Below are 43,419 nucleotides of genomic sequence, written 5' to 3'. Positions count from 1 at the left end.
AGAGCCCACACGAACCCGGACAAGGTCCTCGAACTCCACGGCATCACCCGAGCTCAGCCCGTATGGATTTGAAGCGCGAGAACTCCGGGGCCCTGGTACCTGACCCGAGAGTTCACCTTCGACCCCGCCACGTCCCCCAACACTCCGAGGGGCTGAGCCGCGAGGGCCCCAGGGCCGGGTCTTCGCGAGGCTCGGCACTTACCGGCCCGGCGATGGCGGGGTGACGACGTCTTCGGGTCTGGTATCCTCCCCCGTTGGAAGCAGGTCGGAGGAGTAGGTGGAATGTCGGGGTCCGACGTGAAGGCGGTGCTGGGCGAACTCCTCGCTGCCTGGTGCCGAAACGGCTACAACCTCGTCGAGTTTGACCCCGAACGACCCTCTCCCTGCTGTATGGACGCGCCTGGCGCCGAAGGCATGATCCGCTGGTCGCCGGTCGAGATGAACCGGCCCAAGGCGCTGACCACAGCAGAAGTGACCCTCACGCGGCACGGCCTGAGTCTGCACCCCGACGCGGTCGCCCTCTACGGCAGTTTCTGGTCCGGTCCTGTGGAGAGCGAGCACTCCGGCCAGGGAGTCCTGCTCAACACGGTGTGGAACGAGACGGAACTCGAGGCGACTGCAGAGTCCATTGTGGGGGGAGTGCGCCTGCAGGCAATGTCGCCGGGGGCGATCACCGTCCCGATCGCCGGCACCGGCTCGGATCTGTTCTTCACCCTGGACAACACCACGGGCGAGATCCTGCTCCAGGAGGCCGGCTGCCCGCCCGCCCGGATCATCGCTCCCTCACTCGCGTCCTTCCTGGGCGAGCTGTAGGTGCTCGGTCCGCCGGTCAGGGGAATCGGAGGCGGCCGGACTGTCAACGACGTTCGAAAAGTGGTTCTGGCACGGATTCGGTGAAGAGAATCCCTTCCGCTGTCAGGCGGCCAGTAGGACGCGTTTGCGGAGAAGGTCCGGCTTCGCTCTCCCATACATCTGGCGTTTGAGCATCTTGAGCCGGTTGACGTGGCCTTCGACCACCCCGGAGCTGTACGGCAGGGTCAGACCGGCCCGCACCGCGTCCAGATCACGACGCAGCCCCGAGACGAACGAGTCCAACTCCGCGATCTTCGCCTCGCAGGCCGACCGCATCCACCCCTCCAGATCGTGCCCGCGTCGATCGGTCATGAGCTGCGCGAACCCGCTCACCTGGCACCTGAGACGCTCCAGCTCCGGGCAATGGGACAGGACGTCGGTGAGAGCGACCCGCTGGTCCTCGTCCAGAGCGTCGGGGTGGCGGGTGATCCAGGCGGTGACCTCCCGGACAGTCAACCGCTCCGGCCGCGGCTCACGGGCAGGGGCGGCCGCGCGCCAGGGACGAATGTGATCGCGGACGCTGGTGCACCCGCCCCGGTAGCCCTGGGCGCGGATCTCGCGCCAGAGCGCGACGGCGTTGGTGCACCCCTCCCTGAAACGTTGGCGCAGGTAGGGGTCGAAGGGCTGGAGGAGAGTGGGGCGTTTGCCGGTGCCGTTCCTGGCCAGGAGCTCCTCGGCGGTGGCAGCACGGGCGAGGCGTCGCACGGTGTTGCGGGCCAATCCGAGTTGCCCGGCGATCTCCATGATCGTTCGTCCTTGGGCGAGCAGGTCGTGGACGGCGGCGTGGCGCTGGCGGGTGCGCTGGGCGATCCACCCCTGCCGAGGCGGGGAGGGCCGCCGGTCGATGGGCTCGCCAGTGGGTCCGTCAGGGTGCGGGTCGGTGGCCGCCGGTTGTCTACGGTGCCCGAGACGTTCCCGGTGACGTGCGACGACACGCTCGACCGCCTCGGCGAGGTTCTTCCACAGGTGCCATCGATCAGCCACGTGGACGGCGTTCGGGGCACCTTGTGCGGCGCCGTCGGCGTAGCATCCGGCCCGGTCGCGGCAGATGACCTCCACGCCGGGGCGGGCGGTCAGCCAGTTCTGGAGGGCCTCGGCGGTGCGTGTCTCGAGCAGATCCACCGGCCGGTGGGTGTCGACGTCCACCAGCAGTGTCCCGTAGACGTGGCCTTTGAGCAGAGCAAAGTCGTCGACTCCGAGCACGCGGGGCACGTCCGGTTCGGGGTCGGGGGTGGCGAGGATCAGGCGGAGCAGGGTCATCCGGCTGACGGCAGCGGCCAAGCGGGCGGTGAGGCGGGCGCCTGCCCGTCCACCCAGGGCCAGGGCCAGATGGGTCAGCAGTTCGGTCAGATGCGGGGTGCGGCGGGCGTAGCGGTGGGTCAGGCCGGGGACCTGTTCGGCGAAGATCTTCTGTTCACAGGCGGTGTGGTCGCAGAAGAACTTGCGGACGTACAGGTGGATGAGGGTCTCCTGGCCGGAGGCGGGGGTGTCGGTCAGGCGGCGTTCGTAGCGGCTGTGGACGCGTCCGGAGGGGGTGGCGCAGGTCGGGCGGCGGGCGGCGCGGGTGGTCGTGGCCGCGGTGATGTGCACGGTGCGGCTGTGGCGGTACGCCCTGCTGATGTCGAGCCCGACCAGGTGGGGGAAGAACAGGTTGAAGAGGGGGGAGAGGGACACCTCGCATCATCGCGGGCGAGGACCAGGTCCCGCAGGCGCTTCACCGAATCCGTGCCAGAACCAGTATTCACGTGTCGCCGACACGGACCCGTGTCGGTGCCGTGCGGCTCAGGACTGGCGTGTACTGGGTTTGGTGGAGCCGTGTTTCCGGATTCTCAGGCCACGATGCTCGGTTGTCTCTTCTCGAACTCTACGGGCGTCAGCCAGCCGATCACCGGTCAGGGGACGGGAACGAGTCGGGAACCGGTTTCCCGACTGTGAGATGTCGGATCGCATGTCGCGTAGCGAGAGGTGGACATCATGCAGGTGAGGGTTCCGTTGGTCCGGCCGCTGGTGACCGGTGTCCTGGTCGTCCTGTTCACTCCCATCACGGCGGTCGTGCCGCAGTCGGTCGCCGCGGCGGAGTGGCACGTGAGCGTAGGTGTTCTCCTGGGCGACAACCAGGGGCCGGGCTGATCGGAGGACGGGCGGTCAGGTGTTGGGACGGCAGGTTCTGGGGATGCCCATGCCGGTGAAAAGCTCCTCGGCCCGCTCGTGGTACCGCGCGGCCTCCTCACGCCGCCCCAGGGACTCGCACGCTTCGGCGAGGCCGAACGCCGCGCGGGCGATTTCGATCCGGTACCCGATCGCCGTGGCCCGCCGGTAGGCGTGCTCATGCAACTCGAAGGCCGCAGAGAACCGCTTCCGGCGTCGATGCACGAGGCCGAGCAGGTTCTCCACGGCCGACTGCCGCAACGGCGTACCCTTGGACCGGGCGAGTCGCAGCGCCCGCTCGGTGTCGCGGTGCGCGGCCTCATGATCGCCGAGACGCTGCCGGCTCTCCGCCCGCAGAGCCAGCACCAGAGCGACGTTCTCCGGGGTGTGGGTCTCGTCGGCCAGGTCCAGTGCCTCTTCTAGGCAGGACAGCGCCTGCCAGACGTCATTCAGGCCCAGGTGGGCGATGGCCATGTCGGACAGCGCTGAGACCTGGTTGTCCTGGATGCCCAGTCGCTGATTGAGACGCATGGCCTGCCCGGCCGTGTTCAGCGCCTCCCGGTAGTTCCCGGTCCACGAGTGCAGTGAGCTCAGATTGCCCAGGGACTCCGCCTCCTGCCGTTCGTAGCCGATCGTGCGGTGCAGCGCCACGCCCTGCCGCAGGTACCGGAAAGCCTCTGGAAGATCGCCCAGGGCGCTGTGCAGCAGGCCGAGCAGATCGAGACAGAAACCCTCTCCAGAGCTCTCGCCGGTCGCCCGGGCGATCTCGAGTCCCTCCGTCGCCGTGGTGATGCCCTCACGGAACCTCCCGAGTTTCCAGTGCGCGACGGCCAGGTTTCCCAGGCTGATGCGCAGGAGCTGGGGGTCCTCCAGTCGCCGGGCGGCCGCCACTCCGGTGCCGCACAGCTCCCGGAACTCCCGGAAGTACCCGCGTAAGTTGAGGTGGAAGACGACGTCCCGGGTCAGATGGGCCGTGTGGGCGTGGAAGCCGTATCTTTCGCTGAGCGCGACGGCTCCGAGGAGCGCACCGCGTTCCCGGTCCAGCCAGGCCAGGGCACGATCCGAATTCTGTAGCTGCGGTATCTCGATGGAGGGACCGGGGGGCAGCTCGCGGTTGATGCGGCTGCGTCCGGGAAAGAGGACGTCGCAGGCTTTGCGGGCGGCCAGGACGTAGTAGCGCAGGGTGCGGTCGACCGCGGCCCTCTCCAGTTCTGTGTTCTCCGGCGAGGAGTCCCGGGGCCGTAGACCGTGGACGAAATCCCGGACGAGGTCATGGAACGTGTAAAGCCGTATCTCGTGCTGCTGGAGCAGGTGCACGTCCAGCAGGTACTCAAGGGTTTTTTCAGCTTCCTGCACACTGGTGCCGAGCAATGCGGCGGCCGAGTGGGCGTCGAACGTGGTCGCCGGGTGGAGCCCCAGCATCCGCAGAGCGAACCGTTTGCTCGGAGCCATTGCCAGGTAGGAGAGGTTGAGTGAGGCCTCGATACTGCGGTTTCCGAGACTCAACTCGTCGAGACGGTGGGTTTCGTCCACCAACCGTTCCACCAGGTACCCGATATTCCAGCGCGGGCGATTGCGCAATCGTGACGTGGCCAAACGTATGGCGAGAGGAAGGTGTCCGCACAGCTCGGCCAGGGTGGCCGTCGCCTCCGGCTCGGCCGCGATCCGGTCCTTGCCGAGGGTGCCGGCGAGCAGTTCGGTGCTCTCCTTGTCGGACATCGTGCCGAGTGAGATCCACTCCGCGCCGTCGAGGCCGACGAGGCGCATACGTCCGGTGATCAGGACGAGACAGCTCGGAGAGGACGGAAGCAGGGGCAGCACCTGCTCACTGCTGGCGGCGTCATCGAGGAGGAGCAGTATTCGGCGGCCGGCCAGAGTGGCCCGCCACAACGCACTCAGCCCCTGGACATCGCCGGGCATCAGCCGCTCACGGGGAAAGCCGAGAGTGTGGAGAAGGGATTCCAGGACGGCGGCCGGGCGTTCCGGTTCCTCCCCGGGGGTGAAGCCGCGCAGGTCGACGTGGAGCTGACCGTCGGGGTACCGTCCTGCGAGCCGGTGGGCCGCCCGGACCGCCAACGAGGTCTTGCCGCAGCCACCCATGCCGTCGATGGCCACGATCCGGGCGCCCGGCTGCGGGGCCGTGGCGTAGGCCATGAGCCGCCGCAGTTCCCGCTCACGTCCCGTGAAGTCGACCAGGTCGTAGGGGAGCGTGCACGGGGCGTCGGTGACCAGCCCACGGGCGGTGGGCCGGTCGCCGGGCGGAACCGCGGCGGGAGCGGCGAGTTCCGGGCTCTCCCTCAGCATCTGCTCGTAGAGGGTCGTCAGCTGTGAGCTGGGGCCGATTCCCAGCTCTTCCGCCAGCAGATGACGGACACGGCCGTATTCCTCGAGCGCCTCGGCCTGGCGACCGGACCGGTAGAGGGCCAGCATGAGCAGGCGGCGGAGTGTCTCCCGCAGCGGGTTCCCGGCGATCAGATCCCGCAGATCACCCGTGAGTTCACCGGCCTCACCGTTCTGGAGACGCAGCTCGATGAGTTGTTCCATGGCGCTCAGACGGCGTTCTTCCAGGTGGGCCGAGGCGGCCGCGATCACCGGTCCACCGCCGTCCAGCATGACTGGGCCACGCCACAGGTCGAGCACGAAGGTGAGGGTTCTGGTGGCCGACGAAGTATCGCCTGACTCCAGGGCCAGGTGAGCGTCCTGAACGCCACTGAGAAAGAGGGCCAGGTCCAGTCGGTCAGGGGGGATGACGCTCCGGTAGCCGCTTCCCTGGGTGGTGATGACGGAGCTACCGTCCGGTATGCGCCGCCGGAGTTCGGCCACCGCTTTGCGGACCTGGTGCGAAGCAGTGGCCGGGGGGGCGTCCTCCCATACGGCGTCGACCAATCGGGTGACGGGCACGACACGGTTGGGCTCCAGGAGGAGCATGGCGAGCACCCGCTCCGGGATCGGTCCCCCAAGGGGTATTCGTCTGTTCTTATACCAGCACTCCAGAGGGCCGAGAAGGCGGAAACTGAGATGGGCGCTGAGGGAATTCGTCATGCCGCTCCCGGGACACGGTGCCTGTTCCTTGCTCATACCCCACTCGTGCCATAGTAACGACGCCTTTAGCGTCTGAGCATGAGGTAAGGAATCGATCGGGAACCGGTTCGGACACACTACTCCCCAGACCTCATCCAACTCGGAGTATGTGTGATGTCCCGTTCGGAAACTCGTTCCACTCACCCACTGCACGGCACGTTTCGCGTGTGGTCGGGGGAACCGGATGCAGGAGGGGCGCCATCCAGAGAGGAGAGAGTGACGGTTCACTTCGATGGCGAGATCTATAACGCCCGGCAACTGGAGAACCGACTCGCGAAGGCGGGTACCACGGTTCCGGAGCGAGATCCACACGCGTTACTCAGCGCTCTCTACCGTGCGCGTGGAGAAAGATTCCGAGATGAACTCGACGGCACCTACGCCCTTGTGGTGACAGACCGAAGGAAAAGCCCTCGCCTCTTCGCGGCGACGGATGGCTCCGGTGTCAAGACCCTGTACTTCGCGTGGGACTCGGGAGCGGGTCGGCTCAGCTTCGCCTCCAGCCTGCCGGCGTTGGTCACGATGCCGGGGGTCCGCGCCGCGGAACACGAGTTCGGTCTGCATGAGTACCTCTGCGGGGGTGTCCCGCTGGGTGAGCGGACGATGTTCCGCGGCATCAGGGCCCTGGCGCCCGGAGCCGCGCTGTCCGCCGGTCCGGACGGTGGTCCGCGGGGCCTCGCACCCGGCGAAGAAGGTCCCTGGGACACGGGCCTGCCGGAAGCCGTCCCGAGCGTGTCCTTCTCGGCCGGGAACCCGGCGGAGGAACTGAAGGCGCTCCTGGCCGACGAGGCCGCCGCACTGCTGGCCGACGAGGACCGCGTGTTCCTGCTGAGTCCGCCGAGCCCGGCCGCTGACCTGCTCGCCTCCCTCGTCACCCGGCCGGGTCGGACTTCGCGCGGGTTCGGCTCGACTGCCATCGCGGCCGCCGAGCTGCCCGGGGCGCTCGCGTTGGCGCAGCGCCTGCTGGGCCAACCGCACGCGGACCCGGGGATCCTGAAAACCCTCGCACTGTGCCGGGCCGCGAGGGACGCCGGAGGTGGCGCCGTGCTCACGGCCGACGGAGCGGACGAACTCTTCATCGGGCACGATCACATGGCGTCGGCGCTGGCGGCGCCCACCGGGCTCCGGTGGGTGGACGCCTACCTGAACCGGATCGCGGTCGTCCCAGCCTCGTTCTGCCGACTGCTGTACACCCCGGAGTACGCGGCGGCCGTCCGCAAGCGTGAGCCGGAATCGGCCGGTGATATGAGCGCCGTTCTCTCGGGAGGCCGCCGAGGGCGCCTCCAGCGGATCATCACCGCTGAGCGGTACCATCGTCTCCCCGCCCGTCGGCTGCACGGCCTGGCCCGCCTCACCGCCGACTCCGGACTCCGGCTCGCCCTGCCCTTCTGCCGTCCCCGGCTCTCCCGTTTCGCCGCCGCGCTCAGCGCGACCACCGACACCCGCACGCCCGAGCCGATACGCACGTTGCACGCAGCCGCGGACGGGTGCGGCACCGGCGCGCCGCACCGACGGGCCGCCCCCGAACAGGACGCCGCCTCACTGCTCGTCCCAGGCCGGCCGTTGTGGGAGGTGGCGCGGGACGCACTCTCGGAGACCGCGCTGATCGCCGACGGTCGGCTCCAGCTCCGTACCGTCCAAGCGCTGTTCCGGGAGCAGGCCCGGGCCCCGTCGGAGCGTGTCGCCGGGGTCCTGTGGGCCTTGCTGTCCCACCAGTTCTGGCGGCACGAATTCTTCGGCGAAACCCGTTGGATGGCGGCGCCGCCCGACACGGTGGGCACCCGCTTCACCTAGCGGGCGGCCCGTCCGGATCACCCGATCACCCACGACAGGATGCCCGCGCTCACTCATGCCAGGAGGATCTCCGTGGTACAGATGTCATTTCGCGTGCTCGGCCCGATTGACGTACGGGTGGACGGCAGACAGGTGCTGATCCGTTCACCCAGGCAGCGTGTGGTACTGGCGATGCTGGTCATGGCGCCGAACCGGGTCGTCCCCGTCGAGCAGCTGATCGACGCGGTGTGGGACGGGAGACCCCCGTCCACCGCCCGTGCCCAGATCCAGATCTGCGTGTCCGCGCTCCGGCGCGCACTGGGCGTACCCGGACTCATTGGTACAAGACCCGACGGCTATGAGATGTGCGCCCAGCGGGACCGGTTCGATCACGCCCGATTCGAGGAACGGCTCGCCCAGAGCAAGGCCGCGGCAAGGAACGGTCGGCTGGCGGAAGCTGTGACGCGGCTCGACCAGGCGCTCGGGCTCTGGCGGGGCACCGCACTCGCCGGAGTGTCGAGCCGGGCGGCACAGACACTGGCGCACCGGCTCGAGGAACGACGCATCACCGCCGTCGAGGACCGCGTCGAGCTCAGACTCGGCCTGGGGGCGCACCATGAGGTGATCTCCGAGCTGATGACCCTGACGGAGGAACACCCGCTCCGGGAGCGTTTCTGGTATTTCCTGATGCTCGCCCTGTACCGTTCGGGACGCCAGGGTGAGGCACTGGCCGCCTACCGAACCGTCCGCGGTGTCCTGGCCGAGGAACTGGGGGTGGACCCGGGAGTCGAACTCGTCCGGTTGGAGCGCGCCATTTTGACCCACGAGGTCGGCCTGGAGCTCACGAACACGGACACGGACTCCCCCGAGCGTGCCGCCCGGCCGCCCCGACAGCTACCCCCCGACACCCCGGACTTCGTGGGACATGAAGCACTGCTGGACTCGCTGACGGAGGTGCTGACGGGCGGCTCCGCGAAGGAGACCGGAACGGAAGGTGTCCCGGTGGCGGTGATCACCGGCGTCTCCGGTAGCGGCACGTCAACCGTCGCCCTGCGGGCCGCCCACCGGATGCGGGAACACTTCCAGGACGGGCAGCTCTACGCCAGGCTGGACGACCCGGCCTCGGACACGGGGGAGAAGGTGCTGGCCGGGTTCCTGCGCGCCCTCGGGGTGCGTTCCCAGGACATACCGGGGACCGCGGCGGAGCGGAGCGGTCTGCTGCGCAGCCATCTCGCCTGCCGGAAGGTCCTCATCGTCCTCGACGGGGTGACCTGTGAGGAGCAGGTCAGGCCTCTGCTGCCGGGCACGGCGGGGCCGGCCGTCATCATCAACGGTCGGCGCCGCCTCGCGGCACCGTCCGGCGCGACCCGGTACGAACTGGGGCCGTTGCCGGAGGCCGACGCCCTTCGGCTGCTGGAGAAGATCGTCGGGGCAAGGCGGATCGCCGCGGAGCCCGGGAACACGGCCGAACTGGTGCGCCTCTGCGATGGTCTCCCGATGGCGCTGCGCGTCGCGGGGATGCGGCTGCTGGCGCACCCCACCTGGACGGTGGCGGACCTGGTGGGCCGCCTGAGATCCGGGGGGCTCGACCAGCTCGCGTACGGCGAGATCGATGTCCGGGCCTCCCTCGCCGCGGCCTGCCGATCCCTGTCTCGGATCGCGCGGCGGCTCTTCCGGCTGCTCGGTGTCGTGCGGCTGCCGCACGTCACCGGGCTCACCGCGACCGCGCTGTTAGAGTGCCCCCGCTCCGAAGCGGAGGGGGCACTGGAGGAACTGGAGGACGCGCGCCTGCTGACCGCCGCCGACTCCTTCGGTGAGCCGACCCGCTACACCTGCCGTGAGCTGGCCCTGATGTTCAGCAGGGAACTCGGGGCGGAGCGGGGCGCACCGACGGAGGACCAGGAAGCCGTGCGTCGGGTGCTGAGCTGCCTGTTGACCCTGGCGGAGGAGGGGTATCGGCGCGCTCACGGAAGCTCCCACACCCGCATGGGCGGGATGGCTCCTCGCTCAGGGTGGCTCGTCCGGGACCTGGCGACGCCGTCGTGTGATCCCCTGCTCTGGCTCCGCGCCGAGCGCGGAAACCTTTTCGCGGCCGTGCCGCTGGCGGCCGAGTTCGGCATGGACGAGCTCTGCTGGGAGCTGGCCGTCTGCCTGGCCGCCGGTTACGACTCCACCGGCCACTATGACGCGTGGTTCCAGACCCACGCCGTGGCCCTGGAAGCGGTCCGGAAGGCGGGGAACCGGAGCGGTGAGGCGGCGGTGCTCCTCTCCTTCGGCGCCTTGGGCATCGCTCGGTGCGAGAAAGGTGGCGAGGAGGACCTGTCATGGGCTCGGCGGCTTTTCGAGGAGGACGGGAACTTGGTCGGCCAGGCCTCGGCCTGGCTCCTGCTGGCCCATCTGAGCATGCTCCAGGGAAGCCCCCGCCAGGCGGCCGAGCGCTATGAGCGTGCTCTGGCCGACTTCGAGGAGGCCGGAGAACCGGACGGCCGGGCGGACGCCCTGAGCGGTCTCTCCCGGGCCGTCCTGGAGATGGGGGTGCTGGACAAGGCAGAGCTCCTGGCCAAGGAGTCCCTGCAAGTCGCTCAGCGGATGGGGAACCGGCGGCTCCAGGCCCGGGCGTTGCGGCGCTTGGGCGAGGCACTGGCCCGGGCCCGGCACGTGCTGGCCGCCAAGGCGATGTTCCAGGAAGCGGTCGCCCTCTCCCGATTGCTGGACGACCCGCCGGGAGAGGCCGAAGCGCTCAGCGGCCTGACCGCGGTGGCGCGGGAACTGCGTGGGTCAAGGGGCGTCGAGGAGGAGTGCGTCCACGTGCCGGGGGCATTGATCCACCCACGTCATCGGGTCAAGGGCTCCGCCTCCTGGTCCTGCCACACCGGCCGCAGCGCACTGACAGCGTTCAGCGCCGTCGCCACCGCCTCGGGCGTCTCTCCGGAGGCGATGACGAAGCCCAACCGGTCATAGGCGCAGCGCGGTGGGCGTACCCGGTCGCCGACGGCGGCGGTCACCTCCGCACGCACGATGCCGGGAACGCGGCGGAGCTCGTCGAGGCCCGCCAACCCGCGCAGCACTCCGTGCCGGGGGGAGGTGAGGAAGCGGATCCCGGAGCAGCCTGTACGGTCGGCGGACAGTCGGGGCACCTCCCCGACCGCACCGCGCAACTGCTGCTCCAGTAGGTCGACACCGGAGGCCAAACGGATGAGCTCCGGGATCATCCCCCCGGCGAGGCGGCAGTTCAGCTCGATGACAACCGGACCGCGGGGGCCGATCCTGAGCTCGATGTGGGAAGGCCCGAACCGTAGATCCACCGCGTCGAGCAGCGCGGTGGACACCTCCACCAGAGCCCGCGATGCCGTCGCCCCCAGCCCGGCCGGATACCGGTGGCCGGTCTCCACGCAATAGGGCGGCCGGGTCAGGGTCTTGCGGATGATCCCGACACACCGCGGGCCCTGGGGTTCGCCGAACATCTCCACGCTGAACTCGTCGCCGACGACGTACTCCTCGACGAGCACCTGACCCGCCGCGGGCTGCCCGCGGGTGTTCCGCCGTACGCCGAGGATCGCTGTGGCCTGGGCGGTCGCGTGCTCGACACTGTCGCACACCTGGACCCGACTGGAACCCGACTCGTCCACCGGCTTCACCACACAGGGAAGCCCCACCGAGGCCAGAGCCTTCGCGGTGTCCGCGGCGGAGGTGATGATCTCGTAGCGTGGCTGCGGGACCCCAGCCGCAGTGAGGAGGCGCCGCACGGCCGCCTTGTTCCGGCACCGGCCGAGTACCTCCGGATCGTTTCCCGGAAGACCGAGGGAGGCCGCCAAGGCTCCGGCGGCGGGCACGTAGAACTCGCTGGTCGTGGTGGCCCCCATGATCGTTCGGCGGGGAAACCGGGCCACCGCCTCTCGCAACCGGGAGGGACTGTCGGTGTCGCACTCGAGCACGACAGCTCCCGACTCGCCCAGTCGTGGGTAGCGTTCCGGCGCGCCGGTCAGGAACACCGGTTCGTATCCCAGCTCTCGGGCCTTGGCCAGCGCCAGCATGCCGGTGCCCGTGGTGTTCGACTCAACGAAGAGCAACCGTTTCGGCATCGCTGTGCCGCTCCTCCTCTTCCGAACCGAGGTCCGCGTAGGACCAGGACCGTACTTCGGTGCCATAGGGGACCTGTAACGGAGTGTCCCGGCGGGGGGAGTCCTCCAGGCCGTGCCGTGTCCAGTAGTCCTCGTCGTAGACGTTCGAGTGATACCTGTCGCCTCGGTCGGGGAAGATGCCCACGATGCGGCTGCCGGGTTCGGCATGGGACAGATGCGTGAGCACCCGGTAGACCGAGCCGGAGGTGTTCCCGCCGAAGATGGCCTGTTCACGCGCCAGGTCGTGGGCGGCCTCGAACGCCTCCCGGTCGTTCAGCCAGTGCACCGCGTCGATCTGTCCAGGGTCCAGATTGGCCGGGATCAGGCTGTTTCCCAGACCGCTCTGCAACCGGGTCGGCCGGTCGGGCTGGCCGAACAGCGCACTGCCGACGGCGTCCACCCCCACCACTTTGAGGTGCGGCACGCGCTCGCGCAGCGCTCGGGCGGTGCCGCACAGCGAGCCTCCGCTGCCGACCGAGCCCACCAGGATGTCGAGGTCTTCGAGGTCGGTGAGTAGTTCGGTCGCCAGGGCACGGTACGCCAGTGGATTGTCGGGGTTCCTGTACTGCTGAGGACAGAACGCGCCGGGAAGTCGGGTCAGCAGCCGCTCCAGCAGTTCGAGCCGTGCGCTCTGCCAGCCCTGGCCCGTCATCTGGGACACCACGTGCACCGTGACGCCCAAGGCACGCAGCTTGGCCATGGTGACGGGGTCGATGCGTGGATCCGTCACGATGTGGACGGGGTGGCCGAGGGCCGATCCCACGAGCGCGACGCCCAGAGCCATGGTGCCCGAGGAGCTTTCCACGATGGGAGCGCCGGGCGCGAGCCGGCCGTCCTTCCGCGCCTGCTCGATCGCCCGCCTGGCCACCCGGTCCTTCATCCCGTACAGGTTCTGCAACTCCAGCTTGGCGTGGACCTCGCCCGGTAGACGGAGGCGGACCAGGGGGGTGTGCCCGATGGCATCGATGATGTTCCCGAACCGCATGGCTCAACGGCCTCCTGTCGTCGTGTACGCGTGCGCCGCGGCCGGGTCCCACCGCCGGCCGTCGAAGGTGAGCGCGTGGTCGATCGTCACCTCACCGCTCAGCTCCTGGCACGCCTCACGGACGCGAAGGAGCCGGGTGCCGTACTCGGGGTCGGCGTCGTCCAGGAGGATGCCGATTCTGGTTCCGCTGTGCGCCGTGACCACTCCGAGGGCTCCGGTCTCCTGGCTGATCGCCAGAGCGTCGTCGAGCAGCCGGTTGGGGGACAGCCGCTGGTTGAGCACGGCGCTGCGGGTGGCGACGGCCCCCAGACGCCGGGGGGCGCCCGCTCTCATCGCCAGCTCGGTCTCGCACAGCAGGCGCTGGTACTCCCGCAGGTCGTCGAACGAGTACCGCTTGAGCGTCCTGTTGAACTCGAGGGTGTCGACCGTCCCGCCCTCGTCCATGCCGACGATCGTCATCGGCGGGGGCGAGCCCAGCCAGGACCGCAGCCGGACGTCGCGGTGGTGGAAGACGACGACGGCGTCGTACATGACCCCGTCGGTCGGCTCGATGTCCCGCAACAGGTCCTCCACACCGCGGCCGGAGATCCTGAGGCCGTAGGCGTCGCCGACCGCCCGGACCGTGGCGACGAGGTCAGCCGAGGAACTGGCCATGCCCTTCCCCGTCGGGAGAGCCGTGTCGAGGGTCAGCACGCCGCCGGTCCGCACACCGGCCATCTCCAGGACCCGTGCCGCCATGGACCGCGACCTGGTCTTCTCCTCGGGAACCACGCGCAGCGTCGAGCCGGGTTCGGCCCGAAAACAGGCCACGGACCACCGCGCGATCGGGAGAGTGACGAGAAAGTCGCGGCCGTCCGGCGGCAGCGCCCCCTGGAGCAGTTCGCCGAACGTCCCGAAGGCGCGGCCGGTACCGGAACCGCGGGCCGACACCGCCGATGGGAGACCGCGGACCGGGCCCGAGGGGGGCGGCGGCTTCACACGGCCCCCGTTCCGCTGCTCTCCCGGTGTGCCCGCAGCCCGAGCTCCCGGTCGACGGACGCGGCGGCCCGCTCGGTGCGTTCCTCACGCGCCCGCCAGTCGGCGGCCAGCACCGCCGCGTCGGACGACTGCCGCTCCAACAGGGCCCGCACGGCCGCCGGATGGGTGGAACCGGACCGTTGCTTGCCGTAGAGCCCCCGCTCCGGACCGAGACCCCGTTCGAGCAGGCTCCCGGGGTCCGAGAGCCGTACGCCCTGCCCCTCCGCGACGTCGGCGAGCAGCGCGGAACAGGGGCGATCCGGTGCGAGCCCCCGCTCCAGGGCATGGACGATGTACCGGCCGGCGATCACCTGGGCGGTACGCCAGGGAACGTCCGCGCGCAGTGTCAGTTCGTTGGCGAGGGAGAACCCGCCGAGGTACTCGCTCTCGCAGGCCGCCCGCATCCGGTCGGGCGAGAACCTCAGGTGTTCCAGCACCGACGTGAGCAGGCGCAGGGTGGACTGGAGCGTGTCGAAAAGGCCGTGCAACTGGGTGCCGCCCTCCTTGGCGACCTCGACCGAGTTGCTGAAGGCGGTGGCGCGTTGAGTCGTCGCGATGCCGAGATAGGCCGCCGTGAGGTGGGCGGTCCGACCGCGAATGCGCTCCAGGACCGGGTAGTTCTTCTTCTGCGGCATGGCCGAGGAGATCCCGGCCAGCTCGTCCGGCAGCTCGGCGAACTGGTAGGCGCCACTGGTCCAGGCCATCAGGTCGGTCACGAACCGGCTGAGCGCCACTCCCAGGTGCGAGGCCTCGGCCGCGGCCTCAAGGGCCCAGGAGCGGGAGGCGACCGCGGTGAGGGGGTGGGGGTGGGCGGCGGTGAACCCCAGCAGGGAGGCGATCCGTTCCCGGTCCCAGTCCAGCTCCTGGCCGGCCATCGCCCCCGCTCCCAGCGGGTTGCCCTCCGTCCCTTCGTAGACGGACGACAGTCGGCGCAGGCTGTGCAGTAGCTGCCCGGTCAACCCCGCCATGTAGAAGCCCGGGGTCATCACCTGGGCCGGCTGGAGATGGGTGTACCCGGGCATCGGGGTGTCCGCGTGGCGCGAGGCCAGCTGGTGCCCGGCCTCGAAACAGGCGAGCAGGGTGTGGGCGGTGGCCCGCAGTCGTTCCCGGCAGAAGAGCAGGTGGGCGCAGGCCTGAAGGTCGTTCCTGCTGCGGTCGACGTGCCAGCGCGGGACGGGTTCGGGCAGCCGCTCCAGGACGAAGCGTTCCAGGGCGAAGGCCAGATCGGACATGTTGAACCGGGGGTCCGCCGCCAGCGCGCTCGGATCCACGGTGTCGAGCAGGGCTTCGATGGCCTGGGCTTGCGACATGCTCAGCAGCCCCATCCGCACGTACTCCGTCAGCAGCACCTTCTCGGCGCGTACGTACCACGGGAGGAGCCAGGCGGCGTCGAAGTCGAACTGGGGGCGCAGTACCTCCTCGTTCAGGAGATCGCTGGGGGCGGCCGCGATGCGGCCGGTCAGTGGGCTGGCGTTCATCCGGGCCTCCGTATCGGTGCGACCATCTGGCGGGCTCCCGTGGTGTCGAGCGGGCGTGCCATCAGTCTCAGGGTCCGCTTATCGGTTCGCTTTCCACGCCGTTCACGGTCCGGTCGGCACCGAAAAGCGGGTCGATAGAGCCCGGATCCACGGTGGGGACCACGGCCGGCCCGGAGCAGTCGGCGACCGCCCACAGAAGGAGGAGCGCACATGAGCATCCATCCCGACGGCCTCCGGAGCGACGTGCGGACGGCGCACCGCCCGGGCCCGACCGGACGGGTACCGTCATGATCCCGCTGAGGGGCGCGACCGGTGTACGAAGGCTGGGCGGCGGCACGGGGGTCGACGCCGATCGGCTCCTCTCCCGCATCCGGGACTACGGCGCCATGGGTCGTGACGAGACCGGGGGTGTGACGCGACCCGGGTTCTCCGAGGCCGACCGGATCGCACGGTCCCGGCTCGCTCGGGAGGCCCGGGAGGCCGGGCTCGACGCCTCCGTCGACGCGGCGGGGAACCTGCTGATCAGAAGGCGCACATCGGATGGGGAGCCGGCCCGCGGGCCCGTGCTCCTGCTGGGCTCCCACCTGGACACGGTGGTCAACGGCGGCACGCTGGACGGCGCCTACGGGGTGCTGGCCGCCCTCGAGGTACTCCAGGTCCTCACCGAAACGGGGACGGACACGCCGTTCGAGGTGGTCGTGGTCGCCTTCGCCAACGAGGAAGGGGCTCTGTACCCGCAGCCCTTCTGGGGGTCCATGGCCCTGACCGGGCGGTTGGCGGAGCTGCCCGCCGAGCCGGTGGACCACCAGGGCCGCTCGCTCCGGGAGCCGTTGGCGCTGGCGGGGGGAGACCTGTCCGCCCTCGGCTCGGCGGTGTGGTCGCCGGACTCACTCGTCGGCTACCTCGAACTCCACATCGAACAGGGACCGGTCCTGGAAAGCGGTGGGCAGACCATCGGCGTCGTCGACGCCATCACCGGCCGCACGGTCCTGGATGTGGAGATGCGGGGCGAGGCGGGGCACGCGGGCACCACCCCGATGCCCCTTCGACGGGACGCGATGTCGGCCGCCGCGCGTGCCGTCGTGGCCACCGAGGAACTCGCCCGGGAACGGGAACTGTGCCGGGTCGCCACCGTCGGCCGACTGGAGGCGCACCCCAACTCGCCGAACACCATCGCGGAGACCGTCCGCTTCACCGCGGACCTCCGGGACAGCGATCCCACGCGCCTCAGAGAGGCCGAGACGGCCCTCAGACGAGAGCTCGACGGCATCACCGCCGAGACCGGGGTCCGGGCCGAGGTCCGGCCTGCGGTCCGCGTCGAACCCGTGTCCACGGATCCGGGGCTGCGCGAGGCGATCAGCGCCGGCGCCGACGAACTCGGGCTGCCCTGGACCGTCCTGCCGAGCGGAGCCGGACACGACGCACAGGTCGTGGCCGACATCGCGCCGGTCGGCATGGTCTTCGTGCCGAGCACGGGCGGGCTCAGCCATGTGCCGACGGAGCACACCGACCCCCAGGACCTGCTGGCGGGGGCGGACGTGCTGTTGCGGACCGCCCTTTGGCTGGCGGAGCCCGACCGGACCGGGGAGGAGCGATGACGACCCGAGTACGGCACACCGTCGGGGTGTTCTGTGGATCGCGCGCCGGGATCCGCTCCGGCTACACCTCCGTTGCCAGGACGTTCGGCGCTCGGCTCGCCGAGCGCGGAGCCGGGCTCGTCTACGGCGCCGGCGGAGTCGGGGTCATGGGCGCGGTGGCCGGCGCCGCCGCGGCCGGAGGCGCTCCGGTCACCGGAGTGATCCCCCACGACCTCCGTGAGCGGGAGCGCATGCACGAGATCGAGGGACGGATCTTCATCTCCCGTTCCATGCACGAACGGAAAGCGCTCATGTACCGGCTCTCCACCGGATTCGCGGCCCTTCCCGGCGGGCTCGGCACGCTGGACGAACTCATGGAGACCGCGACCTGGAATCAGCTGGGTATCCACGACAAGCCCATCGTCCTGATGAATTGTCACGGTTTCTTCGATCCGGTGCTCCGGCTCCTGGAGCACGTGGTGGCGGAGGGGTTCCTCAGCCCGGAAGAAAGCGAGCGCATTCTCGTCGCGCAGGGACCCGAAGAAGCACTCGACCTGCTGCTCAAGGATGCCGCATACCAGAACTCCCCGCCATGGCGGACAGAGGTCAGCGGGGCGGAGACGGGGCTCACCGTCGATGCCAGGACCCCATCAATGTGAAGGAGACCGGAGTGATGGAGAAGACCGCTCCCGCGCCTGGCACCGATCCGGACGCCCGGGCGCATGACGTTCCCCGGCGAACCGTCGAGCTCCGCAGCGACACGTTCACCCTTCCCAGCCCGAGCATGCGGCAGGCCATGTTCGACGCCGTGCTGGGAGACGACGTCTACGGCGAGGACCCGACCGTGGCGATGCTGGAACGCCGTGCGGCGGAGGTGCTCGGCAAAGCGGCGGCCTGCCTCATGCCCAGCGGAACGATGGCCAACCTGGCGTCGCTGATGGCGCACTGTCCCCGGGGCTCCAAAGCCGTCGTGGGCGAGGAATCCGACATCTACGTGTACGAGGCGGGCGGAGCGTCGGTCTGCGGCGGAATCGTCTACCACCCGGTGCCCAACCAGCCCGACGGCACCCTGCGGCTGTCCGACATCGAGGCGGCCTTTCCCGACGATCCCTCCGACCCGCAGTTCGCCCTACCGGCCGTCATCTGCCTGGAGAATCCGCAGAACCACACGGGCGGCCGGGTCCTTCCGGTCGACTACCTGGCGGCCGTCCGGACCATGGCGGCGGAGGCCGGAGTCGCCGTCCACCTCGACGGCGCCAGGATCTTCAACGCCGCGCTGGCCTGCGGAGAGGATGCCGCGACGCTGGCCTCCTACGCGGACTCGGTGCAGTTCTGCCTGTCCAAGGGGCTCTCGGCCCCGGTGGGGTCCATGGTCGTCGGCGACGGGGACTTCATCCGCTCCGTCCACAGAATTCGCAAGATGCTGGGCGGAGGAATGCGCCAGGCGGGCGTGCCAGCCGCGGCCGGCCTGGTCGCGTTGGACGAGATGACCGACCGCCTGGAAACCGATCACGCCCATGCCCGGCGGCTGGCCGAGGGGCTCGCGGAGGTCCCCGGCGTCGCACTCGATCCGCGGCCGGTGCGGATCAACATGGTCTTCTTCCGCCTGACCGACCCGAAGGCGTCCGTCGCGGCGGTCATCAGCGGTGCCGCGGCGCAGGGCGTCCGGCTGGCCGAACTCGGCAGAGGGCGGATCCGTTGCGTCACGCACCGGGGGGTCACGGCGGAGGACATCGACCACGCCGTGCGGACCATCGCGGCGGTCACCGCGACGTCCGCCACGTCACTGGGAAACGAAAGCGAGGGCTAGGACATGGCTGACATCAACGCCCGGCACGGAGAGGTGGACGTCCGGTCGGACATCTCCACCGCGGAGTTCTACCGAGAGTACGTGAACAGGCGGCCGGTTCTCATGAAGGGCGCCCTGGCGGAGATGCCGGCCGTCGCCAAGTGGTCCATCCCCTACTTCGCCTCGATCGCCCCCGACCTGAAGGTCCGCCTGAAGACGGGCAACCCGGCCGATGCGCGAACGGTGACCCAGACGCTCCGGGAGTACAGCGAGTACGCGGCGGACATCCCCGACGGGGGGCCCGTCGACGGGAGGCCGCCCTCCTACCTCCACGACCTGCCGCTGCTCTCCATGATCCCCGGACTGCTCGAGGATCTGAGCCCGTTCCCGTCCTACCTGCTGACCCCGTTCTTCCGCAAGCAGTGGTGGACCTTCCCCCAGTTCTTCGTCGGCCCCGCGGGAGCGGTGACGCCGCTGCACTTCGACACGCTCCAAACGCACAACCTGTTCTTCCAGTTCCACGGCAGCAAGCGGTTCCTGATCGTGGACCCCGAGGACCGCCCCTACTGCTACACGTACAAGTGGCGCTGGTCCCACGTGGACGCCGAGCACCCGGACTACGACCGGCACCCCCTGTACCGGAAGGCCCACGTCAGCGAATGCGTCGTCGAGGCGGGGGACCTGCTCTACATGCCGCCCGGTGCCCTGCACCACGTCCGGTCCCTGTCGTCGTCGGTCTCCTTCAACGTGGACTGGCACGACCGCCGCAGCGCGATCCGCGGCCTGACCGCCGTCGCCCAGGGGATGCCGAGGCAGAACCTGCGCTACAACGCGCTCTTCGCTCTCGGAGTCTGTTTCGGGATTCCCCTCACCGTCATGATGCCCGCGCTCAAGAGCTACTTCTACTACATTTCCTGAGGAGGCGTCGTGCTGCGGACGCTGATGAAATCGAAAGTCCACCGGGCCACCGTCACAGAGGCGGATCTGCACTATGTGGGTTCCCTGACCCTCGACCGGGAACTGATGACGGCCGCCGATCTGTACTCCAATGAAAAGGTGCAGGTCGTCGATATAGACAATGGCGAGCGTTTCGAGACCTACGTCATCGAGGGCGCGCCCGGCTCCGGCGTCGTGTGCCTGAACGGAGCCGCCGCACGGCTGGTGCAGCCCGGCGACCGGGTCATCATCATCTCCTACGCGGAGTATCAGGAGAGCGAGGCCCCGCACCACCGGCCCCAGGTCGTGGTGTGCGACGAGAACAACCGCGGCGTCCTGTTCGACCAGGGCGAGCCCCCCTCCACGACGGCGGACGAACTGGTGTCCGGGCCGTCGGATGGCCGGTGATCCCCCTATTCCAGGAAGCCCCCGCCGGCATCGCCGGGCGGAGGGAGGAGAACACGACATGGCAGTCGAACAGACAGCGTGCCCGACCTTCTCGGAACGCTCCGAAAGCAGCGATACGGTCCGGGAGTTCGGTGGTCCGGATACGGTGACCGGGCTCATCGCCGCACGGGTCGAGGCCTCGCCGGAGGCGACCGCGGTGGTCGACGCGAACGGCCCGGTGAACTACCGGGAGCTCGACCGCCGGGCGTCCACGGTGGCGGCCCGGCTGGCGGGGGCGGGCATCCGCCCGGGGGCGGTGGTGGGGGTAGCCCTGGAGCGGTCGGTCACCATGGTGGCCGCTTGGCTGGGGGTGCTCAAGGCGGGAGCCTCCTACCTGCCTCTGGACCCCTCCCATCCCGTGTCCAGGCTGCGCTTCATGCTGGAGGACACCGGAGCCGGCCTTCTCCTGGGCACGGACGAGACCTGCGCCGCCATCGGTGGTTCCGGAACACCGACACTGGCGATGGACGGCGAGCGGTGGCCCCTGGAACAGGGGCCGGAGGAGGCCGCAGCGGTAGCGGCGTCCGCCCCGGTGCGGCCCCACGACCCGGCGTACACGATCTACACCTCCGGTTCCACCGGCACCCCCAAGGGGGCGGTGATCGAGCACCGGAACATCGCCAACACCCTGCGATGGCACGTGGACGAGATGGGTGTCTCCCCGGGGGACAGGGTGGGCCAGACCGCGGCCGGCAGCTTCGATGTCGCCTCCTGGGAGATCTGGGCCAACCTGATCGCCGGCGCCGAGCTCCATATCGCCCCCGAGGCGGTGCGGCGCGTCCCCGAGGAGCTGTGTCGGTGGGTCGTGGAGCGCAGGCTGGGGTTCGTCTGCCTGATCACCCCCGTCGCCGCCCTGGCGATCCAGCACGGGTGGCTCCAGGGGTCGAGCCTGAAGGTCCTCATGACGGGCGGCGAGAAACTGAACGCCGCGCCACCGGCCGACGCCACCTACCGCTGCGTCAATCTGTACGGGCCGACGGAGACCTCCGTCATCGCGACCTGCGCCTGGGTCCGTAACGGGGAACGGGGAGCCCCGCCCATCGGTCGGCCCATCGCCAACACCGTCGCCCACGTCCTGGACACCGAGCGCCGTCCGGTTCCCGTTGGCACCCCGGGTGAGCTGTACATCGGGGGAGCCGGAGTGGGGCGTGGCTACCTGGGGCGGCCGGAACTGACGGCCGAGCGGTTCATCGCCGATCCCGTCTACCCCGGGGGTAGGGTCTACCGGACCGGTGACACGGTACGCCGTCGCCCCGACGGCCAACTGGAATTCCTCGGCAGAGTCGACGGTCAGCTGAAGGTCAACGGCTACCGGATCGAGTCCGGAGAGGTCGAGGCGCGGCTGCGCGCCCACCCGGCCGTCCGGGACGCCGCGGTCACGGTCTGGCGTCCCCGCGCCGGTCACCCGCGGCTGGCGGGCTACGTCGCGGGAGAGGCAGGGCTGGACGGCGCCGACGTGCGGGGCTGGCTGGCCGGGCGGCTCCCCGCGCACATGGTTCCCGCCGTGATCGTCCCCTTGAAGGAACTGCCGCTCACGGAGCACCAGAAGGTCGACCGCGACGCCCTACCCGACCCCGGGTCGCTGCTGGAGGCGGCGGACGGGGAAGGGGCGGGCGGAGACGGTCCGGAGCCCTGGCCTGACGCCTCGCTCGCGGCCCTGGCCGAGGACTGGCGGGCGGCGTGCGGCGTCCGGGCGCGCGCCTCCGAGGACACTTTGGTGTCCTTGGGCGCCGGCTCCCTGGACCTGGTGGCGCTGCGCGTCAGACTCTTGGAGCACCGACGGCTCACCGTGCCCTCCGAGCTGCTCACTCTCGACCAGACGCTGGCCGAGCAGGCCCGGCTGGTCGCCGGGCTGGCGCCGAAGGACCGGACCGGAAACGCCCCCGGGGGTGCCACCGAGGGATTCGGCAGCCTGGGCCAGGAGGCGATCGTCTTCCTGGAGGAGGCCGCAGGGACGGGCATGGGCTACCAGTATCAGGCCGTGCTGGAAGGGCCGGGCGCCCCGGACACCGCCGTGCTGGAACGTGCACTGCTCGCCGTCCTCAGGAGTCAGTCCGCACTCGCCTGCCGCTGGCGGATGACTCCCCGAGGCCTGGAGGGACGGCACGTCGATCTCGACGGTCTGCCGCTGAAGGTGCACACGGTGGACACGGCCGGTGTGGACGACCTGATCGCTGAACTGGTCGACCGGCCCATCGGCTACGACGACTTCCCGCTGATCGGTTGGGACCTGGTGCGGCACCCGGACGGCACGGTGCTGCTCCAGCGCGAACACCACCTCATTCACGACGGCTGGTCCGTCGGTGTGCTGCTGCGCCTGTTGCAAGACGCCTACCGCACTCTTGAGCAGGGGCTGGAGTGGACGCCCGACGACGGCGCCATGACCTACTTCGATTGGGCCGCCGCACAGCGCGAGCGCGGGCGCGGTCCGGCCGGCGAGGAGGCCAGGGCGTTCTGGCGAGAACATCTCGCTGGTGCTCCCGTGGGCCGCGCGGAGGTGCCGTGGCGGACCTCCCCCGAACTCTCGGGCCTGAGCGCTGAGGTGAGCGTCCTGCGGCTGAAGGGCCGCCGCTCCGCACGGCTGAGGGAGCAAAGCGCCCGGATCGGCGTCACCCCGTTCTCCTTCCTTCTCGCCTGCTTCCGGCGGTTGGCCTGCGAAGTCCAGGGTGTCGACCAATGCGTCATCGGTTCCGGGTTCGCCAACAGGGACGCCGCGACCAGGGACATCGTCGGCTGTTTCGTCAACGTCCTCCCGCTGCGCGGCGGAGGCGCCGTCCCCACGGCCGCCGACGCGGCACGCGCGGAGATGGAGCTTATCGCCGAGGCCGGCCGTCACCAGTGGCTGCCCACCGCCGAGATCGTCAGGACGGTCGCGCCGGGCCAGGGCCTGAGCCACACCCCCCTGTACCAGATCATGTTCAGCCAGCATGACGCACCGCTGCCCGAGGTCCGCCTGGGCGAGTGGCGCCCCTGGGTCCGCGAGCTGTCGAACGGGCGGGGCAAGACCGATCTGAGCGTCATCGTGATGAACCGCGACCTGCAACATGCGAGGGCCTCTGCGCGGCGGGACACGGGCGATTACGCACTGAGGTGGGAGCACGACCCCGCCCTCTACCCCCGCGAGGTCATCGCGTCGTTGCAGCAGCGGTTCACCCGGCTGCTCGACCGTGCCCTCGCGGACCCCCACCGGGCCCTGTCCGATGCCGGATGAGGTCCCCGAAGGCCGAGAAGGGCCGCCGAACCGAGAGACCGGCCGGACCGGCGGCCCGGAGGAACACGTGAAACCCACAAGGAAACGGAGTGCCCTCATGAGCGGCGGTCACGTGACGGACATCGTTCGCGAACGTTGGTGTGAAGTTCTCGAAACCGGACATGCGGAGGACGAGCAGGACTTCTTCCTGGCGGGCGGGCATTCCCTGCTGGCCGTCCGCCTCACCAGCGCCCTGCGGGCGGACCTCGACATCCCTGTTCCGGTCTCGGCACTCTTCGAGTCCCGGACGCTGGGCGCTTACACCGCGCAGGTGCAGGACCTGCTCGCGACGGAATCCCGAGGGGCGGGTCGGCCGTGACGACGAGAGAAGAGACGGCCGCTTCGGCCACGCTGCCCGCCGCGATCCGGGCGGCCTGGCGGTCGGCCCTCGGCACGGAGTTCGACGGTGACGCCGACTTCTTCGCGCTCGGCGGCGACTCCTTGGCCGCCCTGTCCATCGCCGCGAAGCTCGAGGAGAGCCTGGGCTTTCGCGTTGGTCTGCGGGTGCTCTTCGAACACCCGCGACTCGACGACTACATCGACGAGGTGGCACGCATCGCAAAGGAGGCCTGGTGATGGGTCGGGTGGACGAGTTCGTGCCCACGGTCTCCCCGGAGGAGATGCTCAAGGACCCGTGGGCGTCCCGGGCGATCCTTCGGGAAGCCCTCGACTGGCTCTCCCCGAACGCCGAGGGGCTGGACGAGGACGGCCAGCGCCTCCTCGCCCGGCAGGTGGGCGTCAAGTCCGGGCTGTACGCGGCCGAGTACCCGATCGAATACGGCGGCTGGTCGATCCCGGAACTGGTCGCGGTGGAGCTGCGGGAGGAGGCGGCGGCGACGGGGCTGTGGTACTCCCGATACCTGCTCTCGAACTTCCACGGTCCCAGCCGCCTCCTCATGCAGGCCACACCGGAGCAGCGGGAGCGGTGGCTCCGCCCCCTGGTCGAGGGACGCTGGACCCGCTGTCTGGCGATGACCGAGGAGAGCGGCGGATCGGACCTCGGCGCCATGCGGACGACGGCGACCTGGACCGGCGACGGTTGGGAGCTCAACGGACGCAAGTTCCTGATCGGCAACGCCGCGGACGCGGAGGTGGCTATCGTCCTCGCGCACGCGGTCGGCGGCCGAGCGTCCGGGCCCTCCTTCTTCATCTTCCGCACCACCGCCCCCGGCTGGAGGGTACTCAGGCGGCTGCCCGGGATGGACCCCAAGTACAAGGCCTACGAGGTCGAGATCGACGGCGTGCGGCTGCCGGAGTCCGCGGTCATCGGCGGCTCCGGGCAGGTCGGCGCGGGCATCGGGAAGGTGAGCGAGGGCATGGCCTACGGGCGCCTGGCCATGGCCGCCCGGGCGGTCGGGCTCGCCCGGTACGCGTTGGGCGTGGCACGGCGGCACGCCTCCGAGCGCGTGATCGGCGGCGGCCGACTGAGCGACAACCAGTACATACGGGAGTTCCTCGTCCGGTCGGACGTCGCCGTCGAGGCCTCACGATGCCTGGTGCGCCGGGCGGCCGCGGCTCTGGATGAGGGGGCCGTCGCGGTACGCGAGGCGGCCATGGCGAAGCTCTTCGCCACCGAATCCGCCTGCCAGGTGGCCGACGACGCCATGCAGACGCTCGGTGGCCGGGGTTGGCTGGCTGAGTACCGGCTGGAACAGGTCTACCGGGAGCTTCGCGCCTTCCGGATCGCCGACGGGGCCTCTGAACTGCTCAAGGAGACCATCTTCCACCTCCCGCCCGTCACCCCCCTGCGAACGGAGTGAGCGATGCGCAGCGACCAACCGACCCAGCCCCCTCCGGCGACGGACACCCCATCGCTCTGGCTCCATCCGGTACGGGAGAGCGGCGACCCGGCGGTGGGCCGTCTCGTCTTCTTCCCGCCGGCCGGTTCGAGCGCTTCGATGGGCTGGACACTCCGGGAGGCGGTACCCGAGGAGTGGTCGGTGAGCAGTGTGCAGTACCCAGGCCGGGGGCCACGGCTGCGGGAGCCGTTGGCGGACTCCGTCCGGGAGATGGCGGAGGCATGTCTGCCGGACGTCGACGACGGCACCGACCGACCACTGCTGCTGTTGGGCCACAGCTTCGGGGCCTATCTCGCCTACGACGTGGCGCAGCTGCTGGAACGACGGCACCGACCGGCCACCGGGCTCCTGGTCTCCGGGATGCCCGCGCCCGGCACCGCTCTCCGCACCATGTCCCCCGAGGAACTGAGCGACGCCGCGCTGATCGACTCGCTGGGGCGGCAGGGCGTCACGGACCCCGAGCTGCTCGCCAACGAGGAGCTGATGCAGATGGTCCTTCCGGTACTCCGGGCGGATCTGGCCCTGGCTCGCGGCTTCACGGACGATCACGGCCGCCGGTTGGCCACGGCCGTCCTCGCGCTCGGCGGTCGGGAGGATCCTCTCGTCACTTCACGGCAACTGGCCGCCTGGCGAGAGGTCACCGAGCACTGGCTGGGGGTCGAGCTGGTTCCCGGGGACCACTTCTCGTATCTACGGGAGCCGGATCTGTTGCCCGGAATCCTGGAGCGTCACGGGGTCCTGACATGCTGAGCGCGCCCGACACCGGTGGAGTACCGGACCACGCGGTCACCTGTCGGCGGGTGATGCACTGGGCGGAACGGCACCCCGACAGACCCTGCGTCATCGAGGGCGGCGATTCGGCCACCTTCGCCCACCTGCTGGAAGAGGTCAACCGCAACCGGCGGGTCCTGGCACGGCGCGGAGTCGGCCCCGGTGACCTCGTGGCCATCGCCCGTCGGCGGCGTGTCGACGCGATCGCCGGGATGCTGGCGGCATGGTCAACGGGGGCCGCCTACCTCCAGCTGTCCCTCACCCTGCCGGCGGCCCGGGTCGATCAGCTCCTCGACCTGGCACGCCCGGCGGCGGTGCTCAGCGACCCTCCCCGCTCGGGGGAGCCGCCACAGCTCCGCGTCCGGGACACTCCCGCCCGGCGGCTCGCCCCCTCGGCGGCCTACGTGATGTTCACGTCGGGTTCCACCGGCAGACCCAAAGGCGTGGTGCTCGGGCACGACGGGCTCGCGGCACTGGTGCGATGGCACGGGAGCACGACCGCACTCGCCCCGGGGGAGTGCGCGAGCCAGGTCGCCGACCTGGCCTTCGACGCGAGCGTCTGGGAGATCTGGGGCGCGCTGGCGCACGGGGCCTGCCTGGCCGTCCCCTCCCTGGACGAGCTGCTCCAGCCGGCGGAGCTTCAGGGGTTCCTGCTCCGCCATCGGGTGCGTGCGGCGTTCGTGCCCACCGGCCTGGTTCCCGGTCTGCTCGACCTGGAGTGGCCACGCAAGGTACCGCTGCGGGTTCTGTTCACCGGTGGCGACCGGCTGACCGGCTGGCCGACGGAACGGCACCCCTTTCGACTGGTCAACGCCTACGGCCCCACCGAGTGCACGGTCGTGTCCACCTGCCTCGCCCTGGAACCGCGCGACGGGGAGGCCGAGCCGCCGCCCATCGGACGCCCCCTGCCCCACGTGCGGACTCGGATCGCCCGGGCGGACGGGACGGCGGCGCGCCCCGGTGAGCGCGGAGAGCTGTGGCTCAGCGGCCCCGCACTGGCCCTCGGTTACCTGGACGATCCCCCCGACGGCGGCCCCTTCGTCACCGAGCACGGCGCCGACAGGGCCGAAGAGGCGGCGACCGACGGGACCAGGCGCTGGTACCGGACCGGCGACCTGGTCGTCGAGGACGCGGACGGTCTCCTGCACTACCTGTCCCGGGTGGACGACCAGTTGCAGATCCAGGGACGCCGCACCGAGCCGGCCGAGATCGTGCGGTCCGTGCTCACGCTGCCGGAGGCGGGCGAAGCCGTGGTCTTCACCCGTGAGACACCGTCCGGCGACAGGCGGCTGGCCGTGGCCGTGACACCGGCGACCGTCAGCCCGGCAGAGCTCCAGCGCCACCTCTGCCGACGGCTGCCCACCTACATGATCCCGTCCGACATCTACCCGTTGGACGCCCTTCCGCTGACGGCCAACGGCAAGTTCGATCTCGCCGCGCTCCGCCGGCGAGCGGACCGGCCAAGGGAGAACCCATGACACTCGAGGAGCAGGATTCCGCCACCGCGCCGGTCCACGTCCCCGCGCCCCGGGTACAGCACCGGCTCTGGGTGGCGGGCCAGCTGACCCCGCACCCGGCCGCGTACCTGGGGTGTACCTTCCTCAGGCTGCGCGGCCCCCTGGACACCGAGGCATTGACCCGGGCCCTCACCGAGATCGTCGACCGGCACCAGGTGCTGCGGACCTCCGTGGGCGTGCGGGACGGGGAGCTCGTGGGAACGCTCCACCCCTCGGAGGCCTTTGGGCTCGGCGTTGAACACGTCAGGCCGGCCGACCTGGACGAGGTCATGCGGGCCGAGGCGTCCGCCCCACTGGACATCGAACGCGGGCTGCCACTGCGTGCCCGTCTGCTGCGCCTGGGGCCCGACGATCACGTCCTCAGCCTCACCGTCCACCACCTGGCCTTCGACCGCGGATCGGTGCGGGTGCTCTGCGACGAGCTGGAGACCCTGTACGCACACCACGCACACCGCCCCGCCCATCGGGGAGAGGCCGGTCGCCCTCCACTGGAGCCGCTGACCCGCCAGTTCCGTGACATCGCCCTGGAGGAGGACGCCCGCCATGACGCCGGGGAGTACGAGCTGTTGCTGGAGCGCCGCCGGGAGGCCCTGGCGGAGCTGAGCCCCTTCGAGCTTCCCCCGGACCGGCCCCGACCCCCCGGCCGCAGCGGTGAGGGAGCCCTCCACTACGCCTTCGAGCTGCCCGCCGAAACCGTCCGTCGACTGGCCGACATCGGCCGCGGGCGAGCCGCCAGCCTCTACATGGTGTTGCTCGCCGCCTGCCAGTCGGTGCTCTACCGCCATACCGGGCGCACGGACGTCACCACCGGAACGTCCTCGTCCACCCGCCGTGACCCCGGTGCCGACCCGGTGATCGGCCCCTTCCTCAACATGCTGGTCATCCCCGGCGACGTCTCGGGCGACCCGTCCTTCGGCGAGCTCGTCAGCCGGGTACGCGACCGGGCCTTGGACGCCTACGAGGCGAGGTTGCTGCCCTTCAACTCGGTCCTCACCGCGCTCGGAACCGACCGCGACCCCGCCCGCACCCCTCTGTTCCAGGTCCTCGTGGACTTCACCGTCCCGGTCGAGCCGCCGTCACTGGCGGGGCTGCGCGTGGAGGAGCTGCCCACCCCCGGCGCCGGGGCCAAGTACGACCTGACCATCGAGTTCCACCGCACGGGGGAGGGCGTGGGGTGCGCCGTCGAATGGGACACCGCGCTCTACGACCGGAGCACCATCACTCGGCTGACCGGCCATCTGCGGCGTGTCCTGACCGCGGTCGCGGACGATCCCGACCTCCGGACGGACCGGATACCGATGCTCGGCCCGGAGGAGAGCCGCCGGATCCAGGAGTGCGCCGTCTCCGAGCCGTCCTCGCCGTCCACCCGCTGCCTGCACGAACTCTTCACCGAGCAGGCGGACCGCACGCCCGACGCCGTCGCGGTGGAGGAGGGAGGGCTCACCCTCACCTACGCGGAACTTGACAGGGAGTCGATGGCCATCGCCCGAGCTCTGGTGAGCCGGGGCGTCGGACCGGACGTGCCCGTGGGGGTGTTACTGGACCGGTCCGTCGACATGGTGACCACCGTTCTGGGCATCCTCAAGGCGGGCGGAGCCTACCTGCCCATCGACCCCGAGACACCACCGCACCGTATCGGCGCCCTGCTCAGCGCTGCGTCGGCACCGGTCTGCGTCGTGCCGGAGGAAGGCGAGAGCGCCGACACCGACCTGGCCGAGGCACGCGCGGCCGCGGTCGAGGCCGACTGCGCCACCGTCGACCCCGGCACGCTGCGTCGTTCCGGAGCCGCCTCCCAGACTCCGCTCCCGTCGGTGCGTCCCGCGCATCTGTGCACGGTGTACTTCACCTCCGGCTCCACGGGCACACCCAAGGGGGTGGCCAGCACGCACCAGGGCTGGGTCGGCCAGATGGGCAACATGCAGCGCAGATATCGGCTGTCGGCCGGGGACGCCGTCCTGCTGAAGACCCCGCTCAGCTTCGACGACGTAGGACGGGAGATCTTCTGGACCCTGATGGTCGGCGGTCGGATCGTCGTCGTGCCACCCGGTCTGCACCGCGACCCCCGTGCCCTCCTCCAGGCCGCCATCGCCCACCGGGTGCGCTGGTTGCAGTTCGTCCCGAGCATGCTGGCCCTGTTCCTGGAGGAGATCGGCCCGGAACACCTCGACGGGCTCAGCGCCCTCCGGCACGTGGTCTCCGACGGAGACCGGCTGAGCCCGGAGACCGTACGACTGTTCTTCGAGCGGCTGGGGCCGCTCGGCTGCCAGCTGAACAACCACTGGGGTACCACCGAGGTCTCCATCGACTCGACCCACCATGAGTGCGATTCCGGGGACGGTGAGGGCGAGGAGGCCGTGGCCCTGGGCCGACCGATGGAGAACCACGCCGTCTACGTCCTGGACCACACGTTCCAGCCGGTACCGGTGGGGGCGTTCGGGGAGCTCTGCATCGGAGGCACGGGGCTCGCCCGCGGTTACCTGGCGGACCCGGGGCGGACGGCACGGGCCTTCATCCCCCATCCGTGGCGGCCGGGCGAGCGGCTGTACCGAACCGGGGACACCGGCAGGCTGCTCCCCGGGGGCTCGTTCCAGTACGGCGGTCGCGGCGACCACCAGGTGAAGATCCGCGGGATCCGGATCGAACTGGGCGAGGTGGAGGCGGCCGTGCGGGCCTTCCCGGGCGTCTCCGACGCCGTGGCGACGGTCTGGGAACCCGCACCGGGGGACCGCCGTATCGTCGCCTACGCCGCCCACACCTCGTCGGCCGACGGCTCCGCCGACGCCGAGGAGGCCGAGATCAGGGGTGCTCTTCGCGACTTCCTGGTGGCCCGGCTGACACCCGCGGCGGTGCCGGGCGCGCTTGTGCTCCTGCCCCGACTGCCCCGTAACCCCAGCGGCAAGGTCAACCGCCGGGCCCTGCCCCCGCCGGACCCCGACGCGCTGCACATCGAGCCCTACACCGCTCCGGAGACCGACGCCGAGGAGGCGGTCGTCGGCATATGGGCCTCGGTTCTGGGCCGCACCCGCCTGGGGGTCAAGGACGACTTCTTCGCCGCGGGCGGCCACTCGCTGCTCGTCACGCGGGCCGTCAACCGGATGCGCGAAGCCTTCGGAGTCGACGTGCCGGTGCGCCTGATCTTCGAACACCCCACCGTTCGGGAGACCGCCCTCCGGTTGGAGGAGATGGTCCTCGCCGACATCGAGTCCATGAGCGACGCCGAGGCCGAACGCCTGGCGGTCGTCGAGACCCCGCACACACGGGGAGCAAGGGAGAGAGCCGATGTCCGAGCCTTGTGAGCCCACGTTCAGGGTCGTCGTCAACGACGAGGAGCAGTACTCCCTGTGGCCTGCGGGCAGGGAGATCCCGGCCGGCTGGCACGACGAGGGAACTGAGGGCACCGAGGATGAGTGCGTCGCGCACATCGAGACGGTGTGGGTGGACATGCGTCCCCGCAGCCTCCGCGAGCGAGTTCCCGAGGAGACGCGATGACCATCTCCAACGCCGACCGAGCGGCTGGCCTGTCGGACCGGAAACAGGAGCTTCTGCGCCAACGCCTGCGTGGCGCGGCCCACGCCGGACGACCCCCCGGCATCCCACGGCGCGCCGCCGAGCCCGCTCCGCTCTCACCCGTCCAGCACGGCATGTGGGTCACGCAGCAGTTCCTGGAGGACACCGCCCTCTACAACGTCCCCCGGGTCCTGCGCATCTCCGGCCCGCTCGACGTCACCGCTCTGCGCGACGCCTTGGACACGCTCGTCCGGCGCCACGAGATCCTGCGCACCACCTACCCCGATCCGGCCCGTCCCCTCCAGACGGTCTCACCGCCGGGGCCGGTGGCGCTCCGTCGCGAGGACGTCTCCCACCGCCCGCCCGACCGTCGGTGGGCGGAGGCGATCCGCCATGCCTCCGCGGAGATCGCGAGCCCCTTCGACCTGGCGGAGGGTCCGGTGTTCCGGGCTTTGCTGATCACCGTGGAGAGCGGACCGGAAGACCCCCTCCACGTCCTCGTCCTGAACACCCACCACATCGCGACCGATGACTGGTCCTCCAGTCTGCTGCTCCGCGAGCTCGACGAGGCCTACGGCGCCCTGGCGGAGGGGCGGGAACCACGGCTGCGGCCGCTGCCCGTCCAGTACGGCGACTACTCCTCCTGGCAGCACGAGCGGATGACGGGAAAGCGCTCGGAGCGCCAACTCGCCTGGTGGCGCGAGACGCTCGCCGCCACCCCGCGCGTCCTGGAGCTCCCCACGGACCTGCCCCGCCCGACCACCCCCTCCCACCGGGGAGCCGCGGTCCGGCGTGTGCTCGGTCCGGGCCTGGCCGACCGGGTGCGCGCCGTGGCGGCCGCGCACGGGGTCACGCTCTACACGGCGCTGCTCAGCGCCTTCTCCCTGGTCCTTGGCCACTACTCCGGCCAGACCCGATTCGCCGTCGGCTCGCTGCTGTCGGGACGGAACGCGGCGGAGACCGAATCGCTCGCCGGCCTCTTCGTGAACGCGGTCGCGCTTCCGGCCGACCTGACCGGCGCTCCCCCCTTCAGCGAGGTGCTGAGCAGGACCCACAGTACGATCATGGGCGCCTTCGACCACCAGGACGTCACCTTCGAGCAGGTGGTCGCGGACCTCGGCGTGGACCGCACGGAGTCCCGCAATCCTGTGTACCAGGTTCTGTACCAGTGTCTGGAGTCCAGCGAGCGCCTGCACCGGCTCCCGGGGCTGAACGCCGAACCGGTGGCCCTGGGAGAGGAGACGGCGAAAGTCGACCTCACCCTCACCGCCGTCAACGGCGCCGACCACATCGAGCTGAACCTGAACTACGCCACCGACCTGTTCCAGGCCGCCACGGCCGAGAGGCTGCTGGGCCACCTGGAGAACGTGCTGGAGCGGGCCGTCCGCGACCCCGACCGGAAGATCACCCGGAAAGCGGTGCTGGGCCCCGCCGAATGGCGGACGGTGACCCGCGACCGGGCCCGCGACACCGACCGATATCCGGACGCGGACCGGTACCCGCTGGACGAGACGGTGGTGGGCCTGTTCCGCGCCCAGGCGGCGGCGACCCCTTCCGCGCACGCGATCAGCACCGGCACTGAGACGTTGACCTACGCCGGGTTGGACGAGCTCACCGACCGGATCGCCCGGAGCCTTCGTCTGCGGGGCGTGGGTCCCGGAGACGCCGTCGGCGTCAGCCTCCTGCGCGGCGTCGGCATGGTGGCCACCGTCATCGGGATCCTCAAGGCGGGCGCCGCCTATGTGGCGCTCGACCCCGCCTACCCCGCCGCCCGCCTCCGACTGATGATGAGCGACGCGGGTGTGCGGTTCGTCGTCGCGGAAGGGCCCACCGCCGCGGCGGCCATGCCGGACGCCCCGGACGCACCCGGCGAGGCGCCCTCGCCACTGCGGTACGCCGAACTGGCCGCCCCGCCGGACGATCGGGAGCGCCCCCTCACGGACCGCCGACCGGTGCCGCCCGCGTCCGCGGACGTGGCGTACATCATGTACACCTCAGGGTCGACCGGACGACCCAAGGGTGTGGTCATCACCCACCACGGTCTGACCAATCTGCTCCTCGGCGCCCGGGATCTGCTGCACTCCGGGCCGGCGGACCGCTGGCTGCTGCTCACCTCGCTCAGCTTCGACCCGTCGGTCATCGAGCTGTTCCTGCCACTGATCACCGGCGGGCGGGTCGTGGTCGCACCGGACGAGGCGCGCTTGGACGGAGCCGTCCAGCGTCGGCTCATCAAGGAACACGGGGTGACCCACGTCCAGACGACGCCGTCCGGTTGGCGGCTGCTGCTCTCCGACGATCGGGATATCGCGTTGTCCGCGGCCATCACCGTCGGCGAGGTGCTGACGCCACAGCTGGCCCGGCGGATCCAGGCCCGAGCACGACGCCTCGTCAACGCCTACGGTCCCACCGAGGTGACCGTCTACGCGAGCTACGCCGACGTACCTGCGGACCCGGACACGGTCACCGTCGGCAGACCGGCCGCCAACGTACGGGTCTATCTGCTGGACGACGAGTTGGAACCGGTGCCCCACGGGGCCACGGGCGAGATCTGCGTCGGTGGTGAGGGCATCGCGCACGGCTACCGCGATCTCCCCGGCCTTTCCGCGCGACGCTTCGTGCCGGATCCGTTCGGGCCGCCAGGTTCGCGCCTGTACCGCACCGGGGACCGCGGCCGCTACCGGCGGGACGGCGAGATCGAACTGCACGGACGTGTCGACGACCAGGTCAAGATCCGGGGCCACCGGGTCGAGCCGGGAGAGGTCGAGACGGTCCTCCAGGCGCATCCGGCGGTGCGGGAGGCGGCCGTGGTGGCGTCCCCGGGCCCCAGCGGCGTACTGCGGCTGATCGGCTACGTGGTCCCCTCCCCTCCGGAGGGGGAGGACACGCCGACGGCCGGTCGGACGGAGGACGAGGTACGCCGGTACCTGGAGGCCGTGCTGCCCGCGTACATGGTGCCCGGCGTGTTCGTCCCCTGTGACGGTCTGCCGCTCACCCCGAGCGGGAAAGTCGACCGGAAGGCGTTGCCGGAGGCGGGGGAGGCCTCCTCCGGGGCCACCTTCGTTCCCCCGCGTACCGAGGCCGAACGGGTTCTCGCCGACGTCTGGGCCACGGTGCTGGGACGGGAGACCGTGAGCGCCGGGGACAACTTCTTCGCCATCGGCGGCGACTCCGTCCTCGCGATCCATGTGGCGGTGAACGCGCGGAAGGCCGGGCTGGAACTCAGCCCCCGGCAGATCCTCACCCGGCAGACACTGGCCGAACTCGCAGCCGCGGCACGGCCTGCCGACGACCGGGAGCGGTCGGCCGCGGTGCCGTCCACACCAGTGATTCCGCAGGGGCTGGACCTCGATCCGGAACGGACCGAGGACGTCTACCCCCTGACACCGATGCAGGCCGGGATGCTGTACCACACCCTCAGGGAACCCACCGAGTACGTGCGGTACCTCGTGTGCGACCTGCCCGGCGACCTCGACACCGAGGCCTTCCGACGCAGCTGGGACGGGGTGCTCGCACGGCACACCGCGCTTCGGACCCGGTTCACCTGGGAACACACCCCCGAACCCCTCCAGATCGTGGAGCGGCCCTCCCGCGCCGTGTTCCACCGTCTCGACTGGCGGGGCCTGGACGCGGAGGAGCGGGACCGCCGCTTCACCGCGCTGATGGACGCCGAACGACGGCGCCCCTTCGACCTCGCCGCCGGCCCTCCCCTCAGATTCACGCTGATCCGGGAGGACATTCGGTACCGGCTGCTCCTGAGCCTGCACCACATCGTCTTCGACGCGTGGAGCCTCAACCTCGTCATGGACGAGGTGTTCACCCGCTACGCGTCCCTGAGCGAGGGGAAGGAGCCGCCGGAACTCCCGGTTCCCGTGCCCTTCCGCGCCTACGCCGACCGGGTGCGCGGCCGGTCGCCGGATGGGGAGTACTGGCGGGAGCTGCTACGGGGGTTCGGCGCACCCACCGATCTGCGTATGAGCCCTCCACGAGGCGCGTCCCGAGGGTTGGGCGTGCGCCGGTGGGAGCTACCGGAGGACCTGGTCGAGGGGGTCCGCGCGCTCGCGCGGCGCTGTCGTGTCACGGTGGGGGCCGTCCTGCACGCCGCCTGGGGACTTCTGCTGAGCCGCTACGCCGGTGCCACGGACGTGGTGTTCGGCTCGACGGCCGCCGGACGCTCCGACGGCATGCCCGGCGCCGAGCGGGCGGTGGGACTGCTGATGAACACCCTGCCGGTCCGGCTCCGCACCCCCGGCGGGCTGCCCGTCGCCACCTGGCTGCGGCAGGTGCACACGCAACTCGCCGAACTCCGCGAGCATGAGCACGCCTCGTTGGTGGAAGTCCAGCGGCAGAGCGACGTCCCGGCCAGCGAGCGGCTCTTCGACACCATCCTGGTCTTCACCAACAACGAGCACCGGCCCGCCGGCCCGCGCCCCGCGGCGCTCTCCATGGCCGGTGAGGGGGAGGCGAGTGGAACCGGCTACCCCCTGGTGCTCAGCGTCGTCCAACGGGACGGCCTCGCCCTGGAACTGGAGCACCGGCTCGACTACTGCGCACCCGACGCGGCGCGGCGGATGGGGGACCACGTCGAGGCGGTCCTGCGGAACCTGTGCCGGGAGGACGCGGTCCTCGCGGACGTCGAACCGCTTCCGGAGAGCGAACGCCAGCTGGTGACCGAGGAGTTCAACACCACGGACGCCGACTACCCGAAGACGTCGACGGTGCACGGCCTGTTCGAGGAGCAGGTGCGGCGCGACCCGGAGGCCACGGCCATCGTGGACCACGGCGGGCGGCGGGTCTCCTACCGGGAACTCAACGCCCGGGCCAACCGGTTGGCCCATCACCTGCGAGGACTGGGGGTGGGGGCCGAGTCCCTGGTGGGAGTGTGCCTGGAGCACTCGGTGGAACTCTTCGTCGCGCTCTTCGGCATCCTGAAGGCGGGTGGAGCCTATGTCCCGCTCGACACCGAGCACCCGCCCGAGCGGCTGGCCCTCATCCTGCAGGACACGGGAGCCGCGGTCACGGTCACGGCCGGGCGGGGGGCGGACGCTCTTCCACCGTCGTACCCGGGCCGGGTGGTCGGTCTGGACGACGAGTCCGTGTTCGCGTCGTGTCCCGTCACGGACCCGGAGCCGCTCACGGACGCGCACTCCCTGCTGTACGTGATCTACACATCGGGCTCCACGGGGGTGCCCAAGGGCGTGCTGGTTCCACACCAGGGCGTGGTGAACTACCTGTGGTGGGCGGTGTCCGGCTACGGCCTGGAAGGCGCCTCGGGTGCGCCGATGCTGGGCTCGATCGCCTATGACCTGTCCGTGCCGAACTTCTTCCTCCCGCTGATCGGCGGCAAGGACGTCACGCTGCTGGACCGGGACCGGCCTTTGGAAGCCCTGTCCGATCTGCTCCGGGAACCCGGCGACTACAGCCTCCTGAAGATCACACCGGGGCACCTCGACGTTCTGCGCGGCGTCCTGGGCGAGAAGTCCGTCGATTCGGTGCGCACCTTCGTGGTGGGCGCCGACGAGGTCCGCGCGGACACCGTCGCCGGGTGGCGGGAGGTGGCACCGCGATCCCGGATCATCGACGAGTACGGCCCGACGGAAACCGTCGTCGGATGTTCGACCTACGTGGTCCCTGACGATTTCGACCCCTCCGTCCCGGTGTCGATCGGCGTACCGATCGCCAACATTCGTATGTACGCACTGGACGAGCGGCTGCGGCCGGTGCCGATCGGAGTCCCCGGCGAGCTGTACATCGGCGGTGACGGGGTGGTCCGCGGATACCTGAACCGGCCCGGGCTGACCGCCCGGCGCTTCCTCCCCGACCCGTTCAGCCCGGTACCCGGAAGCCGGTTCTACCGGACGGGCGACCTGGTGCGGTTCCGGCCGGACGGGAACCTGGAGTTCCTGGGGCGCAACGACCACCAGGTGAAGATCCGCGGTTACCGAGTGGAGCTGGGAGAGGTGGAGACCCGGCTGTTGAGCCACCCGGACGTCGTGGAAGCTGTGGCGAGCGCCTGGCGGGACCCCAACGGCCACAAACGGCTGGTCGCCCACCTGGTGACCGCCGACGGCCGACCGTCCCCCACCCCGGCGGAGCTGAACGAGCACATGCGCCGGACCCTGCCCGACCCCATGGTCCCGACGACGTACACGGTGCTGGACGCCATGCCGTTGAACCCCGCCGGCAAGGTGGACCGTTCCGCCCTTCCCCGCCCCGGCTCCTCGAAGGCCGACGGAGCCGAAGCCCCCGAACAGCAGCCGCGGAACGAGAGCGAGCGCCTGCTGGCCCGGGTCTGGGCCGAGGTGTTGGGGCTGGACGAGGTGGGCGTCCACCAGGACTTCCTCGATCTCGGGGGAGACTCGATCCTCTCGATCCGGATGATGGCGGCAGCCCGGCGAGTCGGCCTGTCGCTGACACCCCGGGATGTCTTCGCCGCACGGACCGTGGCCGAGCTTGCGTCCGCCGTCGGTGAAGGAGCGCCTCAGGCACCGCTCCACGCGGAACAGGACACGGTCACGGGAGAGGTCCCGCTGACGCCGATGGGGCGGTGGTTCACCGCTCTCGACTGGCCGCACGCCCACTACAACCAGTCGGTGCGGCTGCGCTGGGACCGGCCGGTCGACGCCGACGCCCTGAGGTGGGCGCTGGAGGCGATGGTGGAACACCATGACGCGCTGCGGCTGCGCCTGGACCGGCTGCCCGGAGGGGCGTGGCGACAGCACATCGCGCCTGTTGAAGCGGCGGGGCCGCTGTGCGTGCTGGATCTCAGCGGCGTCGCCGACCGGGAGGAGGCCGTCCGGCGGGCCGCCGACGAACTGCACCGCGGCCTCGACCTGAGGCACGGTCCGCTTCTGCGCGCCCTGCTGATCACCCACGGTCCGGACGCACCCGATGAGCTGCTGATCAGTGTGCACCACCTGGCCGTCGACACGGTGTCCTGGTCGGTCCTGCTGGACGACCTCGCCGACGCCTACCGGCAGTGCCTCGACGGCGAGCCTCCGACCCTGCTGCCCAAGACCACCTCCTTCCAGCACTGGGCCCGACGCCTGAGCGAGTACGCGGTCGGTTCGGACTTCCACGCTGAGGCGACGTACTGGCGGGAGAGGCGGGGGCCGTCGGGCCCCTTTCCCGTGGACCACCCCGGCGGGGACGACACACAGGGATCCACGGCCGTGGTCGGCCGCGCGCTGGAGCCGGGGGCCACGGAGGCACTGCTGAGGACGGCGCACGACGCCTACGGCACCCGGATCGACGACCTGCTGATCACCGCCCTGGCCCAGGCCCTCGGCCCGTACACCGGGGGCACGGTCCACGTCGATCTGGAGAGCCACGGCCGTGAACCGCTCTTCGACGACGTGGACCTCTCGCGCACCGTCGGCTGGTTCACCGCCGTGCGCCCACTGCGGATCCGGCTTCCCCAGCTCAGCGATCCGGGACGGAGCGTCCGCGCGGTCCGGGAGCTTCTGCGCGCCGTCCCGCACCGGGGGATCGGGTACGGCCTCGCCCGCTACCTGGGCCCGGAACCGTTCTCAGACGGCCGGGCCCCGGTCAGCTTCAACTACCAGGGGCAGGATGGGCCCCGGGAGGCCGGGGGGCTGTTCACCCGGCTCGGACCGGCACCGGGAGCGGCGCGCTCGCCGCATGGCAGGCGCCCCTACCTCATCGACGTCAACTGCGCGGTGGTGGACGGCGCCCTTCGGACGGAGTGGGCCTATTCGACGGGGCTGCATCGGAAGGCGACGGTGGAGGGTCTGGCGGACCGATTCATCGGTCGGCTGCGGGCACTGCTGGAACACTGCGCGGCCGTGGCTTCGGAGCGGGACCGATCTCAGAGCGACCGCCGTACCGACCGCCTGATCCCGGGTGCCCCCTTCGTGGCACTCCATCGGCACCGCCACCGGGTACCGGGCGCCGCCGTGGCGCTCATCGACGGTGGCCGGGTATGCGCCGAATGGGGGGACGGGATCGCCGACCGGTCGTCCGACCTGCCGGTCCGGGCGGACACCGTCTTCCAGGCCGGCTCAGCGAGCAAGCACGTCACCACCGTGGCGGCTCTGCGGCTGGCCCAGGACGGCGTTCTCGACCTCGACGAGGACGTCAACGCGTATCTGCGCACTTGGCGGGTGCCGGTGCTGGACCCGGGCCGGCCCGTGACGGCACGGCATCTGCTGTCGCACACTGCGGGCCTGTGCGAGGACGAGTTCGGCGGGCGCGGGGCGGTCCTTCGCGGCGGCGGAGTGCCCACCGCCCTCGATGTGCTCATGGGCCGCCCGCCAGCCGCCACACCGCCGGTCCGCGCTGAGTCGGTCCCTGGAGAGCGGTTCCGCTACTCCGGTCACCACTTCGTGGCCATGGAGCGGGTCCTGCGGGACCTGACGGGGGTTCCGTTCCCCGAGCTCATGCGAGAGCTGGTCTTCGATCCGCTGGAGATGCGCGACGCCGGTTACGGCGACGCCTTCCTCCACGGTCGGGACGGCGGTACGGCCGTGGGCCACGGGAACGACGGCCTTCCGGTGGAAGGGGGGTGGCGAGTCTATCCAGCGGGCTCCGGCGGACTCTGGGCGAGTGCGGGCGACATGGCCCGGCTGTCGGCTGAGGTTGTGCGCGCCCACACCGGTGGCGGCCTGGTCCTCGACCGACGGTCCTCCCGGGAGATGCTGACGAGGGTTCCCGGAGCCGCCTACGGTTTGGGCACGGTCATCCGTCCGTCCGCAGACGGCGTCTGGATCGGACACCCGGGGGACGCCGTCGGCTTCCGGTGCTACGCCGCCGCCAGTCTGGAGACGGGCACGGGCCTGGTCGTCATGGCCAACGGCGAGGGAGGAGCCGAGTTCACCCTCGATCTGCTGGCCCACGTCGGTCTGGAGATGAACGTCCTGGTGAGCCGGGGCTGACCCGGTGCCGTTCCGCGGTCGGCTTCCCCGCTCGCCGGGGAAGCCGACCGGTGCGTTTAACGCGCGAGGCGGTGGAGGGCGACCAGGCCGCCGTAGGCGGGCCGGTCGAGGCGCTCATGGTCGGTCGCCACGTATTCGTCCAGGACGGCCAGGATGCGGCGGTCTAGCTCGGTCGCCTCCTCGGGCGACAGGTGCAGCATGAACCGCGCGAAGGTCTGGAGCGATTCGGGTCCGGCCTCGTGCAGTTCCTCCTGGAACGCCTCGATGGGGGCGAAGGAGGACTCGGGGGCGTCACCGGGGGTGGGTGAGCTCAGCCACCACGACAGCCCGGTCGAACGGTACGGCTTCTCCAAGGCGCCGCTGACCCCGGTGCGGACGGGGGCTGACTCCAGGAAACCCGCCTCAGTGAGCTGTCGTACGTGGTACAGCACCGTGCCTGGATCCCGGTCGAGCCGGTCGGCCAGCTGCTTGTTCGTCAGTTCTTCCCGGGCGCACAGTCGCAGGATCCGGACCCGAAGCGGATGGGCCAAGGCCTTGGCCTCGCGGACCGTCGCCACGCGGCGTTCCCACCTGGCCGGACGCCCCCCGCCCGACTGCGGTTCCCACTGGTCGGCGGCGGGTTTCGCGTTCACCTGATCACCCATGGGCCCAGTCTATGGGCGGGATCTCCAGCGATGGCGAGGTGAGCCCCCGACCGGAGGCGTCGATGGACTTAAGAGAATCGATTGATTTTTCTACATCGAAGTGTGATTATCGATCCATGGCCACCCACACACCCCCTCGGAAACCCCCTTCCTCCCGGTCGAGGCTCGGCGCGTCCTACTGGCGTCTGTGGACGTCCGCCGGCCTGGCGAACATCGCCGACGGCCTCATCCGGACCGCCCTTCCGTTCGTCGCCGTCCAGATGACCCGCTCACCCGTCCTGATCGCGGGCGTCGCCATCGCATTGACCCTGCCCTGGCTACTCTTCGCGCTCCCCGCCGGGGCGCTGGCCGACCGGTTGGACCGCCGCCGGGCGATGCTGGCCGCTAACGGCCTGCGGGTCACCCTGCTCGGCGTTCTGGTGCTGCTGTCCGTGCTCGGCGCCGACTCCATCTGGGTGCTGTACGGGGTCGCCTTCTGCATCGGTGCCGCGGAAACGCTCAACGACACCGCCGCCCAGTCGATCCTTCCGCAGGTGGTCGGCCGCGATCAGCTACCCCGGGCCAACGGCCGCCTGTACGCGGCCCAGTTGACGGCTAATGAGTTCATCGGGCCGCCGCTGGCCGGTTTCCTGGTGGCGGTGGGCGTCCTGTTCGCCTTCACCACGCCCGCGGCTCTGTGGCTCCTCGCTGCCGTGGCCCTGCTGCTGATACCCGGCCGGTTCCGGGTCGCCCGCGAGCGGCGCACCTCCCTGCGGTCCGACATCGCCGAAGGGCTGAGCTTCCTCTGGCACCACCGGATGCTGCGTGCGTTCGCGCTGATGGCGGGCGTCTTCAACTTCGCCACCAGCGCCGTGCTGGCGGTCTTCGTCCTCTACGCGGTCGGCCCCGAGTCACCGATGGGGCTCTCCGAACCCGCCTTCGGTCTTGTGCTGACCACCATCGCGGCCGGAAGCCTCATCGGATCGTTGCTGGCCGAACGCATCGAGCGGCTGCTGGGACGTACCCGCTCCCTCGCCCTGGCCTTCATCGGCGGTGCCGCGCTGCTGGGCATCCCCGCGATGACCGCCCACCCCCTGCCCATCGTCGCCGGTTTCCTCACCGGAGGGATCGGCATCATGGTTTGGAACGTCGTCACCGTCTCCTTGCGGCAGCAGGTCACGCCCGACCGGCTGCTCGGCCGTGTCAACAGCTGCTACCGCCTCGTCGCCTGGGGCGTCCGCCCCCTCGGCGCCGCCGCCGGCGGACTGCTGGCCCACCTGTTCGGCCTTCGGCCCGTTTTCGCCGTCATGGCCTTGCTCACCCTCACCCTGCTCGCAGGCCTGAGGTCGCTCACCCCCGAACCCGGCATCAGGGGTTGAACCATCGGTACCCGGGGTTCGATTCATCCGCGTGATGCCCAGCGTGCACCCGACTTCGCCATCCGTTTCCACGTGGACAGAGGAGACCGACTCGAAGCGGAAGTTGTCGTATTTCCGGATGCGCACGTCCACCCGTTCGAAGCCGAGGAGGGCCACCAGTTCATGGACGCCTTCCTCGGTGATCAGGAACACGCGGATCCTGTACTTCGCATAACGCCAGGCACCGCCACTGACGCCTGCTTTCTTGCAGGGGCGGTTCGGGGGCTGGGGGAAGGCGTGGGTCACGACACGGTGCCACGCCAGCCGATGGTGGCGAGGACCATCGTCTTGTCGGCGTTCAGCCACGCCTCCATCTCCTCCTCGGAGAGGCGTGTGGTGTCCATGGACCCAGGGCTGTTGCAAAGTCGGGTGAGTACGTGCCGGACGTTCCCCCGAGTAGTGGACATAGCGGACACTGGATGAGAGTCCAGGAGAGGGGTATGTCCTGGTGGGGGTTACAGGAGCCCGGAGGAGTTCCGGGGCGCTTTCGGCGTCAAGCGGCTGTGCGCGGTGCCGGGCCTGTCCCGGTCCGGCTTCTACTCCTGGCGTAGGAGCCGATCCGCACGCAAGGTGCGCGCCACCGTGCCCGCACCCGATGATCGGCCGGTACCCGACCTGTTGGAGCGGGACTTCACCGCCATGGAGCCGAACACCCGCTACGTCGGTGACATCACCTACCTGCCGGTGGACCGGGGCCGGTTCCTGTATCTGGCCACGGTGACCGACCTGTACTCGCGCCGGGTGGTGGGTTGGTCGATCGCCGACCACATGCGTTCGTCGTTGGTCACGGACGCGTTGGAGGCGGCCCGGGTCGAGCGCGGATCGTTGGCCGGGGCGGTGTTGCACTCCGATCACGGCGCCCGGTACAGCTCGGCCGCCTTCGCCGCGGTGTGCGACAGGTTTGGCGTGGTGCGGTCGATGGGCGTGGTCGGTTCCAGCGCGGACAACGCGGCGGCGGAGTCGTTCAACGCCGCACTCAAGCGGGAGACGCTCGCGGGGCGGGGACTGAAGCGGTGGGCGAGTGCGAGGGCGGCACGGTTGGCGGTGTTCTCCTGGATCTGCTGGTACAACACCCGGCGGCGGCATTCAGCCAACGGGCAGTTAGCCTGGGGCTCGCTGCCTGGCCAGAAGATGTCCACACTTCAGGGGAAATCCCCTGGTCCGTAACCGCGGTCCCTGGAGGAACCTGGACGAGGTGGAGATCGCGGTGGCCGAGTACGTGGACTGGTTCAACCACCGCCGCCTGCACGGCGAGATCGGTCTGGTCCCACCGGCGGAGTTCGAGGACGACTTCTATCGGAACGAGGTCGGGTCAACACAGGCTGAAGCGTTGGTTCCCAGCCTCCAATAAGAGCTCATCTCATTTGGCGAGTCTGCGGAAACAAATCAGCGTGCAGGCGATGCCCGTGAAGGCGAGGAAGTGGTCGGCCTTGCGCTCGTAG

The 43,419-nt window shown here is 70.4% G+C and carries 26 protein-coding genes and 2 pseudogenes; 21 read left to right on the top strand and 7 right to left on the bottom strand.

Annotation, left to right across the window (positions count from 1 at the left end; translation table 11 throughout):
* Window positions 1–282: 282 nt before the first annotated feature.
* On the top strand, window positions 283–813 hold the full coding sequence (locus AB0I72_RS25900; protein ID WP_358573140.1) for a SecY-interacting protein Syd: 531 nt from the start codon (window positions 283–285) through the stop codon (window positions 811–813).
* Window positions 814–915: 102 nt separating this feature from the next.
* Here the strand turns inward: AB0I72_RS25900 and AB0I72_RS25895 are convergent, their stop codons facing one another.
* Window positions 916–2,526, bottom strand: a complete 1,611-nt coding sequence (locus AB0I72_RS25895; protein WP_358573138.1) for an ISL3 family transposase — start codon at window positions 2,524–2,526, stop codon at window positions 916–918.
* A 300-nt stretch (window positions 2,527–2,826) separates the two neighbouring features.
* Here AB0I72_RS25895 and AB0I72_RS25890 point away from each other — a divergent pair, with 300 nt between their 5' ends.
* Window positions 2,827–2,982, top strand: a complete 156-nt coding sequence (locus AB0I72_RS25890) for a hypothetical protein (RefSeq protein WP_358573136.1) — start codon at window positions 2,827–2,829, stop codon at window positions 2,980–2,982.
* A gap of 15 nt (window positions 2,983–2,997) precedes the next feature.
* On the opposite strand, the gene AB0I72_RS25885 is transcribed toward AB0I72_RS25890, so the two are convergent.
* The gene (locus tag AB0I72_RS25885) at window positions 2,998–5,928 is read right to left on the bottom strand and encodes a BTAD domain-containing putative transcriptional regulator (RefSeq protein WP_358573144.1); all 2,931 of its coding nucleotides are present in this window, start codon (window positions 5,926–5,928) and stop codon (window positions 2,998–3,000) included.
* Window positions 5,929–6,195: 267 nt separating this feature from the next.
* Between AB0I72_RS25885 and AB0I72_RS25880 the strand changes: the two genes are divergently transcribed.
* Window positions 6,196–7,872 (top strand): asparagine synthase-related protein, encoded by a 1,677-nt coding sequence (locus tag AB0I72_RS25880; RefSeq protein WP_358573134.1) that lies wholly within the window; start codon window positions 6,196–6,198, stop codon window positions 7,870–7,872.
* Between the two features lie 39 nt (window positions 7,873–7,911).
* Window positions 7,912–10,425: pseudogene (locus AB0I72_RS25875) on the top strand (BTAD domain-containing putative transcriptional regulator); the annotation flags it as partial.
* Window positions 10,426–10,685: 260 nt separating this feature from the next.
* On the opposite strand, the gene AB0I72_RS25870 reads toward AB0I72_RS25875, so the two are convergent.
* From AB0I72_RS25870 to AB0I72_RS25855, 4 genes are read right to left on the bottom strand one after another with little or no spacing between them, the layout of a single operon-like run.
* Complete coding sequence (locus tag AB0I72_RS25870; protein WP_358573132.1) at window positions 10,686–11,933, bottom strand: ATP-grasp domain-containing protein; 1,248 nt, start codon at window positions 11,931–11,933, stop codon at window positions 10,686–10,688.
* Window positions 11,908–12,957, bottom strand: coding sequence for a cysteine synthase family protein (locus tag AB0I72_RS25865; RefSeq protein ID WP_358573130.1), 1,050 nt, complete (start codon window positions 12,955–12,957; stop codon window positions 11,908–11,910). Before AB0I72_RS25865 ends, AB0I72_RS25870 begins: the two co-directional genes overlap by 26 nt.
* A 3-nt stretch (window positions 12,958–12,960) precedes the next feature.
* On the bottom strand, window positions 12,961–13,887 hold the full coding sequence (locus AB0I72_RS25860; protein WP_358573128.1) for a hypothetical protein: 927 nt from the start codon (window positions 13,885–13,887) through the stop codon (window positions 12,961–12,963).
* Window positions 13,888–13,931: 44 nt separating this feature from the next.
* Window positions 13,932–15,452 (bottom strand): lyase family protein, encoded by a 1,521-nt coding sequence (locus AB0I72_RS25855; protein WP_358573127.1) that lies wholly within the window; start codon window positions 15,450–15,452, stop codon window positions 13,932–13,934.
* Between the two features lie 287 nt (window positions 15,453–15,739).
* Between AB0I72_RS25855 and AB0I72_RS25850 the strand changes: the two genes are divergently transcribed.
* The 14 genes from AB0I72_RS25850 to AB0I72_RS25785 all read left to right on the top strand — a co-directional run bounded on the left by AB0I72_RS25850 (window position 15,740) and on the right by AB0I72_RS25785 (window position 39,936).
* Window positions 15,740–17,050, top strand: coding sequence for a M20 family metallo-hydrolase (locus tag AB0I72_RS25850; protein WP_358573125.1), 1,311 nt, complete (start codon window positions 15,740–15,742; stop codon window positions 17,048–17,050).
* Complete coding sequence (locus AB0I72_RS25845) at window positions 17,047–17,688, top strand: TIGR00730 family Rossman fold protein (protein ID WP_358573123.1); 642 nt, start codon at window positions 17,047–17,049, stop codon at window positions 17,686–17,688. The genes AB0I72_RS25850 and AB0I72_RS25845 overlap by 4 nt, the downstream gene beginning before the upstream one ends.
* 14 nt (window positions 17,689–17,702) lie before the next feature.
* Window positions 17,703–18,839 carry a GntG family PLP-dependent aldolase gene (locus AB0I72_RS25840; protein ID WP_358573121.1) on the top strand — a complete coding sequence of 379 codons (1,137 nt, stop codon included), beginning with the start codon at window positions 17,703–17,705 and terminating at the stop codon, window positions 18,837–18,839.
* A 3-nt stretch (window positions 18,840–18,842) separates the two neighbouring features.
* Window positions 18,843–19,736, top strand: coding sequence for a cupin-like domain-containing protein (locus AB0I72_RS25835; protein WP_358573119.1), 894 nt, complete (start codon window positions 18,843–18,845; stop codon window positions 19,734–19,736).
* Between the two features lie 9 nt (window positions 19,737–19,745).
* Complete coding sequence (gene panD, locus AB0I72_RS25830; protein WP_358573117.1) at window positions 19,746–20,162, top strand: aspartate 1-decarboxylase; 417 nt, start codon at window positions 19,746–19,748, stop codon at window positions 20,160–20,162.
* A gap of 58 nt (window positions 20,163–20,220) precedes the next feature.
* The gene (locus tag AB0I72_RS25825) at window positions 20,221–23,412 is read left to right on the top strand and encodes an amino acid adenylation domain-containing protein (protein WP_358573115.1); all 3,192 of its coding nucleotides are present in this window, start codon (window positions 20,221–20,223) and stop codon (window positions 23,410–23,412) included.
* Window positions 23,413–23,524: 112 nt separating this feature from the next.
* Complete coding sequence (locus tag AB0I72_RS25820) at window positions 23,525–23,770, top strand: phosphopantetheine-binding protein (RefSeq protein ID WP_358573113.1); 246 nt, start codon at window positions 23,525–23,527, stop codon at window positions 23,768–23,770.
* On the top strand, window positions 23,767–24,027 hold the full coding sequence (locus tag AB0I72_RS25815; RefSeq protein WP_358573111.1) for a phosphopantetheine-binding protein: 261 nt from the start codon (window positions 23,767–23,769) through the stop codon (window positions 24,025–24,027). Before AB0I72_RS25820 ends, AB0I72_RS25815 begins: the two co-directional genes overlap by 4 nt.
* Window positions 24,027–25,211 carry an acyl-CoA dehydrogenase family protein gene (locus AB0I72_RS25810; RefSeq protein WP_358573109.1) on the top strand — a complete coding sequence of 395 codons (1,185 nt, stop codon included), beginning with the start codon at window positions 24,027–24,029 and terminating at the stop codon, window positions 25,209–25,211. Before AB0I72_RS25815 ends, AB0I72_RS25810 begins: the two co-directional genes overlap by 1 nt.
* Window positions 25,212–25,214: 3 nt before the next feature.
* Window positions 25,215–26,000, top strand: coding sequence for an alpha/beta fold hydrolase (locus tag AB0I72_RS25805; RefSeq protein WP_358573107.1), 786 nt, complete (start codon window positions 25,215–25,217; stop codon window positions 25,998–26,000).
* Entirely contained in the window at window positions 25,994–27,499 is a 1,506-nt protein-coding gene (locus AB0I72_RS25800; protein WP_358573105.1) for an amino acid adenylation domain-containing protein, read from the top strand. Before AB0I72_RS25805 ends, AB0I72_RS25800 begins: the two co-directional genes overlap by 7 nt.
* Complete coding sequence (locus AB0I72_RS25795) at window positions 27,496–30,834, top strand: amino acid adenylation domain-containing protein (RefSeq protein ID WP_358573103.1); 3,339 nt, start codon at window positions 27,496–27,498, stop codon at window positions 30,832–30,834. Before AB0I72_RS25800 ends, AB0I72_RS25795 begins: the two co-directional genes overlap by 4 nt.
* Complete coding sequence (locus AB0I72_RS25790) at window positions 30,818–31,027, top strand: MbtH family protein (protein WP_358573101.1); 210 nt, start codon at window positions 30,818–30,820, stop codon at window positions 31,025–31,027. Before AB0I72_RS25795 ends, AB0I72_RS25790 begins: the two co-directional genes overlap by 17 nt.
* Window positions 31,024–39,936 carry an amino acid adenylation domain-containing protein gene (locus AB0I72_RS25785; RefSeq protein ID WP_358573099.1) on the top strand — a complete coding sequence of 2,971 codons (8,913 nt, stop codon included), beginning with the start codon at window positions 31,024–31,026 and terminating at the stop codon, window positions 39,934–39,936. The genes AB0I72_RS25790 and AB0I72_RS25785 overlap by 4 nt, the downstream gene beginning before the upstream one ends.
* A 56-nt stretch (window positions 39,937–39,992) precedes the next feature.
* Here the strand turns inward: AB0I72_RS25785 and AB0I72_RS25780 are convergent, their stop codons facing one another.
* Window positions 39,993–40,580 carry a helix-turn-helix domain-containing protein gene (locus tag AB0I72_RS25780; protein ID WP_358573097.1) on the bottom strand — a complete coding sequence of 196 codons (588 nt, stop codon included), beginning with the start codon at window positions 40,578–40,580 and terminating at the stop codon, window positions 39,993–39,995.
* Window positions 40,581–40,696: 116 nt separating this feature from the next.
* On the opposite strand from AB0I72_RS25780, the gene AB0I72_RS25775 reads away from it, so the two are divergent.
* The 3 genes and pseudogenes from AB0I72_RS25775 to AB0I72_RS25765 all read left to right on the top strand — a co-directional run bounded on the left by AB0I72_RS25775 (window position 40,697) and on the right by AB0I72_RS25765 (window position 43,328).
* Window positions 40,697–41,938: an MFS transporter gene (locus tag AB0I72_RS25775; protein ID WP_358573096.1), complete on the top strand. Its 1,242-nt coding sequence runs from the start codon at window positions 40,697–40,699 to the stop codon at window positions 41,936–41,938.
* Between the two features lie 531 nt (window positions 41,939–42,469).
* Window positions 42,470–43,144 (top strand): annotated as a pseudogene (locus tag AB0I72_RS25770) (IS3 family transposase); the annotation flags it as partial.
* Window positions 43,098–43,328: an IS3 family transposase gene (locus AB0I72_RS25765; protein ID WP_358573142.1), complete on the top strand. Its 231-nt coding sequence runs from the start codon at window positions 43,098–43,100 to the stop codon at window positions 43,326–43,328. The pseudogene AB0I72_RS25770 and the gene AB0I72_RS25765, both read left to right, overlap by 47 nt.
* Window positions 43,329–43,419 lie beyond the last annotated feature (91 nt).

The organism is Nocardiopsis sp. NPDC049922, assembly GCF_040660275.1.
GTDB lineage: Bacteria > Actinomycetota > Actinomycetes > Streptosporangiales > Streptosporangiaceae > Nocardiopsis.
Note: the sequence above shows the minus strand (reverse complement) of the source record. Positions and strands in the feature narration are given on the sequence as shown.

Bases quoted from the DNA above. Each gene is read 5' to 3' on its own strand.
- AB0I72_RS25850 (WP_358573125.1), top strand. From the start codon at position 15,740: ATGATCCCGCTGAGGGGCGCGACCGGTGTACGAAGGCTGGGCGGCGGC.
- AB0I72_RS25805 (WP_358573107.1), top strand. From the start codon at position 25,215: ATGCGCAGCGACCAACCGACCCAGCCCCCTCCGGCGACGGACACCCCA.
- AB0I72_RS25885 (WP_358573144.1), bottom strand. From the start codon at position 5,928: ATGCTCCTCCTGGAGCCCAACCGTGTCGTGCCCGTCACCCGATTGGTC.
- AB0I72_RS25845 (WP_358573123.1), top strand. From the start codon at position 17,047: ATGACGACCCGAGTACGGCACACCGTCGGGGTGTTCTGTGGATCGCGC.
- AB0I72_RS25825 (WP_358573115.1), top strand. From the start codon at position 20,221: ATGGCAGTCGAACAGACAGCGTGCCCGACCTTCTCGGAACGCTCCGAA.
- AB0I72_RS25870 (WP_358573132.1), bottom strand. From the start codon at position 11,933: ATGCCGAAACGGTTGCTCTTCGTTGAGTCGAACACCACGGGCACCGGC.
- AB0I72_RS25780 (WP_358573097.1), bottom strand. From the start codon at position 40,580: ATGGGTGATCAGGTGAACGCGAAACCCGCCGCCGACCAGTGGGAACCG.
- AB0I72_RS25800 (WP_358573105.1), top strand. From the start codon at position 25,994: ATGCTGAGCGCGCCCGACACCGGTGGAGTACCGGACCACGCGGTCACC.
- AB0I72_RS25835 (WP_358573119.1), top strand. From the start codon at position 18,843: ATGGCTGACATCAACGCCCGGCACGGAGAGGTGGACGTCCGGTCGGAC.
- AB0I72_RS25810 (WP_358573109.1), top strand. From the start codon at position 24,027: ATGGGTCGGGTGGACGAGTTCGTGCCCACGGTCTCCCCGGAGGAGATG.
- AB0I72_RS25880 (WP_358573134.1), top strand. From the start codon at position 6,196: ATGTCCCGTTCGGAAACTCGTTCCACTCACCCACTGCACGGCACGTTT.
- AB0I72_RS25785 (WP_358573099.1), top strand. From the start codon at position 31,024: ATGACCATCTCCAACGCCGACCGAGCGGCTGGCCTGTCGGACCGGAAA.
- AB0I72_RS25865 (WP_358573130.1), bottom strand. From the start codon at position 12,957: ATGCGGTTCGGGAACATCATCGATGCCATCGGGCACACCCCCCTGGTC.
- AB0I72_RS25840 (WP_358573121.1), top strand. From the start codon at position 17,703: ATGGAGAAGACCGCTCCCGCGCCTGGCACCGATCCGGACGCCCGGGCG.
- AB0I72_RS25855 (WP_358573127.1), bottom strand. From the start codon at position 15,452: ATGAACGCCAGCCCACTGACCGGCCGCATCGCGGCCGCCCCCAGCGAT.
- AB0I72_RS25900 (WP_358573140.1), top strand. From the start codon at position 283: ATGTCGGGGTCCGACGTGAAGGCGGTGCTGGGCGAACTCCTCGCTGCC.
- AB0I72_RS25775 (WP_358573096.1), top strand. From the start codon at position 40,697: ATGGCCACCCACACACCCCCTCGGAAACCCCCTTCCTCCCGGTCGAGG.
- AB0I72_RS25890 (WP_358573136.1), top strand. From the start codon at position 2,827: ATGCAGGTGAGGGTTCCGTTGGTCCGGCCGCTGGTGACCGGTGTCCTG.
- AB0I72_RS25790 (WP_358573101.1), top strand. From the start codon at position 30,818: ATGTCCGAGCCTTGTGAGCCCACGTTCAGGGTCGTCGTCAACGACGAG.
- AB0I72_RS25795 (WP_358573103.1), top strand. From the start codon at position 27,496: ATGACACTCGAGGAGCAGGATTCCGCCACCGCGCCGGTCCACGTCCCC.